The sequence below is a fragment of the Pseudarthrobacter sp. AG30 genome (assembly GCF_003116525.1).
Lineage (GTDB): Bacteria > Actinomycetota > Actinomycetes > Actinomycetales > Micrococcaceae > Arthrobacter.
Genome location: NZ_QEHL01000004.1, coordinates 57,672 through 115,342 on the forward strand (window position 1 = coordinate 57,672; position 57,671 = coordinate 115,342).

The window sequence follows — 57,671 nt, forward strand, 5'->3', positions numbered from 1 at the left end:
ACCACGTCCCTGACCGGTGCGCAGTTCAAGACGCTGCTCGAACAGCAGTGGCAAACCAACGCCGACGGCACGGTTCCCAGCCGGGCCTACCTGCAGCTGGGCCTGTCAAAGAACGTCAACTACACCTACGACGCCGCCCGCCCGGCCGGTGACCGGATCACGTCAGTGCGGGTGAACGGCGACCTGCTGGACCCGGCCAAGTCCTACCGGGTGGGAACCTTCAGCTTCCTGGCCACCGGCGGAGACAACTTCCGGATCTTCACCGAAGGCACCAACACCCGCGATTCCGGGCTGGTGGACCGGGATGCCTGGATCGGGTACCTCCAGAAGAGCAGCCCGGTGTCCCCCGACTTCGCCCGGCGTTCGGTGGCTGTCACCAACACCACTGCCGACGGGGTCAAGCCGGGAGAGCCCATCACGTTGACGGTCTCCAAGCTTGACCTGACGTCGCTGGGCAGCCCGGTGAACACGGCACTGGCGGCCTCGTTCACGGACTCCGCCGGCACGGTGACCCAGCTGGGCACGGTCCCGGTCGCCGCCGGGGCCGCCGCCGTGAACCTTGCCGTGCCGGCCGGCGCTGCAGCGGGGACGGGCACCCTGGTGCTCACCGCCGTCGAATCCGGCACGGTGGTCAGGACTGCGGTCCTGGTTGCGGCGGACACTCCGTCGCAGCCGGTCTGCGTCCCGCCGGTCAAGCCCACCCGGCCCGCGGACCTTGAGGGCCAGGCGAACTACGGCCAGGCCATGGCCGCGTACCGCGCCTGCCTGCGGGGCTAACACCACTGGATGCGCCATCACTTCCGGTTCCCTTCCTACGGTTTGGGGGCGGAAGTGATGGCGCATCGGTGTTCAAGCCCTGGCCGGGTTATCCCCTGTTGAGGATGGCCGCCGCGATTTCGTCCGCATCGCGGAGGGTGCGCTGGCCGCTGCGGTAGGCGGGGCCGTCCTCCTGGAAAGCTTCGGCGGCGATGGCGGTGCCCCATTGTGCCGACGACAGCTGCAATCCCAGGACGAACAAGCCCTCCGTCACCGACCCGTTGGCCCCCACCGGCCGGTACGGGTGGGGCTCCACGTCCAGTCCGGTGGACTCCACCGGGGCGCCTTCGGCAGTCATCATCAGTTTGGAGCGCACCAGCCCGGCCGCCAGCAGCTGTTCCAGGACCGGGGACTCGTTGGCTGACACCCGGTTGCCGGGGGCCAGCGCTTCCACCATGGTCCGCGCCGTCGCGGGGGGCCCGGAAACCCACGGTGAGGAAGCGGCAAACCGGGCCGCCTTCCGGTCCACGCCGAATTTGGGGTCCGGCCCAACGAAGCTGACCACCCCGGCCCGGGCCAGCGCGGCGAGCTGTTCGGATCGCAATGCCGGCGGCCCGCTGGCCAGGCCTTCCACGAAGGACTCGAACCAGCCGCGCAGTCCGGCCACCCAGGATTCGTCGGTGATGCCGCCGTCGGCCACTGCCGTTTTGAGGACGGCGCGTCCATGGTGCAGGGCGCCGATGGCCATCTTGACCGGATCGTCCTCGCCGAGCGCGGAACGGCGTGCGTCGTCGAGCAGGAATTCCACCACGGCGGCGTCGTGCTCGGCCCGGGAACCAAACGAACGGCCCGCCAGCGGAGCGGCCAGTCCCAGCAGGTCCAGGCGGTGCCTGGGGCCGACGTGGACGGCAAGGACGTTGTCCACGCCGTCCTCCCATTTCACGGCGCTGTGCGCATGCGGCTGCAGGGCTTCCTCGAGCGCGGCAAGGAATGCCGGCGCGTCCGGGACCGCTCCCGGCTGCGAGCGCACCAGCGTGGAGTAGTAGGCCCACAGGGTGTCACGGTGCAGCAAGGGCCACAGGTCGTGGTCGAAGGAGGGCCGGATTCCTGCCTTGGCCAACCGCCCGATCGCGGCCTCGGTGAGGTAGCGCAGCCTGACGGAGGGGGCGTAGTAGCCGTCCAGGGCGGCCTTGGCGCGGTACGGGGTGCCGCGTCGGGAGGCCGCGATGATCAAAGGCTCCTGGCCGGAGGGTTCGTACTCGAGCCGGTTGCCGGTGGACACGAATTTTCCGCCGCGGCCTTCGGTGAGCTGTCCCATGGTGTCAAAGAAGTTCAGTCCCATGCCGCGGACCAGGACAGGTTCGCCGGCCGGGATCCGGGACCAGTCCACATCCGCGGGCGCGGCGGGCGGAAAGTATTGCAAACCCAGCCGCGCGGCCGAATCCAGGAGGTCGCGCTGTTCCGGGTTCAGGCGGGACGGGATGTGCCCCAGGGCGAGCACCACGGAGTTGGCCCTGATGCTCTCCCCGGTGGCCAGTCCGACGTCGAACATTCCGTCCCCGGTGGGGCGCGCCCACAGCGCGGACGTTTCGTGGAATTCGATGGTGACGCCGTCGGGGGCCTTGGCGAGCACGTCCGCCAGGGTGCTGCGAAGATACCGGCCGTACAGGGCACGGCTGGGGAAGTCCCGCGAACCCAGCACCGCGATTTCGGCCCGTTCGTCATCGGTGAGCGACGGCAGCGGATCCCTCTGCTGCCTCAGCCGCCATTCATCGAACGTGGTACCGGCAACCGGCGCCGGCAGCGACGGGTCCTGGGGAATCAGCGTGGGATAGAACGACTGGGTATTCATCAGGAACAGCCGGGACTGGTCCGGCTGCCAGACATGGCCTGGGCCTGCCGGATACGGGTCCACGACGTCGATTCGCAGCCGCACGGGGCGCCCCGCCGCGGCCGTGTGGGCGAGCAGCCGCTCCAGCACACTGGTGCCCCGGGGGCCGGCGCCGATGATGACGGCCCGGATGCTCTGCGATAATTCCACGCCATCCAGCGTACGGGCTCAAGGCAACCGGCGCCCCGCACGCTTGACTTGCCAGCCTCGGGGGATGTTGTTTGGATGGGGCGCATGACCACCACAGCAGCTGATCAAGCGTCCGTTCCCGGTCCTGGCCGGGACACCACCGCTACCCCGTCCCCGGGCTCCGCTCCCGAACCAGTCGACGAGAATGTCTGGCTGGAGGACATCTACGGCGAGGAGCAGCTGGCCTGGGTCAAAGAGCAGAACTCCCGCACCGAGGACCTGCTCGAGGGCGCTGACTACACGGACCTGGAAGCGGGCATCCTCGAAGTCCTGGATTCCACCGACCGGATCGCCATGGTGGGCAAGCGCGGCGACTGGTACTACAACTTCTGGAAGGACCGGCAGAACCCCAAGGGCCTCTGGCGCCGCACCACGTGGGAGAGCTACTGCACCGATTCCCCGGAGTGGGACGTCCTGCTGGACATCGATGCACTGGCCAAGGCTGAGGGCGAAGAGTGGGTGTTCCACGGCGCCACGTTCCTGCGTCCGGCCGCGGGCGAGCCCTACCGGCTGGCCCTGCTGGCCCTCTCCCCCGACGGCGGCGACGCGAACCGGTACCGCGAGTTCGACGTCGAAGCACGCGGCTTCGTGGATCCGGCGGAGGGCGGATTCGACCTCCCGACCGCCAAAGGCAACGTGTCCTGGCTGGACGCGGACACCCTGCTGGTTGCCTCCACCGCAAACGGCCTGCCCAGGACGGCGTCCTCGTACGCCCGGACCGCGGTGACCCTCAGGCGCGGCGGTTCCCTGGCCGGCGCCCCACGCCTGTTCGAGGTGCCCGAGGACCACATGATGGCCATCGTGGCGCACGATTCCACCCCTGGCTTTGAGCGCACCTTCGCGGTGGACTACATCGACTTCTTCAACCGCACCAACCTGGCGCTGCGGGGCGACGAGTGGGTGCCGATCGACGTGCCCACGGACGTCAACGTGAGCGCCCACCGCGAATGGCTGCTCTTCCGTCCGCAGCAGGACTGGACCGTGGACGGCACCACGTACCCGTCCGGGGCCCTGCTAGCGGCCGGGTTCGAGGACTACCTCGCGGGCAACCGGCAACTCACGGTCCTGTTCACGCCCGATGCCCACACCTCGCTGCAGTCCTGGAGCTGGACCCGCAACTTCCTGCTGCTCAACCTGCTCAGGGACGTTTCCTCCGAGATCCGGGTGCTGGATCCCTCCCGGCCGGCCGACGGCGGCTGGGCGGCCACGCCCCTGGACGCGTGCCCGCCGCTGCACGACGTGAACGCCTACGCCGTGGACGACGAGGACGACGAACCGGCCAACGGCGGCGCAGGCGATGACTTTTGGCTCATCGCCACGGGCTTCACCACCCCCACCACCCTCATGCGTGGCACCCTGGAGCGGAGCGCCCCGGACAGGGCGGGCGACGGAGCGCCCGGCGTGGTGAGCCGGCACGCCGCCATCAAGGCCTCGCCGTCGTTCTTCGCTGACGGCGACTATGAGGTGGAGCAGCACTTCGCCGTGTCCGACGACGGCACCCGGGTCCCGTATTTCCAGGTAGCCCCGCGCGGGCTGGCCTTGGACGGGCAGAACCCCACCCAGCTCTCCGGCTACGGCGGGTTTGAGGTCTCCCGGACGCCCGCGTACAGCGGCACGGTCGGCAGGGCCTGGCTGGAGCGGCGGACGGCTTTGTCGGACGGCAGCGACGGGAGGGCGCCGCACTCGCGCGGCGGGGTGTACGTGGTGGCGAACATCCGCGGCGGCGGCGAGTACGGGCCGGCCTGGCACCGTGCCGCACTGAAGGAAAACCGGCACAAGGCCTACCAGGACTTCGCAGCGGTGGCCCGGGACCTGATCTCACGCGGAGTGACCTCTCCGCGGCGGCTCGGTTGCGTGGGCGGCTCCAACGGCGGCCTGCTGGTGGGGAACATGCTCACCCGGTATCCGGAACTTTTCAGGGCGGTCTCCTGCGGTGTGCCGCTGCTGGACATGCGCCGCTACACCAAGCTGTCCGCCGGGCACTCCTGGATCGCCGAATACGGCGACCCGGATGTTCCCGAGCAGTGGGAGTACATCAGGACCTTTTCGCCGTACCACCTGCTCAAGGACGCGGTGGAGTACCCGGAAACCTTCATTTGGACGGCCACCTCGGACGACCGGGTGGGCCCGGTCCAGGCCCGGAAGATGGCCGCCCGGATGCTGGCAATGGGGATCCCGAACGTGTGGTTCCACGAAGCGCTGGAAGGCGGCCACGCCGGCGCCTCCGACAACCGGCAGGCTGCCGCGCTCCAGGCCCGCAGCCAGCATTTCCTCTGGAAGGCGCTGGCGGGCTGAATGGCGGCCGGGGTGGCGGTCCGCAGGGCTGTGGCCGGGGACATCGAGCAGCTGGCCCAGGTACACATCCGCTGCTGGCGGGAAACGTACCGGGGCATGTTGACTGATGCCTTCCTTGCCTCGGTGGATCCCGCCGGCCGGCTTGCCCTGTGGCGGCACCTGCTGGACCGCCCGGACCCCGCCGAGGCGTGGGTGGCCTGCGACGGCGCAACGGTGGTCGGTTTCGCCGGACGGCGGCGGCTGCCCGCCCCGGGTTCCCCCGAGGGGCACCCGCCGCCGGCTTCCGGCGACCTGGAGCTGTGGGGGTTGTATGTGCTGGCCTCGCACCAGCGCCTCGGCCTTGGCGGCCGACTGCTGACCGCTGCGCTGGGCACCCAGGCGGCGAGCCTCTGGGTGGCGGCAGCGAACAGCAACGCCATCGGTTTCTACCGCCGCTTCGGCTTTGAACCTGACGGCGCACGGGATGTCCTGGCGGACTGGGAGGACCTGCCGGAAATCCGGATGGTCCGCGCCGAGCAACGCCTCCCCTAGGACCTCCCTGCACCGGCATCCCGGGCCCGACTGCGAGGGGTGGCGCCGTTGCGGCCGTCGGGTTTGCCCGGCCGGGCACCGTTTTGCACTGCATGGCCGGATCTGCGTATCCTTGGTGGGCTAGGAATAGCAATTGGAGACGTGCCAGAGCGGCCGAATGGACTTCACTGCTAATGAAGGGTCGGGGTTAAACTCGACCGGGGGTTCAAATCCCCCCGTCTCCGCGTTTGGCCCCGGTCCCTGGACCGGGGCCTTTTGCGTTTCCGGACCCGGCACCGGGGGCGCCCCGGGCCAGTCCTAAGCCGGTTCGCGCATCCGCACCTTGAGGGGTTGAAGTCGCGAACACTCTTCTGATACGGCGGACGTTACGCCCCGCCCGTCTGGAAAACGCTGTCCGGCAGCCGGACGTGGCGAGCGGTGCCTGCGGGCGCGGTGGCAGGATTGGCCCATGGCGGCACGCAGCAACTTACCCCGGCCCGAGGGCACCCGGACGGCATGGAATCCTCGCCTGGCACTCCTGGTGGCGGCGACCTTCTTCATGGAGTTCCTGGACGGAACGGTCCTCACCACCGCCATCCCCAGCATTTCCGCGGACTTCGCCATCGCCGCCGCGGACGTGAACATCACCATGACCGCGTACCTGCTGACCGTCGCCATCGGCATCCCCCTCAGCGGCTGGCTGGCAGAACGGTTTGGTGCCCGCCGGATCTTCTGCCTGGCAATCGCCGTCTTCACCCTGGCGTCGCTCGCCTGCGCCCTCAGCCAGGACCTCACCACCCTGACCTTGAGCCGCATTGCCCAGGGGGCTGGCGGAGCCATGATGGTTCCGGTGGGCACCCTGGTGGTCCTGCGCGGCACACCGAAGTCCGAGTTGCTGCGCGCCACCGCGTTCCTGGTGTGGCCCGGGCTCCTGGCACCGGTCCTCGCGCCGCTGGTGGGCGGAGCGCTCACCACCTACCTGTCCTGGCACTGGATCTTCCTGGTCAACCTTCCGCTCGGTGCCGCCGCGTTCCTGGCTTCGCTCCGGCTGGTCCCGGTGGCGCCGGGCGATCCCGGCCGGCGCTTGGACTGGCCCGGCATGGCACTGACCACTGTCGGGGTCGGAGCGCTCGTGGCCGGCCTGGAACTTGCCAGCAGCCACCCCGAACTGCCCTGGGCCGGGATCAGCGCCGCCGCCGGGGCCGCAGCGCTCACGGGGGCCGTTTTGTGGATGCGGCGCACTCCGCATCCACTGTTCAACCTGCAAGTCTTCCGCGCCCGCACTTTCCGGGCCATGGCTACCGGCGGTTTCGTGTACCGGGTGACCATCAGCTCGGTCCCCTTCCTGTTGCCGCTGATGTTCCAGACCGGATTCGGATGGACTCCCCTGCACGCCGGAGCACTCGTGGCCGCAGTGTTCATCGGCAACATCGGCATCAAGCCGGCCACCACGCCGTTGATCCGGAAGTTTGGCTTCAAGGCGATGCTGGTGTTTGCCTCGCTGGCGTCCGCCGTCACCTTCGCCGCTTGCGCCCTGCTGACGCCTGAGACCCCGGAAGTGCTGATGTTCGCACTGCTGGTCTGCAGCGGGGCGTTCCGCTCCATCGGGTTTTCGGCTTATGCCTCCGTGCAGTACGCGGACATCCCGCCGGCACAGCTCACCTCCGCCAACACGGTGTCGGCGACCTTGGTGCAGCTTGCCACGGGATCGGGAATCGCCGTCGCAGCCCTGCTGATCCGGACCTTTGATGGGATTTCCCTCGGGCACCAGGACGCCGCCGGACCATTCCGGGCCGCGTTCCTTGCCATGGCCATCCTGATGCTGGCCAGCACCGCGGACAGCATCCTCCTGCCGCGGCACGCCGGCGCTGCCGTCAGCCGGCCTGGGCCAAAACCAGGGGAAGCACCGCTCCCGCCCCGGCCTGCCCAAGGGCGCGCCCCGCGACCGTGAGGGTCCACCGGCTGTCCACGAGGTCGTCAATCAGCATGACCGGCTGGCCCTGGACGGACTGCAGCGCGGCCCCAAGTTCCGGCCCCACCACCAGCCGGTCCCACACTCCGGCCAGACGGTACGCACTGTTCCCGCCACGGCCGCCGGTGGGACCGCCGTGCGCCAACTGCAGCTCGCCAAGGTAGGGGATGCGGCCGATATCCGAGATCCCGCGGGCCAGCGAACCCACCAGCTGCGGTTTGCTCCGGGAAGGGATGCTGACGATCGCAGCCGGCCTGCCGGCTCCGCTCCACCCCGGGTTCCGGGCATCCCCGGTGCCCCATTCGCGCAACACCTGCACGCAGGCCTGGAGCATGCCGGGATCCACCGCCCGGTCCTCCGCGCCGGAGGCGAACAGCTCCCGCAAGGCCCCGCCCCAGCCCAGGTCCGTCAGCCGCGCGAGGACCCGCCCGTCCGCAAGGCCTTCCCCGGGCTTGAGCTTGCCCTTCACCGGAACCCCCAGGCGGTCCATGCCGCTGGGCCACTGCAGGCGCGGCTCCAGGACTCCGCCCGCCCTGCTCAGGGTCTGGCCGGCGGCCGCCGTGGCCTCGGCCGCGACGTCGACGGGGAACCATTGGCCTGCGCAGTTGTCGCACCGGCCGCAGGGCCGGGCCGTCTCATCGTCCAGGACCGAGGTGATGTACTCCATCCGGCAGCCCGCGGTGTCCTGGTAGATCACCATGGAGTCCTGCTCGTCCACGCGCGCCTCGGCGATCCGGCTGTAGCGTTCGGCGTCGTAGGTCCAGGGTTGCCCGGTGGCACGCCAGCCGCCGCCCACCCGTTCCACGGCGCCGTCCACGGAAAGCACCTTCAGCAGCAGCTCAAGCGGGGTGCGCCGCAGGTCCACCCTGGCTTCCAGCGCCACCGTTGACAGGGCCGTTCCGGCCTCGGCCAGTGCGGTCAGGACGGCCCCGGCCTTCTCCTCGGACGGCATGGACGCGGTGGCGAAGTATTGCCAGATTTCGCGGTCCTCGGAGCCGGGCAGCAGCAGGACGTCTGCGTTGGCGGCGCCGCGGCCGGCACGTCCCACCTGCTGGTAATAGGCCACGGGTGACGACGGCGCGCCCAGGTGGACAACGAAGCCGAGGTCCGGTTTGTCGAAACCCATACCCAGTGCCGACGTGGCAACCAGCGCCTTGACCTCGTTGTCCTTCAGCAGTTGCTCCGCCCTTTCCCGGTCGGCCGGATCGGTCCGGCCGGTGTAGGCGAGCACGTGGTGCCCGGCCTCGGCCAGCAGCCTGGCGGTGTCCTCCGCTGCGGACACCGTCAGGGTGTAGATGATGCCGCTGCCGGGGAGGTCTGCGAGGTGCGTCAGCAGCCAGCCCAGGCGCGCTTTGGAATCAGGAAGTGACAGGACGCCGAGCCGGAGCGAATCGCGGCCCAGGGCGCCGCGGATGGTCAGGACCCCTGCCCCGAGTTGTTCCTCGATATCGTGCACCACCCGCGAATTGGCCGTGGCCGTAGTGGCGAGGACCGGCACGGAATCCGGCAGCCGCGTGATGAGGTCGGCGATGCGGCGGTAGTCGGGGCGGAAGTCGTGGCCCCAGTCGGAGATGCAGTGGGCTTCGTCGATGACCAGCAGGCCGGTCCGACGGAGAAGCTCGGGCAACTGGTTTTCACGGAAGGTGGGATTGGTTAGCCGTTCCGGGGAAACCAGGAGGACGTCCACTTCGTCGGCAGCCAACTGCTCACGGACCGTGTCCCACTCCAGCTGGTTGGCGGAGTTGATGGCCACGGCGCGTACCCCGGCCCTCGCAGCGGCGGCCACCTGGTCGCGCATGAGGGCGAGCAAGGGCGAGACGATCAGCGTGGGCCCGGCGCCCCGGCGCCGCAGCAGCAGGGAAGCCACGAAGTACACCGCAGATTTGCCCCAGCCGGTGCGCTGGACCACCAAAGCCCGCCGCCCGGCGTCGACCAATGCCTCAATGGCTTCAAACTGCCCGTCGTGGAACACCGCATCGGGATGCCCCACCAGGCCGCGAAGGACCTCGAGGGCTTGAGCGTGGGTGGCGGTGCCCGGCGTCCCGGGACCTTCCATGTCTGCAACGGCGGTAGTGGCAAGGGTGGACGTGTACTGGTTATCGGCCATTGATTCAGTATCCCAGCACCCCCTGACACCGGTCACAGGCCGGGACTGCTATGTGGAAAGCTGCGGCCGGTGCACCCGAATGCGCGCAGCTGTTACGAAAGTGCGCCCGGAACCAGCTTGGCTGCGTCCGCCGCCCACGTAAGATAAAGCCCGTGACTAGCGAACAGACAACGACATTTGATCTCTCGGCATCCTTCAAGGCCTACGACGTCCGAGGGATTGTGGGCGAATCGATCACCGCCGAAATCGTCGAAGCCGTGGGGGCCGCGTTCGTGGATGTCCTCAAGCTCGAAGGCCAGACCATCGTGGTGGGCGGTGACATGCGCCCCTCCTCCCCCGAGTTCACCAAGGCCTTCGCCAACGGAGCCGCAACCAGGGGCGCCAACGTAGAGCTGCTGGACCTGATTTCCACCGATGAGCTGTACTTCGCCTGCGGTTTCCTCAACCGCGCCGGCGCAACCTTCACCGCCAGCCACAATCCCGCCGCCTACAACGGCATCAAGATGTCCAAGGCCGGTGCCGTCCCGATTTCCTCCGAAACCGGCCTCAAGGAGATCCAGGCCCTCGCGGAGCAGTACCTCAACACCGGGTCCATCCCCGCCGCCGGCACCCGCGGAAGCATCAGCGTCCGCGACGTCCTCAAGGACTACTCCGAGTACCTGCGCAAGCTGGTTGACCTCTCGGCCTCCCGCCCGCTGAAGGTGGTGGTGGACGCCGGCAACGGCATGGCAGGCCTGACCACTCCCGCCGTGCTGGGCGACGCGTTGCTGCACAAACTCCCGTTCGACATTGTTCCGCTCTACTTTGAACTGGATGGATCCTTCCCCAACCACCCCGCCAACCCCCTGGAGCCGGAGAACCTCCGCGACCTCCAGGCGGCGGTCATCAAGCACGGTGCGGACATCGGCCTGGCCTTCGACGGCGACGCAGACCGCTGCTTCGTCATCGACGAGAAGGGCGAGCCCGTGTCCCCGTCCGCCATCACCGGGATGGTGGCGCGCCGCGAGATCGCCCGCGCCAAGGCGCAGGGCGAGGAAAAGCCCACGATCATCCACAACCTCCTGACCTCCCGTGCCGTCGCCGAGCTGGTGGAGCACGACGGCGGGCGTGCTGTCCGGACCCGCGTGGGCCACTCGTTCATCAAGGCGGTCATGGCCGAGGAAGGCGCCGTGTTCGGCGGCGAACACTCCGCGCACTTCTACTTCCGCGATTTCTGGAACGCGGACACCGGCATGCTGGCAGCCATGCATGTCCTGGCAGCACTGGGCGAGCAGGACGGCCCGCTGTCCGACCTGGCACGCGAATACGAGCCCTACGTCAGCTCCGGCGAGATCAACTCCGAGGTGGAGGACAAGCCGGCGGCGGTGGAGCGGGTACGCCAGGCTTTCGCGGACGAGGACCTCACCATCGACACCCTGGACGGCAGCACGTTCACGGCCAACGACGGCAGCTACTGGTTCAACCTCCGCCCCTCCAACACCGAACCGTTCCTGCGGCTCAATGCCGAGGCGACGGACCGAGCCACCATGGAGCGCGTCCGCGACCGCGTCCTCTCGCTGGTACGGGCCTAGCAGCGGATGGCAGACCACACCGGGCAGGCAACGGAGGGCCCCGGCGGCCAGGAGAGCTGGCGCGATTCTGTTCCGGAAGCCACGGCAACCGACCTGGAGAACCTCCTGGGCACGGGTGTGAGCGCGGCCCAGGAGCAGCTCCAGCGCAACGGCGGCTTCCTGCCCTTCGCGCTCACGGTCCAAAACGACGGCGAGGTGCGGCTGGTTGCCGTCTCCCCGGCGGAAGCCGGGGAGGACACGGACGGGGATTTCGACGCCGAGGCCATGATCCAGGACCTCCAGGCGCTCCTGCGGCAGAACCGGGACGACTTCCGCGCCGCCGCCGTCGTGTGCGACATCCTGCTGGTGGAGGAGGATTCCGACGCCATCCACGTGGCCGCGGAGCACCGGGACGGTTCCCTGTTTGCCGCTGTGCTGCCTTATGCCGCCAACCCCAGCACCCAGTCCTGGGATTTTGGCGAGCTGGGCGCGGACGCCAGCGAGCCCGCCATCTGGGTGGACTAGACCAGCGGCAGCCGTGAAGATCAACGCCTTCGCCGACGTCAGCCTGCGGGCACTCATGGTGCTCGCAGCGGTCCCGGACGGCACCCTGCTGACCACCCAGAGCATCGCGGACTCGGTGGGGACGCCCTACAACCACGTCAGCAAGGCGATGGCCAAGCTGCGGAGCCTGGGGCTGATCGAGGTTGTCCGGGGCCGCTCCGGCGGGTCCCAGCTCAGCCATGCCGGGCGCACCGCCAGCGTGGGGCAGATCCTGCGGCAGCTCGATTCCCGGCTGGATCCGGCCGATTGCGTATCGCCGGCCGGAAATTGTCCACTGATCACCGAATGCCGGCTCCGGAGCGCCCTGGCCCGCGCACGCGAAGCCTTCTACGCTGAGCTCGACTCCGTGGTGATCGCGGATCTTCCCCAAGCCCGCCAGATGGCGCCCGTATTCCAGGTGATCGGCCTCCGCCCGGGCTTGTAGCCCAACGTATCCGGGCATTACCTGCCAGTTTGATTTCCAACTTCTACACAGTGTAGAACTGAGGCCGAATACTTGTATTTGAAATACAAGTTTCCATCCGGCCGGACGAAGGCCCCGGCCATAACCTCAGGAGTTCAGATGCTCTCGGACAAGTCCCGCCCCGTCATTGAGGCCACCCTGCCGCTGGTCGGCTCCAGGATCGGATCCATCACCCCGAACTTTTACGCCCGCCTGTTCGCGGCGCACCCCGAACTGATGGATGGCCTGTTCAGCCGCTCCAACCAGCGCTCCGGGAACCAGCAGCAGGCCCTCGCCGGGAGCATCGCAGCCTTCGCCACCCACTTGGTCAACAATCCGGGCACCCTGCCGGAGACGGTCCTTTCCCGCATCGCGCACCGGCACGCCTCCCTGGGCATCACCGAACCGCAGTACCAGGTGGTCTACGAGCACCTGTTCGCCGCCATCGCCGAAGACCTCGCCGAGGTGATCACTCCTGAAATCGCGGAGGCCTGGACCGAGGTGTACTGGCTGATGGCGCACGCCCTGATCAAGCTCGAAAAGGGCCTCTACGCCGCGCAGGCCAACGACAAAATGTGGACGCCCTGGCGGGTGGCAGCCAAGGCACCGGCAGGAACCGGGTCCATGACCTTCACCCTGGAGCCGGCCGACGACACCCCCGTCACCCCCGCCTTGCCCGGCCAGTACATCAGCGTCAAGGTGGCGCTCCCCGACGGACTGCGGCAGGTGCGGCAGTACTCGCTTTCCGGCGATGCCGGCACCAGCCGCATCTTCACCACCAAACTCGACGACGGCGGCGAGGTCTCCCCCGTGCTGCACCACACCGTCCAGGTGGGCGACGTCGTCGAGATTTCCAACCCTTACGGTGAGATCACGCTCAAGGACGGCGACGGCCCGGTGGTCCTGGCCTCCGCAGGCATCGGCTGCACCCCCACCGCGTCCATCCTGCGGTCGCTGGCCGAATCCGGCTCTGACCGGCAGGTGCTGGTGCTGCACGCGGAAAGCACCCTGGACAGCTGGGCCCTGCGCAGCCAGATGACCAGCGACGTCGAGCGCCTGGACGGCGCGGAACTGCAACTCTGGCTGGAGCAGCCGGTGGACGGCACCAGCCAGGGCTTCATGTCCCTGCGCGAAGTGGACCTCCCGGCCGGTGCGTCCCTCTACCTCTGCGGCCCGCTGCCGTTCATGAAGAACATCCGCAACGAAGCCATCAACGCGGGCATTCCCGCCACCAGGATCCACTATGAGGTCTTCGGCCCGGACATCTGGCTCGCGAGCTGAATCCACCCCACGGCCCGCTCCCGGACCCACAGTACGACGACGGCCCCGCACCTTTGGGGAAAAGGTGCGGGGCCGTCGTCGTACTGATAAGGGGGCAGCTCAGCCCAGGCGGGCCTTCAGGCCTGCCAGTTCGGACTGCAGGGCTTCGGGCAGCGAGCCCCCGAAGTTGGCGAACCAGTCTTCAATGGAGGCCAGCTCGGTAGCCCACTCGGCGGGATCGACCTTGACGGCCTCCTCAACCTGCGCAGCTGTCATGTCCAGGCCTTCGAGGTCGATGGCCTCGCCGGTGGGAACGTAGCCGATGGGGGTTTCGACGGCGTCCGCCGTGCCTTCGAGGCGCTCGATGGCCCACTTGAGGACGCGGGCGTTGTCACCGAAGCCGGGCCAGGCGAAGCCGCCTTCGGAGTTCCGGCGGAACCAGTTGACCAGGAAGATCTTGGGCAGGCGCTCCGGGTTTGCCTTGGCGGACAGGTTTACCCAGTGGTTCAGGTAGTCGCCTGCGTCGTAGCCGATGAAGGGCAGCATGGCCATGGGGTCGCGCCGGACCACGCCGACCGCGCCGGCGGCGGCAGCGGTGGTTTCGGAGGACAGGGTGGAGCCCATGAAGATGCCGTTGGACCAGCTGCGGGCCTCGGTGACCAGGGGAATGGTGGTCTTCCGGCGGCCGCCGAACAGGATGGCAGAGAGCTCCACGCCGTCCGGGCTGAAGTACTCTTCGGCCAACATGTCGATCTGGTCGATCGGGGTGCAGAAGCGTGAGTTCGGGTGGGCCGCGGGCTTGTCCGAATCCGGCGTCCAGGAGTTGCCCTGCCAGTCGGTAAGGTGCGCGGGCACCTCGTCCGTCATGCCCTCCCACCACACGCCGCCGTCGTCGGTCAGCGCCACGTTCGTGAAGATGCTGCTGCCCTTGGCGATGGCCCGCATGGCGTTGGGGTTGGTGCCCCAGCCGGTACCGGGTGCCACGCCGAACAGGCCGGCCTCGGGGTTGACGGCCCGCAGCTCGCCTTCCTTGCCGAACCGCATCCAGGTGATGTCGTCACCGAGGGTTTCAACCTTCCAGCCCTTGATGGTGGGATCCAGCAGGGCGAGGTTGGTCTTGCCGCAGGCGGAGGGGAAGGCCGCGGAAATGTAGTACGTCTTCTGCTCGGGGGAGGTCAGCTTGAGGATGAGCATGTGCTCTGCCAGCCAGCCTTCGTCGCGGGCCATGACGGAGGCGATGCGCAGGGCGTAGCACTTCTTGCCCAGCAGCGCGTTTCCACCGTAGCCGGAGCCAAAGGACCAAATGGAGCGCTCTTCGGGGAAGTGGACGATCCACTTGTCCGGGTTGCACGGCCACGGGACGTCATCCTGGCCCGGTGCCAGCGGCGCGCCCAGGGAATGCAGGGCCGGGACGAAAAAGGCGTTGGTCTCGGTGATCCGGTTCAGGACATCCGTGCCAATGCGGGCCATGATGCGCATGGAGGCAACAACGTAGGCGCTGTCAGTGATTTCCACGCCAAACTTGGGGTCCTCGGCATCCAGGTGGCCCATGACGAACGGGATGACGTACATGGTGCGGCCGCGCATGGAACCGGCGAAGAGCCCGCGCAGCTTGTCCTTCATCTCGCGCGGGTCCATCCAGTTGTTGGTGAAGCCGGCGTCACGCCTGTTTTCCGAGCAGATGAAGGTCTGCTCCTCGACGCGGGCAACGTCGGCGGGATCCGAGAACGCGGCGAAGGAATTGGGGAACAGGTCCTGGTTGAGGCGCGTGAGCGTTCCGGCAGCAACGAGTTCGTCGGTCAGGCGGGTGTTTTCCTCTTCGGACCCGTCAACCCAGTAGATGCGGTCCGGCTGCGTAAGCTCAGCAACCTCTTCGACCCATGCCAGCAAGCCGGCATGTGTGGTGGGTGCTTTCTCAAGCAGCGGCTTCTGCGCCAGATCGCCCATTGCAGTTCCCTTCCTCGGGTTCATCGGTGTGAGCTAAATGCTATGGTCCGGACCACTGGAGTTTTTTGGGAGCTTGACTGACATCTCCGGTCACGAAAAGTGAATTCCGCGGAAATCCAAGGAATTTTTGCCGCAGAATCGCGGATTAAGTGACAAAGGTCACCTATACCGGTCTAGTTGCCGAGATTACAAGGGTTTCGATTTGGCACTACGGCCCCGCCTCGCGTAAAGTAATTCGAGGTTCGGGGAGAGCGGTTCTTCTCCCGGGACACGGAATGCGCCCATAGCTCAGCTGGATAGAGCGTCTGTCTACGGAACAGAAGGTCAGGGGTTCGAATCCCTTTGGGCGCACCAACAAGGTCCGCACCGGCTCGCCGGTGCGGACCTTTTTTGTACCCTCAAGGCGCCGCGTCCCGGCTAGGCTGTGCACATGATGCCCGAGGCCGCTGAGCGCGAATTTGATGTTGTTGTTATCGGCGCAGGCGCCGTAGGGGAAAACGTGGCGGGCCGCGTGGTCCAGGCGGGCCTGAGCGCCGTCATGGTGGAAGCGGAACTTGTTGGCGGTGAATGCTCCTACTGGGCATGCATGCCATCTAAGGCACTGCTCCGGCCCGGCACCGCCCTGCATGGGGCGCAGACCACCCCCGGCGCCAAGGAAGCCGTCACCCGAACCCTGGACGCCGCAGCCGTCCTGGCCCGCCGCAATTACTTCACATCCAACTGGCAGGACGACAGCCAAGTCAGCTGGGCGGAGGACACCGGCATCGAGCTGGTGCGCGGCCACGGCTGGCTGACCGGGCCCAAGGCGGTTGAAGTGGCGGGCCTGGATGGGGCGCAACACCTGCTGCGGGCCAGGCACGCGGTGGTCCTGGCCACCGGGTCCACCCCCAACAACCCTCCCATCGAGGGGCTGGAGGACGTGCAGGTCTGGGGCACCCGGGAAGCGACCTCCGCGGCTGAGATCCCCGAACGCCTCACGGTCCTGGGCGGCGGAGTCGCCGGCACGGAGCTCGCTCAGGCCTTCGCCCGCCTGGGCTCGAGCGTTACCCTGGTGGCGCGCAGCGGCCTGCTGGGCACCTTTCCGGAGGAAGCGGCGGCGCTGGTTGCGGCGGGATTGCGGGCAGACGGCGTGACCCTCCGGCTGCATACGGCCACCGAACGGATCAGCGCAAACGAGGACGGCACCCTCACCGTCAGCCTGGGCGACGGAACCACCGTCACGGCAGAAAAGGTCCTGGTCTCCACCGGCCGGCACCCGGCGCTGGAAGGCCTCGGCCTGGAAAGTGTCGGCTTCGAGCCCGGAGAATCGGGCCACCTGAGCCTGTCCACGGACACCACCGGCCTCGTGGAAGGGACCCCCGGCGACGACGACTGGCTGTACGCCGTAGGGGACGCCGCCGGGAAGAACCTCTTCACCCACCAGGGCAAATACGAGGCCCGCGCCACCGGTGACGCCATCGCCGCCCGGGCCAAGGGCGGGCTCAAGGGAGCCCCGGGCGACTGGACCAGCTGCGCCCAGACGGCCAACCAGCACGCCGTACCCAGCGTCGTCTTCACGGATCCGGAACTGGCCAGCGTGGGGCGCACGCTGGAAACTGCCAGGAAAGACGGCTACAACGCCTCGTCCGTGGAGCTGCCCATCCAGGTGGCTGGTTCCTCCCTGCACTCCGAGAACTACGAGGGGTGGGCGCAGCTGGTGGTTGACGAAGACCGCAAAGTCCTCCTGGGCGCCACCTTCGCCGGGCCCGATGTGGCCGAGCTACTCCACGCCGCCACCATCGCGGTAGTGGGCGAAGTTCCGCTGGACCGGCTATGGCACGCAGTCCCTTCCTACCCGACCATCAGTGAGGTCTGGCTGCGGCTGCTGGAGAAGTATGGCCTGTGAGTCTTATTTGAACTGACCGGTCAGTTTGGTTAGTCTTGATGCAGACTTCTTCTGCGAAAGGCAAGCCTTGCTCTCAGCACACCAGCTCCAGGCCAAAGGACGCCGGGACCCGCTGCTTCCTCCCACGTCCCTGACGGTTGCGCGTGGCGAGCTGCTGCTCGTTGCCGGCGACCGGCAGGACCAGCGCACCGCGCTGGCACTCCTGCTCAGCGGCAGGATGAAGGCCACCGGCGGCGGGCAGCTCAGCTGGGACGGCAACTCCCGGACCAAGCAGCTCCGCCTCGCCGCGGCTCTGGTGGACTCCCCCGGCGTCAATGAGCCGGAAGAACACCTCAGCGTCCGTGACCTGGTCACCGAGGACTTGGCCCTGATCCCCCGCCGCTACCGTGGCGCCCTGCTCAGCCGGCCTTGGCTCAAGGTCAACCGGTTCGAAGACATCGCGGACCTGTGGACCGAACAGCTCGAGCCGCGGCGGCGGCTTGAGCTGCTCACGGCGCTGGCCCTCGCCAACCCGGGCACCGACCTGCTGGTGGTCGACTCCCCTGACCGGCACAGCGCGGATGACCTCACCTGGCTGCCGCGCCTCCAGGCGTTGGCATACGACGCCGGGCGCCCCCTCGCCGTCGTAGCGGCCGTCAGTGCCGTCCCCGCCTCGTGGGACGGACCGGTCGCCCACATCGGCAACGAGGCACCCGAACCCGCGCCGGAACGGATACCCGAAACCGAACCCGATGCCCCGGCCGGCAAGCACTCAGCGGAGTCCGCGCCTGACCGGGAAAACCAGGAAACCGAACTCGAAACCGAGGTTGCCAAGTGACTGTCCTGCGGCTGGCCCGCTCCGAACTCAAGCGCATGACCGGCGGTCTGCTGCCCAAGCTGACCATCCTGGCGCTGACCATGGTCCCGCTGCTCTACGGTGCGGTGTACCTGTACGCGAACTGGGATCCTTACGGGCACCTCAACAGCCTCGACGCCGCACTGGTGGTCGAGGACTCCGGCGCCACCGCTGCCGACGGCACCCGGCTGGAGGCCGGAACCAAAGTGGCGGACAGCCTGGTGGAGGGCAACGTGTTCCACTGGGTTCCGGTGTCCAGCTCAACGGAGGCCGACGCCGGAGTCAGCAGCGGCCAGTACGCCTTCGCCCTGAAGATCCCCAAGGATTTCTCGGCAAACCTGGTCTCACCGGGCAGCTTTGATTCCGCGAGCCAGGCCATGCTGAACGTCACCACGAACGATGCCAACAACTACCTGTTGAGCACCATCGTGGACAAACTGACCACGGCCGTCCACACCACGGTGGCCAAGGAGGTTGGGGAGGAGACCGCCAACCAGCTGCTCACCGGCTTCGGCACCATCCACAGCAAGATGGTCCAGGCCGCGGACGGCGCCGCCCAGTTGGCCGACGGAGTGGCCACCCTCAGGGACGGAACGGTCACCCTCCACGAGGGCACCACCGCCTTGAGCAGCGGCGCCGACCAGTTGTACGCCGGCCAGCTGAAGCTGCGGGACGGCGCCAACCAGCTGACCGACGGCGCGGGGCAGCTCAGCAACGGATTGTCCACGCTGAAGGACAAGACCGCCACGCTGCCCTCCGATACCCAAACGCTTGCCTCCGGCGCGGCCCAGGTGGCTGCCGGGAACGCCCAGCTGAACACCAAGGTCCAGGATGTGGCGTCCCAGCTCGAGGCAGCCGACCAGGGGCTGCGCGGCCGGGTGGTGGAGTCCAACGGCAGGCTGGTCGCCTCGGGTGTCCTGACCCAGGAACAGGCTGACAAGGTGCTGGCTGATTTCGATGCCGCCGCAGCGTCCAGTCCTGTGGCAGCAGCCAAGGCCAAGATCCAGACGGACGCCGAACAGGTCCAGCAGCTGGCCGACGGCTCCCAGGCGGTCAGCGTCGGCGCAGCCCAGCTGGCTGCCGGGATGCCGGCCCTGAAGGACGCCATCGGGCAGGCTTCGGCCGGGGCGAACCAGCTGCACACAGGGGCCGCAGCGCTGGCAACCGGTGAGCAGTCCGCCGTCGACGGCGCCTCCGGCCTTGCGGACGGGGCGCGGAAAGTGGACGCCGGCGCGGCCCAGCTCGCCGATGGTGCGGGCCAGGCCGCCACCGGCTCCCGTACCCTGGCCGACGAGATCGGAAAGGGTGCCGGCCAGGTTCCCAACCCGGACGACACACAAAAGAGCAACCTCTCCCAGGTGATGGCCGATCCTGTGGCGGTCAGCAATGTCTCGCAGGCCAAGGCCGGTTCCTACGGCGCAGGGCTGGCACCGTTCTTCCTCACGCTCGCCCTGTGGATCGGGATCTTCATGCTGATCCAGGCGATGCGGCCCATCACCCAGCGGGCCCTGGCCTCGAACGCGCCCTCGTGGAAGATCGCGCTGGGCGGCTGGCTGCCGTTCCTGCTGGTCTCGGTGGTGCAGGCGTCCCTGCTGACCCTGGTGGTGGATGTGGCGCTGGGGTTGAACCCGGCGCACCCGGTCCTGATGTGGCTGTTCCTGCTGGCCGCGGCGATGGCGTTCAGCGCCCTCATCCAGGGGATCGTGGCCTTGTTGGGCTCCCCGGGCAAGCTCGTGGTGCTGATCCTGCTGGTCCTGCAGCTGGTGTCCTCCGGCGGCACGTTCCCGTGGCAGACCACCCCGGAGCCGCTGCATGCTGTGCACCAGGTCCTTCCCATGGGCTACGTGGTGACCGGGATGCGGCACCTGATCTACGGCGCGGACCTGTCCATGATTGTTCCCACCCTGGTTGGCCTGCTCGGGTACACGGTACTGGGCGCCGCCCTGTCCACCCTGGCGGTGCGCAAGAACAAGTACTGGACACTCAAGACGCTGAAACCGGAGATTGCCGTATGACCACCGAACCCCAGGCCGGGGCAAAAGCGCTCCGGCCTGCCCGGACCAACGCCACCCGCCAGAAACTCTTCGACGCCTCCATGGAGCTCATCGGCGAACGCGGGGCGGCCAACGTCACGGTGGACGAGATCGCCGCGGCGGCAGGAGTGTCCAAGGGCACGGTCTATTACAACTTCGGCAGCAAATCCGAGCTGATCGCCCAGTTGCTGCGGCACGGGGTGGACATCCTCAAGGCACGCCTGCTTGAGGCCGCTGACGGCGGCAGCGGCCGGGACCCGCTGCTGGCCATGGAAGCGATGATTGGCCAGGCCATGGACTTCATGGCCGAATACCCTTCCTTCGCCCGCCTGTGGGTCAGCGAGAACTGGCGGATCCCCAGTGAATGGCAGGGCACCTTTGCGGTCCTGCGCGGGGAGCTCCTCGAGGTCATCGGCCAGGCCGTGGAAAGCGTGGCCGCGGCGTATCCGGTGGATGGCTCGGTGTCCCGGGGCAGCCTGGAGACAGCCATCTTCGGCGCCTGCTTCGTGGTGGGCCTGGACCGGCAGACCTACAATCCTGAGCGCACCCGTGACCAAAGTGTTGCAGCAATCATGGCCATCATGCGCGGCTACGTCCTGGGGGAGGCCGCTCCTCGGGGATGATGGAGCACATGCGCCATACCGGAAAGAGCGGAAAATTTGCGGTGATCTGCGGCGTCGTCGCCGCCGGGCTCCTGGTGCTCACGGGGATGACCCTTGCGGAGCCGGTGTTCGTCGCGTTCCTTGGCGTGCTGGCGCTGGCGTACCTGGCTGCGGTGGCCGAAATCGTGGTCCGCCGCCGGCGCTTCGCCCTGCTCGCCGCGGGGACCGGAACTGCCCTTGCCCTCGGCTATTCCCTGGCGTTCCTCAGCACCTGGACGCTGGCGTACGACGACCAGTCCTCCTTCCTGGGCACCCCGCTGCCCACCCGCGACCCGGACAACTACTTCCTGGGCGCCGGGGTTGCGGCCGTCGCGACTTTCGGAATCCTCTTCCTGGGCGCGCTCTGGCCGGGCCGGCGGCGTACAGCACCGGTCCGCAGGCCGGCCGGAACCACCAGGCGCCCGGCGGCCGCACCACGGGCGGGCACCCGGGCCACATTGCAGGGCACCGCACCGCAGCGCAACCCATCGCAGCGGTCCGGGCCGCCGCGCAGCCCGCGCGGTGCCGCACCACGGGCCGGCCAGGCCTCCGGGCCCCACGCATCCGGCGTCCAGGCGTCCCCCGGTCAGCGGACGTCGGCCTCCCGCGCTCCCGCCCGCGGGACATCGGCGGCAGCCAAGCGCCCGTCGTCGTCCGCGTCTCCGGCCCCCAAACCGGCACCACGGCCCGGCAGCGGCTCAGCCCCGCGCCGCTGACGGGGCCCGCCCGTTCCGGTGATCACCGCGGTCGCGACGCCACCCAGGAGAAGCAGTCCGCCCGCCAGTTCCGTTGCCGACGGCACCTCTGCGAGGACCAGCCACGCCGCGCTCATGCCCACCACCGGGACCAGGAGCGTGAAGGGCACCACGGCCGACGACGGGTGGCTGGCAAGGAGCCGGTTCCAAATGCCGTAACCCACCAGCGAGGCAAAGATTGCCGTGTACAACGCGCTGAGCACGGTGGGCATCTGCAGGGTGGCCAGCGACTGCCACACCGTATCCGGGCCGTCCACCAGCACGGACAATGCGCCCAGCGGAAGCGGGACCACAGCCCCGGACCAGACCACCAGCCCCAGGCCGGAGGCGGCTTTGGCCTTCCGGGCCAAGACATTCCCGGCGGCCCATGACAACGCCGCGGCCAGGACAATGACCAGCGGGAGCAGCGGCGCCACAGCGCTGCGTCCTGCCGCCACGACGGTGAGTCCGGCGACGCCCAGCACGACGCCCGCCAGCTGCCGCCGGCTGGGGCGTTCGCCCAGGAAGCCCGCGGCAAGGAGGACGGTCAGCAGGACCTGCGCCTGCAGGACCAGGGACGCGAGCCCCGCGGGCATGCCCAAGGCCATGGCCAGGTACAGGAGGCCGAACTGGCCGGCGCTCATGAAGAGTCCGACGCCGAGGATGGCCTTCCAGCCGACGTCCGGTTTCCTGATGAAGAAGATCCACGGAAACACCACCAGGACGAAGCGCATGGCGACGAACAGCAGCGGCGGGAAGTCGTGGCCGCCGGCGTGCAGCCCGAGGTCGATGGCCACAAAATTCAGGCCCCACAGCAGGGCGACAAGGACGGCAAGCAGGGAATCGCGCAGGTTCACAATCCATACTCTGACAGGGCCGCGGATGAAGCACCAGCGCTGGTTTATACCGTGAATCATGTACCTTTGCTTCATGATTGATATTGGCTCCCTGCGGGCCCTCGCAGCGGTGGAGCAGCACGGTTCCGTCATTGCGGCTTCGGAGGCCATGGGGTTCAGCCCATCGGCCGTGTCCCAACAGGTGAAGAAGCTGGAGAAGGAAGCCGGCTTCGCGGTGCTGGAGCGCCGGGGCCGCGGCGTCCTGCTCACGGAGCGCGGACTGGCCCTGGCGGCATACGGCCGGCGCATCCTGGCCGAACTGGAGGAACTGCAGTCCACGCTCCTGGCAGATCCGGCCAAACCCAGCGGCAGCCTCCGGGTGGTGTCATTTTCCACGGCCTGCCGCGGACTGGTGGGCCCGCTGCTGGCACAGCTCGAAAAGTCAGGGGTGCCGTTGGGTATCTCCGTGCTGGCCGAGGATCCGCGGGAAGCCGTGGCCCGGGTGGCCAACGGGGAGGCGGACCTCGGCCTGGTGCACAATTGGAATTCGGTGCCCTTGGTGATCCCGGAGCATCTGACGCTGGAGTGGCTGTGCGAGGATGTGGCGGACGTCCTGGTGCACCGCAGCCATCACCTGGCGGGTCGCCCTGCGGTTGCACCGGCGGAGCTTGTTGACGAACGCTGGATCAGCACGCCGGCGGGGGCAATCTGCAACGAAGCCCTGCTGCGGATTTTCGCGGATTTGGGCCGGGTGCCGGACATCCGGGTGTACGATCCCGATTTCGCGACGCATATTGCGATGGTGGAGCAGGCGGTGGCGGTGGCGCTTGTTCCCCGGCTGGGGCGGCCGGCACTCCCCCGGGATGTGGTGGCCGTCCCGGTGGTCAACCCGGTCCAGGCCCGCCAGGTTGGGCTCATCCATCGCAAGACCATGACGGCCAGCCCCGGCATCAGGCACGTCGCGGGCCTGCTGCGGAAGATTGCCGCAGGCAGGGTTGCCGCTAGTGGGCCCGGGGAACTTTGAACCGGGTAATCCTGGCGTCCTGCCCATCCAGTTCCGCCCAGGGTTTCTCTGTCTCCAGCACGGTCAGCGCATTGGTGGGGAAGCGGGTGGCGGCATCCATGTAGGCGTCGTGGTCGGAGTCCCGGGAGGCGAGGTGCATTGCCAGGTCCTGCACGCCGGGCAGGTGCGCGATCAGCATCAGCGTGGTCACGGTGTCCGGCACGTGGTTGACCACGGTGAGCATCCGCTGCGCCGAGGCCGCATACAAGCCGTCTTCAAGCTTGGGCGTGGGCGCCTTGTCCCCCAGTTCGGAGCAGACCCAGGTGCACGTCTGCCGGGTGCGCAGGGCGCTGGAGCACAGGATGAAGTCGGGGACGATGTTGTGCTTGAGCAGCCACCGCCCGGCGAGCGGCGCTTCCCGGTGTCCGCGTTCCTCGAGCGGCCGCTCATGATCGGCCACCCCGCCCGGCCAGTCAGCCTTGGCATGGCGCATGATCACGAGGCGTCGAACGTGGTGCGAGCTCATGGCCCAAGCCTAGCCAATCCCGTGGGCCCCTAAGATGGTCCCGCAAAATGCTCCCCGCCCGGTGGGGCAGGACGGGTGGAACCCGACGCTAGATGGAGTACTCGGGAGCGGCCCAGACAACAACTTCGGGGTGCTCGTAGAACCGGTAGCCCTGGCCGCGGACCGTGCGGACGGTATTGGCAAGGCGGCCCAGCTTGGAACGGAGGCGCCGGATGTGGACGTCGATGGTGCGCTCATTGGGCACCTCTTCGGCGTTGCGCCACAGCCCTTCGAGCAGTTCGTCGCGGCCCACGGTGCGGGTGCCGTTCTCAACGAGGTAGTTGAGGAGTTCAAATTCCTTGAAGGTGAGGTTCAGGGATTCACCATCGAGGTGGACTTCGCGGCGCGCGAGGTCGATCAGGACACCGGAGGGGCGCGGTTCCTGCGGCTGCGCAGGACGGGCGGCCTCGGTGCGCTGGCGGGAGTTGACCGTGGGGTCGCCGAACGTGGAACGGACGACGTCGAGGGCGGACCCGGGGGTGCCTGCCGGGGCTACCGCAACGGCGGCGTAGCTCTCGGCACCGGAAACCAGCGACTGGGCGTAGGCACGGATTTCCTGGGCGAGCTTGGCGATGGAGGTGCCGGCTGCTGCCGCGGTTTCCTCATCGATCCCCATGTACAGGACGAACCCGCGGGCCACATTGTCATTGGCCACCGGGCGGACAGCATTCGGACCGGCCACCACGGGCGTGGGGGCCGTGACGGGAGCGGCCTCGGCGGGCTGGACGGCGCGGAGCTGGCCGTAGGAGTTCGGGTTGTATCCCTGCGGGGCGTAGCCCTGCGCGGGGAATGCGTTTCCGGAGGTGGGAGCGAGCGACGGGCGGGGCCCGAAACCGGGGCGCAGGCCGGAGGGCTGGCCTGCCTTGGCGGCGTTACGGACGGAGATGTGGACGTATCCGGATGCAACTGACATGGAATGCTTACCTCAATGTGAATGGCCGCGCTCGCGCGGCTCGAATGCTGGATTCCCCGTCAACGCGGACCGGGGAGGGACGCCCGACGCTGGGCTGGGGGGCGAATGCCTAAGAACTTCAGGGGTGCGAAGGTCAGGCGTGCATTCGACAACAGCGCATGTCGGCAGCAGCGGATGTGCTGGGCCAATATTCTGCGGCTGCAGGTGCTGTTGAGTTCTTGTTCACATTGGAAGTGTGCAGCGTAACAATGCCAACTTGCAAGTAACAATGGACCAATTCGTCCACATGGTGAGACAAAACCGTCGATTGTGCTTTAGATCACTATTTCGAGATGGGGAAATAATAACGTTCGTTATCCGGAGGAAAGTCCCGGATAGCCGCCCACTCGGAAGATAATTCGATGGAACGCCAATTCTCCGAATCTCGCTGAAATTCAATCGCTTGACATAGAATCGGCCGGACGACTGGAGCCCATGTCCAGTCCCGGTCCTGCCGGCGGCAGATTTTTTTGCCCGGACGGCGGGCGTGGGCCGGCGGCAGGACCTGCCTGGGAGTGGTACGGCATGCCGGGATCAGTTGCTGCTGGTTCCGGCACCTGCCGAGGTACCGGAACCGGCGGTGGCAAGCTGGATGGCTTGGACGGTGTAAGTGTCGCCGTCCTTGAGCGCGGTCACCCGAACGCTGGATCCCGCCGTCACATTGGACAAGCTGAGCGTGCTACCAGTGGAGGTGCCCCCGCGCTGCCTCATCCCCTGGGTGACCTGCACATCGGAGCCCACGGCATAGGTCCGGGAGAAGCCGTCCTCGCTCTTGACCGTCAGCGACGTGGCCGACACATCCGTCACCGTGCCCGCCTGGCCCGCCATGGTTACGTAGTTGGAACCTTCCAGGACCACATACTCGGAGTGGATGGCAGCGTTCAGGCCTGCCGCCCCCATCCCCAAGCCACCGGGGCCCCCGTCCATGCCCATGCCGCCGGCCGTGCCGCCGTTGGTACCGGCCTGGCTGCCCGGCCCGGCCATGCCGTTCTGCCCGCCGGGACCGAACTGGCTGACCGCGCCGGCGCCTTGGGCGTTTGCTGCCGAGCCCGAGCCGTTCCCGGCAGCGTAGGCGCCGGCGCCGGCCGCTGCGCCCAGGACCACGGCCGCGCCGCCAACCAGGAGTCCCTTCTTCGCCGTCCACGCACCTTTCGGCCCGCGGGACGCCGAAGTGGAAGCGTACTGCTGCGGTGCGCCCCAACCAGTGCCGCCGCTGCGCACCTGGCCGTTTGCCGGCGGAGTACCCCACCCTGCCGATCGCGGACCTTCCACGGGCGTTCCCCAACCCTGCGAAGGCTGCTCCTGCCCGACCGTTTCGTATGCTCCCCCGCCCTGGTTGCCCGGGAACTCCCGGTCGTGGGCCGCCGCGCCGTGGCCGCTGCCCTCTGGTGCGCCTCCCCAGACGGGGGCAGGCTGCCGGTTCTGCCCTGATGTGCCCGGGGCTGGCTTGGTGTTGTGCTCGTCCATTGTCATTCTCCAAGAAGGTCGAAACTGCTGGTGGTGATGCTGCCTGTTCCAACAGGCTCTGCCGAATTGCTGTGCAGAGGCTGTGCAGCAGGCCACCACGGCCTGTGACCTGCACGCTTCCGCCTGCACGGGCAGGCTCCTGGCCTCGGGTCCAGGTGGCTAGGCTGGAGCTCACAGCTGGAACACAGCAACGGCAAAGCACCGGCACACCGGTAGATCGGAGAGTTGTCCCATGGCATCCCCGCACTCCATGACCAACAACCTGCCCCAGCTCTCCCATCCCGACGGCTCTCCGATCCGGGCCCTGGTGGTCGATGACGAACCCAGCCTGTCGGAGCTGATGAGCATGGGCCTGCGCATGGCGGGCTGGTCCGTGGCCGTAGCCGGGGACGGGCCCACGGCCGTCAAGCTTGCCAAGGACTTCCATCCGGACGTCCTGGTGCTCGACGTCATGCTGCCGGGGTTCGACGGCGTGGAGCTGCTGGGCAGGATCCGCGCCTTCGCGCCGGAGGTGCCCGCGCTGTTCCTGACCGCAAAAGACGATGTCCAGGACCGGATCGTGGGGCTGGCAGCCGGCGGCGATGACTACGTGACCAAGCCCTTCAGCATGGAGGAAGTCCTGCTGCGCCTGCACCGCCTGGTCCAGCGCTCCGGCGTGGCCGCCATGGATACGGCCGAACTGGTGGTGGGCGACCTGGTCCTCAATGTGGACACCCGGGAGGTCACCCGGGCCGGGGAGGAAATCCAACTGACGGCCACGCAGTTTGAACTCCTCCGCTACCTCATGGAAAACCCCAAGCGCGTGGTGAGCAAGGCCCAGATCCTGGACCACGTGTGGGACTACGACTTTGGCGGCCAGGCGAACATCGTGGAGCTTTACATCTCCTACCTGCGCAAGAAGCTCGAAGCCAACCATCCGCCCATGATCCATACCGTGCGCGGAGCCGGCTACGTCATCAAACCCGCAGACTAGCCAAAGGAAACGCGTGTCTCTTTCCGGGGTTCCCCGGCCCACCGGCCGCTCGTGGTTCAACCCTGCCACCTGGCATCTTCGGACCCGCCTGATCCTGCTCTCCATGGCCCTCCTGGTGGCCATCTCGAGTGCGATCGGCGTGGTCAGCTACGCCTCGATGGACGTGGTCCTCTCCAAGCAGTTGGACGAGCAGCTGACCATGGCTTCACGCGGCCGCCCGCCCGAGGGCAATCCCTCGGGCCGACCGGATCCGCTCGACGCGCGGGGTCAAAGCGTGGGAACACTCAACGCCAGGGTGGTGGGTGGCCAGATCACTCGGGAAGCGGGTTTCCTGTCCGCGGATTTCACCCGCACGCCGCTGACTTCCCGGGACACGGCCACCCTGCAGGCCCTCCCCCGTGACGGCAGCCCGGTTGACCGGGAACTGTCCAACGGCGACTACCGGCTCATGGCGACACAGACCCCTTATGGCGACGTGGTGATCACCGGGCTGCCGCTGGCAACCAAGGAAAGCACCGAGGCCTCGCTGGTGTTGACGATGGTGCTGGTGTCACTGGGCGGCCTTGTCCTGATCGGGCTGGCCGGCACGGCGTTGATCCGCCGGACCATGCGGCCGCTGGAGCAGCTCTCCGACGTCGCCACCAAGGTTTCCAAGCTGCCGCTCGACGCCGGCGAGGTAGCCCTGGCGGTGCGTGTCCCGCCGTCGGCAGCGCATCCCACCACGGAAGTGGGCAGCGTGGGGCACGCGCTGAACCTCATGCTGGACAACGTCTCCAGCGCTCTCGAAGCCCGGCAACGGAGTGAGATGAAAGTGCGCCAGTTCGTGGCGGACGCCTCCCATGAGCTCCGGACCCCATTGACCGCCATCCGCGGATACACCGAGCTGATGCGCATGACCGAAACCCTCACCGAGGACGGCCAAAAGTCGCTGGGCAGGGTGCAAAGCCAGTCTGAGCGCATGACCGCCCTGGTGGAGGACCTGCTGCTGCTGGCCCGGCTGGATGAGGGCAAGGCGACCGAAACCACCGATGTGGACCTCACCCAGCTGGTGATCGAAACCGTCAGCGACGAAAAGGTCATGGCACCGGACCACACCTGGCAGCTGACGTTGCCCGATGAACCGGTAACCGTCCGCGGCGACACCACCCAGCTCCACCAGGTCCTGGCCAACCTGCTCTCGAACGCCAGGAAGCACACGCCGGCCGGCACCACCGTCACCACCGGGGTCATGCGCTCCGCCGACGGCAGCGTGGTGGTCACGGTCACCGACGACGGCCCCGGCATTCCCGCCGAGTTCCAGGGCAACATCTTCTCCCGGTTCACCCGGGCCGATGCCTCCCGCTCAGGCTCCGAAGGATCGTCCGGGCTGGGGCTTTCGATCGTCGAATCCATCGTCGCGGCCCATGGCGGCACCGTGGAACTCGCCTCCCGGCCGGGCAGGACCGAGTTCGCCGTCCGCCTGCCGGCAGCGGCAACCGCCACCTCCTGACTGCGAGCGCCGGCCGCACTTACACAGGCACGTCACAGGTTGCGCCTAAAGCCCTCAAATACGGCGGCGCCACTCTTGATTCATGACGCTCACCGACTCCACTTCAGGAACCCTGCCGGACGCCGCGGTGGCGCCGGTGGGCATTCCATCACGGGGGCGCGCCGGACGGCGCGCCCCCGTGGACACCCGCACCACCGCGCCGGTCCTCGACGTAACCATCCCGGTCTTCAACGAGGAACGCGACCTGGAGGAATGCCTCCGCAGGCTTCACGCCCACTTGCTCGATTCCTTTCCGCACGCGTTCCGGATCACCGTGGCGGACAACGCCAGCACGGACGGCACCTTGAAAATCGCCGAACGCCTGGCCCGGGAGTTCCCCGAACTCGCAGTGGTCCACCTCGACGAAAAGGGCCGCGGAAATGCACTGCGCAAGGTGTGGCTGGCCTCGCCGTCGCCGGTCCTGGCCTACATGGACGTGGACCTCTCCACCGACCTTGCGGCCCTGGCACCACTGTTGGCGCCGCTGATCTCCGGCCATTCGGACCTTGCCATCGGCACGAGGCTGACACGCAACTCCCGCGTAGTCCGCGGACCCAAGCGGGAATTCATCTCGCGCGGCTACAACCTGATGCTGCACTCCTTCATGGGTGCCCGGTTCAGTGACGCACAGTGCGGGTTCAAGGCGATCCGCGCAGACGTGGCCCAACAGATCCTTCCGTACACCGTGGACAACTCCTGGTTCTTTGACACCGAGCTCCTGGTCCTGGCGGAGCGGTGCGGCCTGCGCGTCCATGAGGTTCCCGTGGACTGGATCGACGATCCTGATTCAAGCGTTGACGTGCTCCGGACGGCGCTGGCGGACGTCCGGGGCATGGCACGGCTCACCCGCGACCTGCTCTACGGCCGCATCCCGGTTCCGGAGCTGCGGGCAGCCCTGGCGCGGGGGCCGCTGCCCGCCTCGTCCCGGGCGGCCGAGCAAACGCGCGGCGGCAGCCTGTTTGGCCAGTTGGTGCGCTTCGCCGCCATCGGTGCGGCGTCGACCCTGGCCTACCTGGCGATCTTCGTATTCTGCCGCGGCTTCATGGATCCCCAACTTGCCAACTTCCTGGCCCTGCTGATCACGGCGGTCGCCAACACGGGAGCCAACCGGCGCTTCACGTTCGGCATCCAGGGTGGCAACCCGGTCCGGCACCACTTTGAGGGGCTGATCGTGTTCGGCATCGGCCTGCTGCTCACCTCGGGTGCGCTGGCACTGGTGCACAGGACGACGACGCCGGACCGGTGGGCGGAAATCCTCACCGTCGTGGCGGCGAACCTCGCCGCCACCGCCGTGCGGTTCCTGCTGTTCCGGCTCTGGGTCTTCCGGGAGCGGGCGCCGCGTACAGCACCCTCCACGCGCCCCGTTCCATGGACAGGCCCTGGACCGGCAACACCATCCGCCGGAACCCCCGCAGCTTCGTCCGCCGACGACACGACCGCCACCGCCTCCACAGAAACGGCAGCATCATGACCTCCACCTTTTCACCGGCAGGCGCCGGATCGACCACCGAATCAACCGACGGTCCACAGCACCCGTCAGGTGCCGCGGCTTCCTCTGCCGGCCCCGCACGCACCGGACCGCGCTGGACCCGCTACGCCTTCGGCGGCCAGCCCCGCTGGGTGCGGCCCTCGGCCGCCGGCCTCCTGGTGGCCACGGCAATCCTGTACCTCTGGAACCTGGCCGCCACCGGCTTCGGAAACTCCTTCTATGCCGCTGCCATCCAGGCGGGCACCAAGGACTGGACGGCACTCCTCTTCGGATCGCTCGACGCCGGAAACGCCATCACCGTGGACAAGCCGCCCGCCGCGCTCTGGATCCCGGCCCTGGCGGGCCGTATCTTCGGCTTCTCGTCACTGAGCATGCTGGTGCCCGAAGCGCTCATGGGAGTGGCCGCCGTCGGCTTCCTGTACCTCGCTGTGAAGCGGGTTTCCGGTCCGGTGGCAGGCCTCCTTGCCGGCGGCGCCCTCGCACTGACGCCCGTGGCGGCGCTGATGTTCAAATTCAACAACCCGGACGCCATGCTCACCCTCTGCCTGGTGCTGGCGGCGTACTTCACCACCCGGGCCATCGAACGGGCCGGATGGAAGTGGCTGGTGGCGGCGGGGGCCGTGATAGGCCTGGCGTTCCTCAGCAAGATGCTGCAAGGCTTCCTGGTGGTTCCCGCGCTTGGACTTGCCTACCTGTGGGCTGCCCCCACACCGCTGGGACGCCGGCTGGTCCACCTGCTCGGCGCGCTGGGCGGAATCGTCGTGGTGGCCGGCAGCTACGTTGCCCTTTTCCAGCTGACGCCGGCCTCCGAACGGCCGTACATGGCCGGGTCCACCACCAACAGCTTCCTGGAACTGACCTTCGGCTACAACGGCCTGGCCCGCATCACCGGTTCGGGTGAAGGAATGCCCGGAGGTGGAGCCGGCGGCCCGGGCGGCGGTGCGGCTGGCGGCTTCGGCGGCGGAAATGCGGGATTCGGCGGCGCGGCCGGCCTGCTGCGGATGTTCGGGACCAGCTTCGGCGGCGAGGTGTCCTGGCTGCTGCCCGCCGCGCTGGTGCTGCTGGTGGCAGGCTTGTGGTTCACCCGCCGCGAAGCGCGCACGTCCCGGAGCCGCGCGGCCCTGATCCTGTGGGGCGGCTGGCTTCTGGTCACGGCTGGCGTCTTCAGCTTCATGAGCGGCATCGTCCACCCCTACTACTCAGTGGCACTGGCCCCGGCCATCGCCGCGCTGGTGGGCATCGGCTCGGTCGAACTCTGGCGCGGCCGCGCGTACTGGCCGGCACGGACAACTCTGGCCGTCGTGGTCCTGGGCACCTCCATCTGGTCCTCGGTGCTGCTGGGCCGCGACACGTCCTGGCTGCCGTGGTTGCGCATCGCCACCATCGTCCTCGGTGTCCTCGCGGCGGCCGCCATCCTCCTCCGCCTTGACGGCAAGGGCGCTGCGGGACGGTTCCGGCGCTCCGGGACGGCCGCCGTCGTCGTCCTCTCCTTGCTGGCCGGGGGCCTTGGAACGGCTGCCTGGACCTTGGCCACCGCCGCGTCCGCCCATTCGGGATCCATCCCGACGTCGGGGCCCGCAGGTTCGTCGGCGGGCGGTTTCGGCAACAGGGCTGCCGGCTTCCGGGACGACGCCGCGCTCCGTGGCGACCGGACCGACGGAACGGATGCGGCAGCCGGTGCCGGCGGTTTTGATCCCGCGAACGGAGCCGGCGGCGTCAAAGGCGCCCCCGGAGCCGGCGGGGCGGGTGGTCCCGGCGAAGGCACCGCCGATGCAGCCGTGACCGCACTGCTCACCGGCACCACCACGAAGTGGTCGGCGATTGTCTCCGGGGCCAGCCAGGCCGCCAGCCTGGAACTGGCCACGAACACCAGCGTCATTGCCCTGGGCGGCTGGAACGGCGGCGACCCCTATCCCACGCTCGCCGAGTTCCAGGCCATGGTGGCCAGGGGTGAGATCAGCTACTTCATCGAAGGCGGCATGGGCGGCGGCATGGGCGGCCGGGGCGGCAACTCCGAGGTGGCCGCCTGGGTGCAAGCCAACTTCCAGGCCCAAACCGTGGGTAACTCCACGGTGTACCAACTCACCAAGTAGGACCCCATGGCCAGCTCTAACTCCACTCCGGTGCAGGCTCCCTCCGCTCCCGCTGCCCCCGGCCCTGCTGCCTCCAGCCCTGCTGCCGCGGCCGGCGTGCGGCGGGAGCCCCCGGCCCTCCGGCACCGCCTGGAACTGGCAGCCGTGCTGGCAGCTACCGCCGTGCTCTACCTGTGGAACCTCGGGACATCGGGCTGGGCCAACGCTTTCTACTCCGCCGCTGCCCAGGCCGGATCGCAGGACTGGGCGGCCTGGTTCTTCGGTTCCTCGGACGCCGCCAACTCCATCACGGTGGACAAGCCACCGGCGTCCCTGTGGATCATGGGGTTGTCGGTCCGGATTTTCGGCCTGAGCTCCTGGAGCATCCTGGTTCCCGAAGCCCTGATGGGAGTCGGCACCGCCTGGCTGCTGTACCTGGCCGTCCGGCGGGCCGCGGCACCGGCCACCGGTGACCCGCGCCTCGCCCACCGGGCAGGGCTGCTGGCCGCCGCTGCGCTGGCACTGACGCCCGTGGCCACGCTGATGTTCCGGTTCAACAACCCGGACGCCCTGCTGGTGCTGCTCATGACCGCCGCCGCCTATGCGGTGCTCCGCTCCGTGCAGGAGGACAGGCTGCGCTGGCTCCTGCTGGCAGGGGTTCTCCTGGGCTTCGGGTTCCTTGCCAAGCAGCTGCAGGTCCTGCTGGTGGTTCCCGGGTTTGCCCTCGCCTACCTGGTCGCGGCGCCCGCCAGGCTGGGCCGGCGGCTGCTGCACCTGCTCGCCACCGGTGCCGCGATGCTTGCCGCGGCCGGCTGGTGGCTGGCCGTCGTGGAGCTCATCCCGGCTGCGGACCGTCCGTTCATTGGTGGTTCGCAGGACAATTCCATCCTGGAACTGACCCTCGGCTATAACGGCCTGGGCCGGCTCACAGGCGACGAGACAGGGAGCGTGGGCGGCGCCAACGGCTGGGGCGTTCCCGGGCTGCTGCGGATGTTCAACAGCGAATTTGGCGGCCAGATCGCGTGGCTGCTGCCCTCCGCACTGATCCTTGCTGCCGGCCTGCTGTGGGTGGGACGCCGGGCGCCGCGGACTGACGCCGTCCGGGCGTCGGTGCTCGTCTGGGGTTCCTGGGTCCTGGTGACCGGCCTGGTCTTCAGCTTCATGGCGGGCATCATCCACCCCTACTATGCGGTGGCATTGGCGCCGGGGATCGCAGCCCTGGCCGGCCTGGGGCCGGCCCTTCTCTGGCAGCACCGGCGGCAGGCCGCCGCGGCGGTCTTCCTGGCCGCCGCAGTGGCCGCGGCAGCCCTGATGGCATTCACCCTGCTGGGAACCACATCCGCCTACGGCCCGTGGCCGCGCTGGGTGGTGCTGGCGGCAGGCCTTGCGGCCGCAGCAGGAACAGGGTTGAACAGGTTCATCCGCCTGCGCTCCGTGCAACGGACGACGACGGCGCTCGCCATTGCGGCATCGCTCGCCGGCCCGCTGGCCTTCTCCATGTCGACGGCGGCGACGGCGCACAGCGGGGCCATTGTCAGCGCCGGACCGGCGACGTCGTTCGGCGGCCCGGGCGGGTTCGGCGGAAACCGGACCGGCGGGTTTGGCGCGGGCGGCACGTCCCGGCAGTTCAACGGCCAGGCTGGACAAGGCCAGGCCGGACAAGGCCAGGGTGCCGGCCAGGGCGGGGCAGCAGGCCAGGGCGGGGCAGCGCAGGGCGGTCCGGGTGCCACCGGTGGCCGCGCCGGCGGGATGGGCGGCCTCCTGGGTGCGCCCACGCCGTCGGCCGGGCTCGTGGCCGCATTGAAGGACGGTGCCTCAAACTACACCTGGGCAGCGGCAGTAGTCGGTTCGAACAATGCCGCAGGTTACCAACTGGCCACGGAACTGCCGGTGATGGCCGTGGGCGGCTTCAACGGCACCGACCCCTCCCCCACGCTGGAACAGTTCCAAGCGCTGGTCTCCCAAGGCCGGATCCACTACTTCATTGCCGGCGGGACCATGATGTCCAGCAGCGGCTCTGACGTCTCCACCCGGATTGCACAGTGGGTGGAGTCCACGTTCCCGGCGCAAAACATTGGCGGGACCACGGTCTATATCCTGGCGGGATAAACCGGCGCCGGGGATCCGCCTGCAGCAAATCGACGCGCCATAATTCGTGACTTCCGTTACCCAAATGTGACTAATGCGCAATCTTCCTGTACCGTCGATTGGGTGCGGTCCCCGTTCGGGCCGCATATCCCGGGTTGACGCCAAGCTCTGCCGCTTCCCGGATTCCGCTTGAGCAACGGCAGAGGCGGGGGACCCACCGTCCCGGGCAATGATTGCCCTTGGGGTTAAGCCAGCACGTGTTTTTTCCGTGCGGCCGGATGCCCTCATCCGAACCCGACAGCTAACTCCGCAGGTGTGAGAGGCGATCAATCATGTCTAAATCCATGGCAAAACCATGCCTGCAAACCAAGGCAAAACATCGGGCCAAACCCCAGCCCGCCAAAAAGACCACCGTGGGCCGGCGTGTTGCGGTCCTCGCTGCATCATGCGCGGTGCTGGTTGGCGTTGGCGCGGCAGGCCAGGCGACCAACAACATGACCCAGGCGTCGTCCACCGGGTCAAGCGCTTCCACGTCGGCGGCGGATGCCCAGATGAGCATCGAGAAGAGCGAAATCCGTTCCAACCCGGCCGCTAATCCTGCTCCTTCCGCCATCAGCGTGGCACCGCAGGCCGCGGAGCCGGCCCCCGCGCCCGCTCCCGCCGCCCCGCCGGCTGAAGCACCCGCACCTGCGCCGGCCCCCGCGCCTGAGCCTGCTCCCGCCGTCGCGGTTAACGATCCCGCGGGCGCCCAGGCCTACGCCGCCAGCCAGCTGTCCTCCTTTGGCTGGGGACCGGACCAGATGCAGTGCCTGCAGACGCTGTGGACCAAGGAATCCGATTGGACCACCACCGCCACCAACGCCAGCAGCGGCGCGTACGGCATCGTCCAGTCGCTGCCGGCGGAGAAGATGGCCAGCGCAGGCGCCGACTACCTGACCAACTACCGCACGCAGATCAACTGGGGCCTGGACTACATCAAGAAGAGCTACGCCTCGCCCTGCGGTGCGTTGAACTTCCACCTGGCACACAACTGGTACTAGGCACCACCTGCACCGGGCGCAACGCAAACCGCGGGCCGCATCATGTCGATGCGGCCCGCGGTTTGCGTTAACCGGCGCCCTGGACGTCGCCCGGCCCGGCATTCCGCCAGGGGATGTACTGGACAGACCACTTGTTGCCGTCCGGATCGGCGAAGTACAGGAAGTGGCCCCACTGCTGCACATCCACGTCGCTGACGTCCACGCCGTTGCCCTTGAGCTGGCGGTGGGCAGCCTCGATGTCGCTGACCACCAGCTGGAGGTTGGATCCTGTGCCGGGCGGAGCGTCGGTCAGCCCTTCGCCGATGCAGATGGAGCAGGCGGAGCCGGGTGGCGTCAACTGCACGAAGCGGATCGACTCCGACGGGCGTTCGTCGTAGTCGGCGTTGAAGCCAACCTTGTTGACGTAGAAATCCTTGGCGCGGTCCACATCGGATACAGGGACAAAGACAAGTTCAAGTTTCCAGTCCATCCGCACAGGCTAGCGGCGGGAACGGTTTTGAAAAAGGGTGGAACCTACCCGGCGATCCCGTACAGGCGGTCGCCGGCGTCGCCGAGGCCGGGAACAATGTAGGACTTCTCGTTGAGCTTCTCGTCGATGGAGGCCAGGACGATGTGCACGTTTGCGTCGCCCAGTTCCTCCTCCAGCTTGGCCAGGCCCTCCGGGGCTGCCAGCAGGCAGATGCAGGTGACGTCGGAGGCGCCGCGCTTGAAGAGGAACTTGATGGCCTCACGCAGGGTTCCGCCGGTGGCCAGCATCGGGTCCAGGACGAAGACCTGGCGGCCGGTGAGGTCCTCGGGGAGGCGCTCGGCATACGTGATGATGTCCAGGGTTTCCTCGTCCCGGGCCATGCCCAGGAAGCCCACCTCGGCGGTGGGCACCAGCTTGGTCATGCCTTCCAGCATGCCCAGGCCGGCCCGCAGGATGGGAACTACCAGCGGCGTGGGCTTGGTGAACGCGGTGCCGACCGTGGTGCTGACGGGCGTTTGGATGGTGACGGGCTCGGTGCGGACCTCCCGCGTGGCCTCATAGGCCAGGAGGGTCACCAGCTCCTCCGTCAGCTGGCGGAAGACCGGCGACGGCGTGTTTTTGTCCCGCAGGACGGTGAGCTTGTGGGCGACCAGGGGGTGGTCAACAACGAGAGTGCGCATCCCCTAAAACTATCATCCGGCGCTGCCTTTGCCGGGTCCGTAGTGTTCGCCGTCGTGCAGCTCCTCGGCCACCACGTCCCGGACGATGGGACGGTCGAACGACGGCGCCGCACCCACGTGTTCCCGCCTGCGGACAATGTGGAACAGCCGGTGGGCCATAATCACCACACCCACCCAGGTGAGCCCCAGCAGCCAGCCCGCCATGACATCCGTGAGCCAGTGGTGGCCCAGGAAAACCCTGCTCAAACCCATGGCGATGATGAACACCGCGCCCGCCGTGATGGCCAGGACCCGGACGCGCATGGCGTGGAACTGGAGGCAGATCAGGTACACCACCAGGCTGATCACCACGGTGGTGTTCAGGGTGTGCCCGCTCGGGAACGACGGGGAATCCTCATACGGCGGAACGGCGTCTGCGTGATCCGGGCGCGTGCGTCCCACCAGCTTCTTGCCGAAGGTGGTGGCGGTAATGGACACGGCAGCGGCTCCGCCGATCAGGACCAGCGGACGCCAGTTGCGGCTGAGGAAGGTCAGCCACGCGGTGAGGATGCTGGCCAGGATGGGCATTCCGATGCCACCGCCGATATTGGTGAACCCGGTAACGAACGCGTCGAGCCCGGGGCTGCGGAGGCTCTCGGACAGGGCCAGCGCCGGCTTGTCCAGGTTGGCCAGCCCGGCGGAGTCCACCACGTCGTCATACACCTCGGCGCCCAGCAGGGCGAGGGAGACGATGACAACACCGCCCACGAGGATGGTGAGGACCAGCGCCGCGTAGGGTTTGAACCAGGTCCCCAAGCGGTCCCGAAGCGTATCCATGGTGCCTCCCGGCATCGGTAAGTAACCTGAGTATCCCCGAAACTATCATTGAGCCATGCCGTTGCCCGAAAAGAAACACGACGCCTGGATGGGCCTTGCCCTCGCGGAGGCGCACCGCGCCCTCGCCACGGAGGACGTGCCCATCGGCGCGGTGGTCATTGGGCCCGACGGCAGGGTGCTGGGTTCCGGCCGGAACCAGCGGGAGGAGCTGGGTGACCCAACAGCCCATGCCGAGGTGGTGGCCATCCGGGAAGCTGCCGCACGGTTGCAGGAACGGGCCAGGCTCGACGGCGGCCAGGGCGACGGCTGGCGGCTCTCCGACTGCACGTTGGTGGTCACCCTGGAACCCTGCGCCATGTGCGCGGGCGCGATCGTCCTGGCCAGGATCCCCCGGGTGGTTTTCGGGGCGTGGGACGAGAAAGCCGGTGCCGCAGGATCCGTGTTCGACATCCTGCGCGAACGACGGCTCAACCATTGGGTTGAGGTGTACCCGGGCGTCCGCGAGGAAGAGTGCGCCCGGTTGCTGCGCGAGTTCTTCGCGGCGCACCGCAGCAGCCTTTAGCGCGTCCGGAGGCGGGCATCTTTACCGCGGCCGGCTTCGGACAGTCCGCGGCCCGTTTCAGGCAGTCCGCGGCGGGTTTCAGGCAGGCCGCGGCTGCCCGTTCCCTCGGTCGCCCGCTGCCACTACGGCCAGCAGGCCCTGGGCCGTGCTGCTCCAGCCGGGGAGGTCCCTCCGCGCCTCGGCTGCGGCTGCGCGCCAGCCCTCGCGGACCCGTGCGTCCCCGAGCCACCGCCGCAGGACCGCAGCCAGCCGGCCGGGACTCTCCTGGCCCCCGACGGGCAGGGGAACCGCTGCCCCCGGAAGTCTTGGCCCGCCGTCGGACGTTTCCAGTCCGGCGAGGGTAAGCGCCTCCACCGCGCCCGTGCCTGCCCTGACCAGCGCTGGGATGCCGCGGGCCAAGCTCTCGGTGACGGCCATCCCAAACGCTTCCGTCCGTGACACCAGCAACGTCAGGTCGGTCCGGGCCCACTGTGCTTCCAGCGGCTCGCCGGTGAGTTCGCCGGTCAGCCACACCCGCTCCTGCAGACCGTTCCCGGCAACCGCAGCCTGGACTGCCTGCGCATACACCGGATCGGCCCGGTCCGACCCCACGAACGATGCAGTCCAGTCAAGATCCCTGATCCGGCCCAGGGCCTCGACCGTGAGCAGCTGGTCCTTGTTGGGCAGGAGCGCCGCAACGACCGCCAGGTGGGGCGGCGTGGAACCGGCCGCCAAAGGTGCCGGCTCCACGCCGGGGAGTACAACCCGCGCTTGCGGGAGCCCCCGTTTGCGGAGCACGTTTGCCGCCGACGTGCTGGTGCAGATGACCCCGGTTGCGGCGCGCAAAGCCCTGGCTTCGCGTTCAAGGGCCTGCGTGCCTGCATCTTCCGGCACGGGCATATGCACCAGGACCCATGTTTGCCGGCCGGCTTTCGCAGCGAATTCCAGTTCGTCCGGAGCGCCCACGGCCACCAGTCCATCCACGATCGCCACCGGCTGCCCGGGATGTGTTTCCGGGTCCCACGCCCCGATGAGGGCGCCCAGCCGGCGTCGTTCGTGTGCGCCGGCATCCGGCCAGGTGCCCTCCACGGCAATGACCTCAACCCCTGCACCCAAGGCCTGGAGGCCGGCAACCAGGCGCGCGTTGTAGACATTGCCGCCCGAGCTGTGGCGGATATTGCCCGGGACGAGCAGCCGAAGGGGGCGCATGGTCAGTCGGACAGGTCCAAGGCGTAGGTGGCCCAGGCGTCCGGATTTTCCCGGAGGGTGACGTCGATTCCCGCCAGCTCGGGGCCGTCTGCCGTGTCCTTGATCCTGGCCGCCACCTTCCGGGCGATGTACTCGGCCAGCGCCTCCGTGGTGGTGAGCTTGCCCTCGAAATCCGGGTGCTCGTCCAGGTTTCGGTAGTTCAGGCCGCCCAGCACGTCCTCGATGATGGTTCCGGCGGCTCCAATGTCCAGCACGATCGCGTCCGTGTTCAGGGCACGACGCCGGAAGCTCACCTCAGCGACGAATGTTGCGCCGTGCAGTGCTTGTGCGGGCCCGAATGCTTCGCGCGGAAGGCTGTGGGCGATCATGAAGTGGCGGCGGACTGTCAAGCTGAACATGGGCTACCTTACGTTTCGGAGTTGTGGGTTGCTTGGCTGGGGGCCGGGTTGCCGGAAGGGTATTCGACCACGTGGCACAGGGCTTCCAGCGTGCCGTCGGACAGGCTCTGGACCACCTCGGGAAGGTCCTCGAACCGGGACGAACCGGTCAGGAACGCATCGAACACGGGGTCCTTGAGCAGCGATACGGCAAGGTTGAGGCGGTCCGCATTGGTGCGGCGGTGGCGCCGGGACCGGGCCACCATGCCTACCTGGCTGGCCCTGATGGACAGCCTGCGCGCGTGAAAATCCTCGCCCAACGGTATGGTCACCGTCCGGTTGGCGTACCAGGACATCTCGATGACATCACCGTCGTCGCCGACGAGCTGGAGGCTGCGTTCCAGCCCTTCCTGCGAGGCCGAGCAGTGGATGACAATGTCGCAGTCGGCCAAGGCATCATCGGGGTGGGCGAAGTCGACGCCCAACGCGTCCGCCAACTGCTTCCTGCCCGGATCCAGGTCCACCAGTTGCAGGCGCTGCAGCGGGAATGTGCGCAACAGGGTGGCGACCATGCCGCCCACCAGGCCCGCGCCGACGACCGCCACCCGGTCCCCCAGGCGCGGCCCAGCCTCCCACAGGGCGTTGACTGCGGTTTCGACCGTGCCAGTCAACACCGCGCGCCGGGACGGGACATCGTCCGGGATCCGCGTCAGGGACTCCACCGGCACCACATAACGGTCCTGGTGCGGGCTCAAGCAGAACACGCGTGCGCCCTTCCAGTCCTGGGGCCCTTCCTCCACAACGCCAACGGAGAGGTAGCCGAATTTTACGGGCCCGGGGAACTCTCCTTCCTGGTGCGGGGCGCGCATCTGCTCAGCGACCCGGGGCGGAACAGCGCCGGCGTGGACCACCATTTCGGTGCCCCTGCTGATGCCGGAGTAGAGGGCACGGACCAACACCTCGCCGGGACCGGGTGCGGGCATTTCTTCGGGCCTGAGCTCGCCGTGCTGCTTTGCGGTGGTCCAGTAGGCGGTTGCGTGGATCGGAGGCTGTGGATTCATCATCTTGCTGATGAATCTAGCCCGACGTGCATGCGCCGGGAAAGTCCGACGGCGGCCGGCGGCGTTTCCGGTCACCGTTCCGTTTGGGAAGAGGCGGGTGAACGGCCCGGCGGACCGAGTGCGCACAGAGTGCGCACCGCAGCTTGGGCGTGGGGCCGCTTGCTGCGGTCGAGGCTTGTGGGCGCAGCAAGCGTCCGCAGTGGCCGTCGGGCGGCATACGCATGGGGGTGTCCCGCCGCCTAAGCAGAGGGCGGGTGGAGAATGCGGTCCAGGCACGCTTCGGCCAGCGAGTAGTCGATTCTGCTCAGGTCCGCGACGCTGAAGGGCACTCTTTGCAGGGGCCTTGGCTCTGCTCTTTCCAGCTCCGGCGCCGTCCTGTCGTGGTCGACGAATCCCGGTGGCCACACGGGTGGTTCCCAGTCCTGGTGTTCGCTGTGGTAGTGGCGGCCGCTGGGTGAAATCCATCCCGGCGGTTCGTTCTTGGTGGCCGGGGTGGGTTTCCAGCCCGTGGTGTGCCGCAACCGGTGATGTTTCGGACAGGGCTGTCCCAAGTTGCTGATCCCGGTGTCGCCCCCGTCGGCCCAGGCGAGGATGTGGTCGGCCTCGGTATCCAAGGAGGTGTTGCTGCACCCGGGGAACGGGCACTTACCGTCCCGGAGCCGGAGCCAGTTCCGCATCGCCTTGCCCACCCGGTAACGGGTCCTGCCGATCTCCAACGGTGCCCCGTCCCGCGGATCCACGAGCACCCGGTAAAACGAGCCCGCCCCCTCAGCGACCAACCGACGGGCCATCGACGGCGGGATCGGCCCATACCCATCCAGCACCGCCGCCTCATCCGTCAACCCCAGCAACGAAAAGACCGGCACGGTCACCAACACCTGCGCACGGATGGGCGAACGCGGAAGGTCGGCTTCGTCACCAGTCCCCGCCCCGTCCCTGATCCCGTCAACGGTCCTGGTCCCGGGCCCGCTGCCCGGGCCGTGTCCGGCTGCGTGACCAGCCCCGCCCGCAATACCGGCGGCTACGCTGCCGCCGCCCAGGATTGCCCCGGCAAAGGTATCGGCACGCAACTGGGTGAGGGTCCGCGTCTCCCCCGACCCCTGCACGCCGCGCGAGATCGCGGTGAGCCGGTTCCAGGCCGCGGCCGCTTGGTCTGCGGGCAGGAACGCCCCCAGCCACGCCATCCCGTCCCGGTCCGGCCGGTACTCCACCCGCCGGTCCGCCACCGACTTGGCATGACGCTTCTCGATGCTCTCACCATGGTGGCGCTCCCGCCAGGAACGGGCCTTCGCCCGGAACCGGTGCGCCGGCAACTCCCCAACCGGACACCCCCGCGCCGCATCCGGCGCCTCAGAGTCCAAAAAATGCGCTTCCAACGCCGCCGCCCCCGCAGCATCCAACCCGGCCGTTTCATCGGCCATCACCGTGGCGTGCTGCCAGGACAGGGTCCCGTTGTTCAAAGCAGCCGCAGTCCGCGGCAAGAAGTCGCTCAGCGCGTGCGAGGTGGCCAAGAACGAAGACGCAGCCCGCGGACCCAGCGCCAGCACGCACCCGATCTCCGCCGCGACCGCCATCTCCTGCGCCACCACCGGCACCCGCGGCCCCGCCACAACACCGGCAGCATCCGCATACGCCACCGCAGCCCGCGCTTTCAAACCGGCGACCCGGGCTTCCACCTCCCTGGCCCCGGCCAGAACATCAAGGCACCCATCCGCCAGCCCAGCCAACGGATCAGCAGCACAGAACGGCTCCCCACCACACCCGTCCACCTCGGCAACCAGCACGGCAAGAGCAGCACGAATATCCGCCAACGCCTCCACCACCGCCGCTTTCCCCATAAACCCATCATGGCAAGGGGGTACGACATTTAAGCGGCCGCCCACCACAGCCGGTCACCCAAAATACACGGGACAGGTTTCGGCAAGCTCAACCACCAGGTTCCAGATTTCGACAAGCCCAACCACCGACAGGCCCACCCACCCAAAGCCCGGCCACCCGGCAAACAGCCCGGATCCGGCTTCGTTTTGGGGATGACGGCCTCGCTCCGGTACCCTATTGAGGTTGGTGACGTGTCCGAGCGGCCGAAGGTGCAACACTCGAAATGTTGTTTGGTGTAAAAGCCAACGTGGGTTCAAATCCCACCGTCACCGCCACGTAAAAAGGCCCGGGTTCCCTGGAAACAATGGAACCCGGGCCTTTCGCTTGCCCCGGCCGGGAGGGGGTTCAAATCCTCCGGCGGGAACGACTCACCCGTACCGGCAGCTGAAGCTCCGCACCCCGAAGAAGCGTCAGTAGCTCGGATCGATCATGGTCATGCCCGCGACGTTTGCGCTGTCCAGCCGGGGCAGCATCTCTGCGGCCTCTTCCAACCCGATGACGCGTTCAACAAGCTTCTGCGGCTGGAGTGCGCCGGATTCGATCAGGGCGAGCATTCCAGGGTAATCCGCCGCGGCCATCCCGTGGCTTCCGAAAACGTCCAATTCCCACGCAATAACCCGGGCCATCTGAACGCGCGGGTGGCCCTCAACCGGCGGCAGTAGCCCGATCTGGACGTGCCGGCCACGTCGCCGGAGGCTCAGGATCGCGTCGGCGCAGGTCTGCTCGCTGCCGACGGCGTCGATGGAGACATGGCTTCCTCCCGTCAGGGCCTGTACCTTCGACGGAATATCAGAACCATCGGCGACCACTACGTGATCGGCCCCGAGGGAAGCCGCCACATCAAGGGCGGCCGCGTTCCGGTCCACGGCAATGACGTTGCCGCCCAGTGCCTTGGCGATCATTACGGCGCTGAGGCCAACACCGCCCACGCCAACAATGGTGACCCATTCACCGGCGGCCAGGCGTGCCCGGCTTGTCAGGGCCCGGTAGGCGGTGGCAAAACGGCAGCCCAGGCTGGCCGCCGCTTCAAAGCTGACCCCCTCGGGGATCGCCACGAGATTGGTGTCCGCCGCATGGATCACCACGCGCTCAGCGAACGACCCCCAATGCGTGAAGCCCGGCTGCTGCTGGTCCGGGCATACCTGTGCATTGCCGCCCAGGCACCACTCGCAGGTCCCGCAACCCTCCACGAAGGGCGCCGTCACCCGGTCACCCACCGCCCAGCCGGTTACTCCGGGACCAACCTCAACAACGACGCCGGCGAACTCGTGCCCGGGAACGTGCGGCAGGGCGATGTCATCGTGTCCGGCCCACGCGTGCCAGTCGCTGCGGCACAAGCCCGTGGCGATGACGGAGATCACCACGCCTCCTACCGGGGCCTCAGGCTGGTCTACGTCCTGGACGGTCAGCGGTCCGGCGATCTGGCGCATGACAAGGGAACGCACGGGCTCTCCTTCGGTTTGATTGTCCAGCCCAGTCTAGGTGGGGGCGAGGGTGAACCGGGCGCGCCTTCATCGTTGCGCCAAAGGTCCCTGTGGCCCCCTCCCAACGGCCGGTACGCGTCCCGCGACTGAAGCGAACCGCCAGGAGATGTGCGTTGTGCAACATTCATGCAGAATAGGGTTTCAATCAGGCATCTGCGCCTGGAAAACAGGCCTAAGAGCGGAGCGGGGCACGGATGCACGAGCTTTTCGCGGCGTCCTGCGAGCGCGGGGTTCTGCGGCTGCGTTGGGCCCCGGACGTCCACATAACGTACGAGATCGCCGTTCGGGCGGCGCGGACCCTGGAAGGCTTCAGCGACGGGTGGGTGCTGCCACTCCTGGTTGACCTGAACGGAGTGGCAGGGTTGACGCCCGAGGCCAGGGCGGGCATGAATTCTTACCGGGGATTCTCGGCGGTGGCCCTCATTGGCGACGGACCCATGGGCAAGGTCGTGGCGGCGTTTTCCCAACGGTCGCTGACTCCCACCGCGTACTTCACGAACGAGGGCGAAGCCCTAGATTGGTTGTCGGGCCAGGGCAGCAGGACCGCGAAGTAGCGCAGAGGCCAACATTCGGGGCCGTTCCCTTCAGTGGGGGGCGGACGACGGCGGCCCGTTGGCTCCCCCTTCGGCGCGCTTTTTGATGCCCAGCAGCATTGCCCGGTCCATCACGAGATAGCCGGGCCGGAGGAGGAAGTCCATCACACGCAGCCCTGCAGGCCGGCCCGCGCCGTACCGCGTCCTGAGCAGGAGCCTGGTACCGGAAGGGCCGGCGTCGTGCAGCACGAACTGCCACGTACCGGTCACTGTTCCGGGCGGGGCTCCCGGGCTGGAATCCAGGACGAGGTGGCGGTCCTGAGCCAGGTCCACGACGCGCGGCCCCCGCCTACCGCCAGGGTGGCCACCAGGTGTGAAAGCGATGATGTCTCCCACCTTCAGGTCCTGCCACTCGGGATGGATGCGGTCCGCGTTGGTGACCCCCAGACGGAGCAAGCCGTTCTCCACCGCCGTATAGGAATACAGGCCGGCCCGGTCCACTCCCATTTGCACGAGCCATGGCCAGACCTGACCGGGGCGTGCGGCGACGGTAACCGCCATGGTCCAGACGTCGTCGGCGTCGGGAATCAGTTCGTCGCCCGGAAGCGGCGCAGTCTTTTCGGGCCCGGTGGCACCCCATGTCCGCAGCACCCGCGGCAAGAGGCCATGCGTGGACAGACCGGCTGCGACGGCGGCCGCAAGGAAACCGCGAAGCCGGCGCCGCCGGGGGCCAGGCCCGGATTGTGGACCGGAACGGACACCGGGACCCGACGCTGTGCCACCCATGGCACACCTCCTCCTGGTTCCAGGGATGCCTCGAGGCTACAAACCGACACCCCAAGGCCCCCAGAGTCCAAAGCCCCTACAGCCGCGTGTCGAAGGATCCGCAGAAAACGTTCTCGTTAAAGGTGCCTTGGAAGCCGGACTTGCCCTGGATCTTTTCCACAGTGGCCCGGATGGCCTCCCGGGTCCCGGCGTGCGCGTGGATTGCCGTCTTGACCATGGGCACGTCGATGAGGTGGTTCGGCTGGTTCAGGGACACGAACACGGTGGGCACCTCGGTGACGTACCAAGGGATTTCCGCCGCCATGGGCGAGGACCACTTGATCCGGATGGCGGCCTCCTGCGCGAAGCCCTTCACGTTGGCGAACACGAAGGCGGCGTCGTACTTCTCCGCATAGTCCCCCGTGGCCTCCTCGGAGATGACGGACATGAAGTTGACCCCGGTCTCCCCGGCCGCCTCGCGCTGTTCAGCCGTCCGGTACAAGGACACCTGGAAGCCGGCAGCCTCGAGTTCCTCCTTCACCACATCCAGGTAGGCCAGCGGATCAGCCCGCGTGAAGTCGGCACCGCCGGAGATGCCGTAGAGGCGGATCCGCGGATGGGTTTCGGGTGTGATGGGCAGGTTCCCCGCGGTGTCCTTGACCAGGGTCACGGTCTTGTCGGCGATCTCCGCAGCCACCGAACGGTGCGCAGCGGATCCAATGGCGGCAAGCGCCTCGGCAGGCGGCACCAGTTGGTCTGCAGCCTTCAGGTGCAGCCCCAGCGATGCCTTCAGGCCGAGGATGCGCCGCAGCGCGTCGTGCAGCCGCTGCTCGGTGATGACGCCCGACTTGTAGCCGTCCAGCATGTACTGGAAGTCCTCGGCCGGGTTCCGGAAGAAAAGGAACATGTCGCAGCCGGCGGCGATCGTTGCCGGGACCAGGTCCTTGCGCTTCTTCGCTTGCGTGAGGCCCACCATCTGCGAGGCATCGGTGAGGACCAGCCCGTTGAAGCCGAGCTCCCCGCGCAGCAGGTCCTGCAGGAGCTCCGGGGACAACGTGGCGGGCAGGATCTCTGCGTCGGCCAGGCCGGGCCGGAAATGCCGCGAAACTTCCGGCGCTCCAATGTGGCCCACCATGATCGACTGGACCCCGTGGGCAATCATCTCCCGGTACACGTGCCCGTAGGTACGGTTCCATTCCTCGTACCCAAGGGTGTTGTAGGAGGTGACCACATGCTGGTCCCGCTCATCGATGCCGTCCCCGGGGAAATGCTTCATGGCGCAGGCCGTCGGTGATTCGCTGATGCCGTCGAAGTACTCCTTGGCCCGTTCCACCACGATCTCCGGGGTGTTGCCGAACGAGCGGGTGGAGATCACGGTGTTCCGCCAGTTGTAGTGGATGTCCACGATCGGCGCGAAGGCCCAGTTGCAGCCCAGGGCCGCGGTCTCCACCCCGGCTACCTGCCCCATTTGCCGGGCAATGTTCTTGTCCGGGTGGGAACCGGCCTGCAGGTGCGTGGAGACGAACGTGCCGTCGTCGCAGCTGCCTGCACCGCCCATTTCCGGGTTGGACGCAACCAGCAGCGGAATCCTGGACCTGGACTGGGCGTAGCGGATGTGTTCCTGGACGGCGGCTGACGGTCCGGGCCGGTAGCGCATGCCGCCCACGTGGTAGTTGTCCAGCACGCCGTCGAGGTAGCCGGGCGAGTAGTCGTTGTTGTGGTTGATGAACAGTTGCCCGATCTTTTCCTCGAGCGTCATTCCCGCAAGGGTGCCCTCCACCCAGGCGATGGCCCCGGCGTCGAGGTTGAACGGCGCGGCCGCAAGGTCGACGTCGAACTGCCGCGGCGGGGTGCGCCCAGCCGTCCGCTCGGGGGGTACGACGCCGGCGATCCCCTTGAGTGCCTGGGCCACGACGTCGGCGACGGGTGCGGCGATGTCCACCACCACTCCGGCTTCGTCGTCCTGGAGCGGCTCAAGGGTGGCGAGCTGGGAGTCCAGCAGCGCGGGTGGCATGAAGTGGCCGCTGCGGCCTTCCGTCCGCGCCTTCAGGACTTCCTTGCTGCCGTTCAGGTGCAGGAAGACCGTGTCCGGCGCCTGGGCACGGATGGCGTCGCGGTACGAGCGGCGCAGCGCCGAGCAGGCCAGGACCAGGCCGCCGTCGGCCGCGCCGGCAAGCCTGCTGCCCACGGTGGCCAGCCAGGGCCAGCGGTCCTCGTCCGTCAAGGGCGTGCCGGCAGCCATCTTGGCGACATTTTCCACCGGGTGCAGGGAATCGCCGTCCAGGAACGGGACGCCCAGTTCGCGGGCCACGAGATCGCCGATGGTGGTCTTGCCGCAGCCGGAGACGCCCATCACGACGATTCGGATCTTGCTCATCGGGTGCTTTCCTTACCAGTCGTGGCCCGCCTCACCAGTCATGCACCGTGCCGTCGACCAGGCGGTTGTAGGGCAGGTAGGCCTGCTGGTAGGGGTAGGCGGCGGCTGCTTCCTCGTTGAATTCGACGCCGATGCCGGGCTTGTCGCCGGGGTGCAGGTAGCCGTCGGTGAACGTCATGGACTGTTCGAAGACCTCGTTGGTCTTGTCCGAGTGCTGCATGTACTCCTGGATGCCGTAGTTATGGATGGCAAGGCCCACATGCAGCTGCGCGGCGAAGCCCACGGGCGAAATATCCGTGGGGCCGTGGAAACCGGACTTGATCTGGTACTGCGCCGCGAAGTCCATGACCTTCTTCAGCGGCGAAATCCCGCCGAAGTGCGTGGACGCTGCCCGGACATAGTCGATCAGCTGTTCCTTGATCAGCGTCTGGAAGTCGAACACGGTGTTGAAGATTTCACCGATCGCCAGCGGTGTGGTGGTGTGCTGGCGGACCAGGCGCAGGCCCTCCTGGTTCTCCGCCGGAGTGCAGTCCTCCAGCCAGAACAGGTCATACGGCTCCAGGGCCTTGCCCAGTTTCGCGGCCTGGATGGGCGTCATCCGGTGGTGCCCGTCATGCAGCAGCGGGATCTCGGGGCCGAACTCGTTCCGGACAGCCTCAAAGACCGTGGGCAGGTGCCGTAGGTAGGCGCGGGTGTCCCAGTCCTCTTCCTGCGGGAACGCTCCCCGGCCGGCGGGCTCGTAGTCATACCGCTCCCCCGATGCCTGTGCCTGGGCAGCCACGCCGTAGACGGCTTTGATCCCCGGGATGGCGGTCTGGATCCGGATGGACTTGTAGCCGAGCTCCAAGTGCTCCCGCACGGAATCGAACAGCGACTCGATGTCCGAGCCGGACGCGTGGCCGTAGGCGCGCAGTCCGTTCCGGGACGCTCCGCCCAGCAGCTGGTACACGGGAAGCCCGGCAACCTTGCCCTTGATGTCCCACAGCGCCATGTCCACGGCGGCGATGGCCGCCATGGTGACCGGGCCACGGCGCCAGTACGCGCTCCGGTACAGGAACTGCCAGGTGTCCTCGATCCGGTGCGGGTCCTTCCCGATCAGCAGCTGCGCGACGTGCTCCTTGAGATAGGCGGCGACGGCGAGCTCGCGGCCGTTCAGGGTGGCGTCGCCGATACCCGTCACGCCGTCGTCCGTGGTGATCCGGAGGGTCACGAAATTTCGGGTGGGGCTGGTAACGAAGACATCGGCGGCAATGATTTTCATGGGACTAACTGTTCCTTCCGGAAGTAAAAGCGGGATTCAGGTACGTGCGGGGGTGGCGGCCGGGGCCGCTGCGAAGGATCCGAGCAGCCGGGAAACAAGGTCGACAACGTCAGGGTCCTCTGCGAGGGCAGCGCTGACGAGGCGAAGCAAACCCTGTACCCGATTGGTTCCGTCAAGTGCCACGGCAGCCTGGATGTCGGCGGCGAGCGGGTCCTGGAAGTCGTTTCCCGCGGTGACGTAGTCAATCCAGGCGGCAAGCATCAAAGCGCTGCCTGCGCCACTGCGGCCGTCGGCCCGTTCCGCCGCCATCACGGGTACCGCGCGCATGCGCAGCTTGGTGGTGGCATCGGCCGCGATCTGTGCGAGCCGGTGGGCGATACGCGCGTTTCCGAAGCGGTCCAGCAGGGCCCGGCGGTACGTCGGAATGTCCAGCCCTTCCCCCTGCAGGTGACGGGCTGCCTCGTCCCAGAAGTCCTCCACCGCTTTCCGGCAGAGGGGGTCAGCCAGGGCGTCCGCCACGGTGGCATGCCCGCGGAGCTGTCCCGCGTAGGCCAGGATGGAATGCGAGCCGTTGAGGAGCCACAGCTTCCGGTTCTCGTAGGGCTCGATGTCACCGACCACGACGGCGCCGGCCTCCTCCCAGCGGGGACGCCCGGCCGGGAAGTCCCCGCTGAGCACCCAGTTCCGGAAAGGTTCAGCCACCACCGGCGAATTGTCGCTGTAACCGCATTGCTCTTCCACCTCTGCGATGTCCGCCTCGGTGGTCCGCGGCGTAATCCTGTCCACGGACGTGCTGACAAAGCTGACGTTCGCCTCGATCCATCCGGCCAGCCCGGAACCCCATCCGGATGCCAGTCCCAGGACGGCCCGGCGGGCAACTTCACCGTTTGCGGACAAGTTGTCGCAGCTGACGACGGCGATGGGTCCCGCGCCGCTGTCCCGGCGCCTGGCAAGGGCCAACACCAGGCGGCCCAGCGGAGTGCCGGGCACTCCGGCCTCCCCGGACGCTGCTGCCGACAGCGCCCGGAGGTCATCCGCCGTGCCTGGGGCGCCGGCGTCGAACGTTCCATCCGCGGCCAGCCCGTAGGCTGCCTCGGTGATGGTCAGCGTGACCACCGCTGTCTCCTTCGCCGCGACAAGCTCGCAGAGCCGTGCCGTGTTGGCGCCATCCACCGCTTCCACAATGCTGCCGATGACTTCGAAGCTGTCCCCGCGGGCCGACCGCTCCACCAGCGTGTAGAGGCAGTCCTGGCGGGACAGCGCTGCCGCGGCGTCGGGCCGGCGCCCCGTGAACGCCGCGATCCCCCACTCCGCCGCGTCCGGGGCGTGCTGGGTATACCAGGCCTGGTGGGAGCGGTGGAACGCCCCCAGCCCAAGGTGCACGATGCGCACCGGAGGCTTGGGCAGCGGCTTCAGGCTGCGGTTGAGTGCAGGCGGCGCGGCGTTCACAGCTTGAACACCCTCCGTGGCGACCCGTCCACGATGTCCACGATAAGTTCGTGTGCCCGGTCCTCGGTGACCCGGTGTTCGGCCACGAGGCGGGCCAGGAAGGACGCCTCGATCCGCCGGGCCGTGTCGTGGCGGGCCGGAATGGAGCAGAAGGCGCGGGTGTCATCGATGAACCCGGAGGACCGCGAGAAACCCGCGGTCTCCGTCACCGCGGACCGGAAGCGCAGCATGGCGTCCGGGGCGTCCAGGAACCACCAGGGCGCACCGAGGTAGACCGACGGGTAGAACCCGGCCAGCGGCGCCAGTTCGCGGGAGAAGACGGTCTCATCCAGGGTGAACAGGACCAAGTGGAAGTCCTCTGCCGTGCCAAAGTCCTGCAGCAGCGGCCGGATGGCTTCGGTGTAGTTCACCGCCACCGGGATGTCGTGCCCGGTATCGGCGCCAAAGGCCTCGAACGTGGGTGCGTGGTGGTTCCGGAAGGAGCCCGGGTGGATGGTCATGACCAGCCCGTCCTCCACCGACATCCTGGCCATCTGGTACAGCATGTGGGCTTCGAAGGCGTCCTTGTCCCGGGCGCTCGCCTTGCCCGTCCTGCCGCGCTCAAAAAGCCGCTCCGCCTCGCCGTCGTCCAGTTTCAGGGTGGCAGGCGTGAACACGCCGTGGTCGGCGGAGACGGCGCCGCGCTCCACGAAGTGCCGGCGCCGCGACTCAAGTGCCTTGATGTACCCGGCGTAGCCGGTGGCACCCTCCCCCGCAGAGCCGAGGAGGCGTTCCACGTTCTCCTGCCAGGCCGGATGTGCCATGTTCAAGTACTGGTCCGGCCGGAAGGTGGGCAGCACCCGGCCGGCGAACGCGGGGTCCGCGTGCAGCGCAGCGTGGCTGTCCAGCGAATCCAGCGGGTCATCCGTGGTGGCGAGCACCTCGATGTTGAATTCCTTGAACAGTTCCCGTGGCCGGAAACCGGGCTCGGACAGTTTGGCCTGCAGGGCATCATAGAGCTGGTCGGCGTTCTGGCCGGACGGTTCCTCGGCCAGGCCGAAGACATGGGCGAACTCCTGCCGGATCCAATACCCGGAGGCGGTTCCCTCGAAAGCCGGCCATGCTTCACAGAAGTGCCGCCAGACCTGCCGCGACTCTGCGGGCTGGTTGCCCAGGCCCAGCTGGTCCATGGTCACCCCGCCGGCGTGGATCAGGCGGGTGACGTAATGGTCCGGAGTGACCAGGAGCGCGGCCGGGTCAGGGAACGGCGTGTTCTGTTCGATGACCGCGGCGTCGACGTGCCCGTGCGGGGAGATGATGGGGAGCCCTTCCACCCGGGAGAAGAGCGAGCGGGCAATGTCCCGGACCGCGGGATCGGCGGGCAGGAGCCGGTCCGGGTGGTCCGCTATGGTCTGCGCCATGGCTCAACGCCTCCCGGCTGCGACATTGAGCCCAGCCAAGGCGGCCGTGGCGCGGAGGTACTCGAGGTTCCCGGCGGTCCGTTCGGCCAGCGGGAGCTCAGTGGAAAAGTCCTCCACGGTCACCCAGCCGTCGTATCCGAAGGCGGCGAGTGCCTTGAAGTACTGCAGGACGCTGCCCTGGCCCGCGCGCAGGGGCGCCCACTCGTTCTTGAAAATGGCTGCCCCTGACTCGTCGGTCTCGCCGCTGTCCACCCACACCGCGTTCTTCACGTGCACGTGCGCCAGGTAGTCGCCGAGGAGCTCGAAGGCGGGCAGGTAGTCTTCCTGCCCTTCGATCAGCAGGTTGCCCAGGTCGTGGATGACGCCGACGTGCCGGGGGTCCAGTCCGTCCAGGAGCCGCAGCGCCGATGATGCCGACGCGGTGATGGTGCGGTGGTGCAGCTCCACGAGCGCCTTCACTCCGTGGTGCGCCGCCCGCTCGGCGATCCATTCGAAATCGCGGCGGGCAGCGGCGAAGAGTTCCGGGTAGGGGGTGCCGCTGGCCGGTTCGTTGCCCCAGGCGGCGGTTCCGAGCGGCGGCGTGGTCACCCGCACCTGGCCGGCGCCGAGCTTGGCGGTGGCGGCGAGCATGCGGTCCACATCGTCATGGTTGTCGCACCGCGCATACCCGCCGACGCCGGAGAACTCCAGGCCGGCGTCGCTGGTAATGGCGGCGATCCGGTCCAGGTGGTCTTCCATTCCGGCCAGCGGCACGGTGGCTTTGTTCCCGGCCCAGAAGCCGGGCTCGGGGGCGTCCCCCTGGTCCGTGATGCGCCATTCGACGCCGTCCCAGCCCTGTCCGGCAAGCTGCTGGACGGCCTCCTCGGGGGTCCACTCGGGGGTTGATGCGGTAAATACTGAAAACTTCATGGTGTCAGGCGCTTTCTGCCGTGCTGCCGGTGCGGACTTCGAGGTCGTTGTACTTGCCGGCCAGGACATCCTCGAAGAGGACGGGCTGGCCGAGGGTGGCCGAGACGTATACCGAACGCACCGCGGCAAGGGCATTGACGGCGTCGCTGACCGTGACTCCGGGCTGCTTCCCACCGGCGATCGCGGCCAGGATGTCCCGGTACTGACGGACATGGCCGGCCGGGTACACGGTGGGGTCGGCTGCTTTGTAGTCTTCCTCGGGGTACTTGGCGAGTTCTTCCTCCGACTGGTTGCCGCCGCCCTGGAGTCCCATGTCCGCCGAGGCGCCGCCTGCGGCCCTGCTGTGGAAGTACTCCAGCCGGTCGTTGTCCACCACGGCCGAGCCCTCGGAGCCCATGAGCTGCACGCGCACGGTCAACCCCGGGTAGGCGGCAGTGGTGGCGTGAAGGACAGCCAGGCCGCCGTTCTCGAAGGTCACGGTGGCTACCGCCGTGTCCTCCACTTCGATGCGTTCGTGGGCGAGGCGGGCGGTGTGCGCAAAGATCTCCACCGGCCGTCCCATGAACCACAAAAGCAGGTCCACGGTGTGCACGCCCTGGTTCATGAGGGCGCCGCCGCCGTCCATCGCCCACGTGCCGCGCCAGTCGCCGGAGTCGTAATAGCCCTGGCTGCGCCACCATGCCACCGAGGCGATGGCGGAGGTCAGCTTGCCGAACCGGCCATCGGCGATGGCGCGGGACACGGCGACGCTGGACTGGTCGAACCGGTGCTGGCTGATGACCGAGGCAACGATGCCTTTGCCCGCCGCTTCCTTCGCGGCTGCCTCGATTTCCTGGGCGCGGCTGAGGTCCACGTCGAGGGGCTTTTCGATGACCACGTGCTTGCCTGCCGCCAGCACCTCCAGGCTCTGCTGGATGTGCAGGCCGCTGGGAGTCGCCAGTGCCACGAGGTGGATGTCTTCGGCGGCGAAGGCCTCCGCCTGGGTGGTGTACAGGGCCGGCCGCGTACCGCCCTGCTGTTCGATGAAGTCCGCGAGTGCTTCGGCGGCCGCCGGGATGGCATCGATGAGGGCGACAATGCGGACTTCCGGGAATTCGCGGAGGGCTACGGCGTGGGTGCGGCCAATGACGCCGCACCCGGTGATGGCTGCATTCAAGGTGCTCATGCGGTCTGGACTCCTGCTTCTGCGGTGACTTTGGCGAAGGCGCGGGCTGCGATTCCGAAGGCCGTGGGGCCGGAGAATCCGCCCAGGCCGTGGGCACCGGCGAGGTGCGGCTCGAGGGAAGCGAAGCCTTCGTAGCCGTCCGCCTTGAGCGCCTCCACGGTCTTCAGGACGTCCCCGTCGCCTTCGCCGGCAGGCACCACGTGGCCGTTGGCGAAGAGGGCATCCTTGACCTGGAGGTATTCCAGGTGCGGGCGCAGCTTGGCGTATCCCTCGTCGAAGGGCTTGACGCCCACCTGGACGAAGTTTGCAGCGTCCCAGGCCACTTTCAGGGCGGGCGAGTCCACGGTCTCGATGATGTCCAGGACGCGGTCCGGGACGTCTCCGAAGATGTCCTTCTCGTTTTCGTGCAGGAGGATCACGCCGGCTTCCTCGGCCACGCCGGCCAGGGCGCGCATGCGCTCGATGACGTCATCGCGGATGCTGTCCACCTGGACTGACTCGCCGTAGTAGAAGGAGAAGATGCGGATGTACTTCGCGTCCAGGACCTTGGCGGCATTGACCGCCCGGCGCAACCGCTCCACCTCATGCTCCACCGGGAGGCTGACGTCCACTTTTCCAATGGGCGAGGCAATGGCCGAGACCTTCATGCCCTTATCTGCCAGCAGGGCGGCGAGTGCCTGGAGCTGTTCGTCACTGAGGTCCACAATGTTGGTTCCCCATGCGCTGCGGACCTCGATGTGGTTGGCGCCGAGGGCCTGCAGCACGGCGATTTGGACTGCGGGGTCGTCGTCGATTTCGTCGCCGAAACCTGACAGCTGCCACGTGACCTGGGTGGTCGAGACCATGGTTATTTAACTCCTCCGGCGGTCAGCCCGCCTACTAGGTAACGCTGGAAAATCAGGTAGAGAATGACCACTGGCGCTGCACACACCAGGGCTGCGGCCATCATCTGGCCGTAGTAGGGAATGGCGCCGCCTTCCTGCGAGGCACCAAAGATTTGCAGGGCGACGGCGGCGGTCTGGCTTTCGGGGCGCGTCATCACCGAGGCGAAGAGTACGTCGTTCCAGCCGAGCAGGAAGGCGAAGATGCCGGAGACGACGATGCCGGGCCAGCTCAGCGGCAGCACGATGCGGAAGAGGACGCCGAGGTTTGACGCGCCGTCGATCTTGGCTGCTTCCTCCAGTTCCTTGGGGAGCCCGCGCAGGTAGGTGACCATCACCCAGGTGGAGAACGGCATGGCGAAGGTCAGGTAGGTCACGAACAGGCCCCACTGGGTCCCGATCACCTGGATGCCGAGGTAGGTTGCCGCCGAGGAAAAGAGCACGAACACCGGCAGCACCATCAGGGTTCCGGGGACGGACTGCAGTGCCAGCAGGCCGCGCAGGATGCTGAGCCTCCCACGGAAGCTGTACCGGACCAGGACGAACGCGGTGGAAACGGACAAGGCCGCGGATACCACGGCGGTTGATCCGGCCACCAGGACACTGTTGGTCAGGCCGGTGGCCAGGCCTACGCTGGTCCAGATCTTCGAGTAGTTCTCGAAGGTCACCGACGACGGCCAGAACTCGCCGTTGGCAACGCCGATGTCCGAGTTCACCGAGGCCAGGAAGATGTAGAGCACCGGAATCAGGACGAGTGCACCCAGGAAGACAAGGATGATGACCAGCAGGGGGCCTGGCAGGAGCCGCAGCACCTCGTGCTGGCGGTGCGAGCCCGGACGGTCGACGTCCGCTGTCGGCGCGCTGCGGCGACCGGCGATGGTGGCGCTCATTTCTTCGCTCCTGGGGTGTCGGCGTCGTCAAGCTTCACGGCGCGGAGGTAGACGAACAGCGGGATGGCGATGAGCACCAGGGAAATGAAGGCCATCGCAGCACTCAGGCCAAAGCGGAAGCTCTGGAAGCTGGTGACGTAGGTCAGGATGGGGAGGACTTCCACGTCCGACGGCGCCGGGACCCCGAACAGCACGAACGGAAGCGTGAAGTTGTTGATGTGGTGCAGCATTCCGATCAGGAAGGCCAGCGACAGCGGACCCTTCAGGTACGGGAAGATCACGTAGCGCAACTTGTTCCACCACAACGCCCCGTCCAGGGCTGAGGCCTCGTGCACCTCGTGGTCCACGGACTGCAGGCCGGACAATGCCAGCAGGTAGATGAACGGCCAGGAGGCCCAGATCTGGACCAGGACCAGCGTCCAGAACGTTTGCGGCCCGTTGAGCCAGAGTCCCACGTGGATTCCCACGGTGCCGAGGGCCTCGTCGACGATGCCGCCGGGCTGGAGCATGGTCCGCCAGACGGTGGCCACCACGAAGGCTGGGAGGACGTACGGGATGAGGAAGATCGAGCGGATCACTGCCCGGCCCTTGAAGGCGTTCTGGGTTGCCACGGCGGCGGCGATGCCCAGCGGCAGCGTCACCACCATGGCCAGCAGCGAGTAGCTGACGCTAAGCCAGACGGCGTGCAACAGCGGCGAGCCGGTTACTGCTTCGACGAAGTTTTCGGCCCCGATGAGCGGTGCGCTGATCCATTTCCGCAGGGTGTATTGGTCCAGGTTCAGGACTGACATGTAGATGCCCAGGAGGAGCGGAACCACGATGATGATGATCATCAGGACCCCGCCGGGGATGAGCATCCAGAGCGGGCGGTTGCGTTCGCTCAGGCCCTTGCGGCGCAGTCCGCCCTTGGGGCCGGGCTGCTGCCCGGCGTCGTCGTTCCGGGGAGCCCGGCCAGCGGCGGAATCCACCGCAGGCCGGACTTCATGTGAGGCGTCGGTTGACATCGGAAGTTATCCCTTGGAGGCCCGGTCCAGGGAAGCCTGGCCCTTGTTTTGGGCGTCCTTGATCCTTTGATCCAGGGCGGAACCGTCCACTTTGCCCGCGGCCAGGTCCGGAATGGACTGCACAGTGACGTTGAGCAGGCCCAGCTGGATGTCGCCCCAGGCGCCGGTGAATGGCGTGGCTTTGGACTTGGCGGCGGCATCGGCAACGGGCTTGAGCTTGGGGTCCGTGAGGCTGGCGAGGGCCTCGGCGTTCGCAGGCAGGTCACCGAAGACCTTCTGGTAGTTCAGCTGTTCGTCCTTGGAGGTGATCAGCTTGATGTAGGCGAAGGCCAGGTCCTTTTGCTTGGAGTAATCGGCGACCACCAGGTTGTCGCCGGAGAGGATGCTGGCGGCGTCGCCGTCGGACTTGGACTGGGTCTGGCCCGGAGCGATGGTGGGCATCAGGGCGTACTCGTATTTGCCCGCAACTGCTGACTTGTCGAGCGTAGGGATGGAGCTGGACGTGGTCATCATCAGGTAGCCGGCCTTGCCGCTCGCGAAGGCGGCCACGGCGTTGCTGTTGCTCCAGCCAATCGATGCGGGGTCAACCACTTTGTCGTTGGTGAGCCAGCCGAAGTACGTTTCGTAGGCCTTCTTGACCGTGGGGTCATCCATCTTCAGCTTGTTGCCGTCCACCAGCGGGTTGCCGGCCTGGACGGACATGGCCCAAATAAACTTCCAAGGATCGAAGTTGTCCTTGTAGCCGGTGGCGATGCCGTAGGTGCCGCCGCTGGTCATTTTCTTGGCCTGGGCTGCCAGTTCGTCCCAGCTGGTGGCGGGCTTGTCGATGCCTGCCGCGGCAAGCAGGTCCTTGTTGTAGGCCATCACGAACGGACGGCTGACGAACGGGATGCCGGCC

General features: G+C 67.7%; 47 protein-coding genes, 3 tRNA genes and 1 riboswitch (2 of these 51 cut by a window edge). Of the genes, 24 read left to right on the plus strand and 26 right to left on the minus strand.

Annotation, left to right across the window (positions count from 1 at the left end):
• Positions 1-777, plus strand: partial view of an ExeM/NucH family extracellular endonuclease gene (locus tag DC347_RS05780; protein WP_109044738.1) — the end only. It extends 3,741 nt beyond the left edge of the window; the window shows 777 of its 4,518 coding nt (coding positions 3,742-4,518); the start codon falls outside the window, past its left edge; its stop codon occupies positions 775-777.
• 88 nt (positions 778-865) lie between these two features.
• On the opposite strand, the gene DC347_RS05785 is transcribed toward DC347_RS05780, so the two are convergent.
• Positions 866-2,797, minus strand: a complete 1,932-nt coding sequence (locus tag DC347_RS05785) for an FAD/NAD(P)-binding domain-containing protein (protein WP_109044739.1) — start codon at positions 2,795-2,797, stop codon at positions 866-868.
• Positions 2,798-2,881: 84 nt separating this feature from the next.
• Here DC347_RS05785 and DC347_RS05790 point away from each other — a divergent pair, with 84 nt between their 5' ends.
• The 4 genes from DC347_RS05790 (at position 2,882) to DC347_RS05805 (ending at position 7,592) form a co-directional block, all read left to right on the plus strand.
• On the plus strand, positions 2,882-5,131 hold the full coding sequence (locus tag DC347_RS05790) for a prolyl oligopeptidase family protein (protein WP_109044740.1): 2,250 nt from the start codon (positions 2,882-2,884) through the stop codon (positions 5,129-5,131).
• Entirely contained in the window at positions 5,132-5,662 is a 531-nt protein-coding gene (locus DC347_RS05795; RefSeq protein ID WP_109044741.1) for a GNAT family N-acetyltransferase, read from the plus strand.
• Between the two features lie 135 nt (positions 5,663-5,797).
• Positions 5,798-5,886 (plus strand) — tRNA-Ser (locus DC347_RS05800).
• 224 nt (positions 5,887-6,110) lie between these two features.
• Positions 6,111-7,592: an MFS transporter gene (locus DC347_RS05805; RefSeq protein WP_109044742.1), complete on the plus strand. Its 1,482-nt coding sequence runs from the start codon at positions 6,111-6,113 to the stop codon at positions 7,590-7,592.
• Here the strand turns inward: DC347_RS05805 and DC347_RS05810 are convergent.
• Positions 7,516-9,669 (minus strand): ATP-dependent DNA helicase RecQ, encoded by a 2,154-nt coding sequence (locus DC347_RS05810; RefSeq protein ID WP_206073890.1) that lies wholly within the window; start codon positions 9,667-9,669, stop codon positions 7,516-7,518. The two genes, DC347_RS05805 and DC347_RS05810, sit on opposite strands and share 77 nt — an antisense overlap.
• 203 nt (positions 9,670-9,872) lie before the next feature.
• Here DC347_RS05810 and DC347_RS05815 point away from each other — a divergent pair, with 203 nt between their 5' ends.
• The 4 genes from DC347_RS05815 to DC347_RS05830 all read left to right on the plus strand — a co-directional run bounded on the left by DC347_RS05815 (position 9,873) and on the right by DC347_RS05830 (position 13,557).
• Positions 9,873-11,291, plus strand: coding sequence for a phosphomannomutase/phosphoglucomutase (locus DC347_RS05815; protein ID WP_109044744.1), 1,419 nt, complete (start codon positions 9,873-9,875; stop codon positions 11,289-11,291).
• 6 nt (positions 11,292-11,297) lie between these two features.
• Entirely contained in the window at positions 11,298-11,795 is a 498-nt protein-coding gene (locus DC347_RS05820) for a hypothetical protein (RefSeq protein ID WP_109044745.1), read from the plus strand.
• Positions 11,796-11,808: 13 nt separating this feature from the next.
• The gene (locus DC347_RS05825; protein WP_109044746.1) at positions 11,809-12,258 is read left to right on the plus strand and encodes an Rrf2 family transcriptional regulator; all 450 of its coding nucleotides are present in this window, start codon (positions 11,809-11,811) and stop codon (positions 12,256-12,258) included.
• A 138-nt stretch (positions 12,259-12,396) separates the two neighbouring features.
• Entirely contained in the window at positions 12,397-13,557 is a 1,161-nt protein-coding gene (locus tag DC347_RS05830; protein WP_109044747.1) for a globin domain-containing protein, read from the plus strand.
• Between the two features lie 99 nt (positions 13,558-13,656).
• Here DC347_RS05830 and DC347_RS05835 read toward each other — a convergent pair whose 3' ends face one another.
• Positions 13,657-15,483, minus strand: a complete 1,827-nt coding sequence (locus DC347_RS05835; RefSeq protein ID WP_018762387.1) for a phosphoenolpyruvate carboxykinase (GTP) — start codon at positions 15,481-15,483, stop codon at positions 13,657-13,659.
• A 277-nt stretch (positions 15,484-15,760) separates the two neighbouring features.
• Here DC347_RS05835 and DC347_RS05840 point away from each other — a divergent pair.
• From DC347_RS05840 to DC347_RS05860, 5 genes are all read left to right on the plus strand, one after another.
• Positions 15,761-15,837, plus strand: a tRNA-Arg gene (locus tag DC347_RS05840).
• A gap of 76 nt (positions 15,838-15,913) precedes the next feature.
• Positions 15,914-17,368, plus strand: a complete 1,455-nt coding sequence (locus tag DC347_RS05845) for an NAD(P)/FAD-dependent oxidoreductase (RefSeq protein WP_109044748.1) — start codon at positions 15,914-15,916, stop codon at positions 17,366-17,368.
• A gap of 67 nt (positions 17,369-17,435) precedes the next feature.
• Positions 17,436-18,185, plus strand: a complete 750-nt coding sequence (locus DC347_RS05850; protein WP_109044749.1) for an ABC transporter ATP-binding protein — start codon at positions 17,436-17,438, stop codon at positions 18,183-18,185.
• Positions 18,182-20,218, plus strand: coding sequence for a YhgE/Pip family protein (locus tag DC347_RS05855; protein ID WP_109044750.1), 2,037 nt, complete (start codon positions 18,182-18,184; stop codon positions 20,216-20,218). Before DC347_RS05850 ends, DC347_RS05855 begins: the two co-directional genes overlap by 4 nt.
• Positions 20,215-20,859 (plus strand): TetR/AcrR family transcriptional regulator, encoded by a 645-nt coding sequence (locus DC347_RS05860; protein WP_018762391.1) that lies wholly within the window; start codon positions 20,215-20,217, stop codon positions 20,857-20,859. Before DC347_RS05855 ends, DC347_RS05860 begins: the two co-directional genes overlap by 4 nt.
• Before the next feature lie 604 nt (positions 20,860-21,463).
• Here the strand turns inward: DC347_RS05860 and DC347_RS05865 are convergent.
• Positions 21,464-22,468, minus strand: coding sequence for an EamA family transporter (locus tag DC347_RS05865; protein ID WP_109044751.1), 1,005 nt, complete (start codon positions 22,466-22,468; stop codon positions 21,464-21,466).
• A 73-nt stretch (positions 22,469-22,541) separates the two neighbouring features.
• On the opposite strand from DC347_RS05865, the gene DC347_RS05870 reads away from it, so the two are divergent.
• Positions 22,542-23,471, plus strand: a complete 930-nt coding sequence (locus tag DC347_RS05870) for a LysR family transcriptional regulator (RefSeq protein WP_109044784.1) — start codon at positions 22,542-22,544, stop codon at positions 23,469-23,471.
• Here DC347_RS05870 and DC347_RS05875 read toward each other — a convergent pair.
• From DC347_RS05875 to DC347_RS05885, 3 genes are all read right to left on the minus strand, one after another.
• Entirely contained in the window at positions 23,449-23,976 is a 528-nt protein-coding gene (locus DC347_RS05875; protein WP_026264758.1) for a histidine phosphatase family protein, read from the minus strand. The genes DC347_RS05870 and DC347_RS05875 overlap by 23 nt on opposite strands.
• A gap of 88 nt (positions 23,977-24,064) precedes the next feature.
• Positions 24,065-24,928, minus strand: a complete 864-nt coding sequence (locus tag DC347_RS05880; RefSeq protein WP_109044752.1) for a winged helix-turn-helix domain-containing protein — start codon at positions 24,926-24,928, stop codon at positions 24,065-24,067.
• Between the two features lie 573 nt (positions 24,929-25,501).
• A complete protein-coding gene (locus DC347_RS05885) occupies positions 25,502-26,434 on the minus strand; it encodes a hypothetical protein (protein WP_206073888.1) in 933 nt (310 codons plus the stop codon).
• Between the two features lie 232 nt (positions 26,435-26,666).
• Here DC347_RS05885 and DC347_RS05890 point away from each other — a divergent pair, with 232 nt between their 5' ends.
• The 6 genes from DC347_RS05890 to DC347_RS05915 all read left to right on the plus strand — a co-directional run bounded on the left by DC347_RS05890 (position 26,667) and on the right by DC347_RS05915 (position 35,624).
• Positions 26,667-27,407 (plus strand): response regulator transcription factor, encoded by a 741-nt coding sequence (locus DC347_RS05890; RefSeq protein ID WP_018762397.1) that lies wholly within the window; start codon positions 26,667-26,669, stop codon positions 27,405-27,407.
• Positions 27,408-27,420: 13 nt separating this feature from the next.
• Positions 27,421-28,896: a HAMP domain-containing sensor histidine kinase gene (locus tag DC347_RS05895; RefSeq protein WP_109044753.1), complete on the plus strand. Its 1,476-nt coding sequence runs from the start codon at positions 27,421-27,423 to the stop codon at positions 28,894-28,896.
• Positions 28,897-28,978: 82 nt separating this feature from the next.
• Entirely contained in the window at positions 28,979-30,406 is a 1,428-nt protein-coding gene (locus tag DC347_RS05900) for a bifunctional glycosyltransferase family 2/GtrA family protein (RefSeq protein ID WP_109044754.1), read from the plus strand.
• The gene (locus tag DC347_RS05905; RefSeq protein WP_109044755.1) at positions 30,403-32,517 is read left to right on the plus strand and encodes a glycosyltransferase family 39 protein; all 2,115 of its coding nucleotides are present in this window, start codon (positions 30,403-30,405) and stop codon (positions 32,515-32,517) included. Before DC347_RS05900 ends, DC347_RS05905 begins: the two co-directional genes overlap by 4 nt.
• Before the next feature lie 6 nt (positions 32,518-32,523).
• On the plus strand, positions 32,524-34,605 hold the full coding sequence (locus DC347_RS05910) for a glycosyltransferase family 39 protein (RefSeq protein ID WP_240617704.1): 2,082 nt from the start codon (positions 32,524-32,526) through the stop codon (positions 34,603-34,605).
• 145 nt (positions 34,606-34,750) lie between these two features.
• Positions 34,751-34,913, plus strand: a riboswitch (cyclic di-AMP (ydaO/yuaA leader).
• A gap of 3 nt (positions 34,914-34,916) precedes the next feature.
• On the plus strand, positions 34,917-35,624 hold the full coding sequence (locus tag DC347_RS05915; protein ID WP_109044756.1) for a hypothetical protein: 708 nt from the start codon (positions 34,917-34,919) through the stop codon (positions 35,622-35,624).
• Positions 35,625-35,691: 67 nt separating this feature from the next.
• On the opposite strand, the gene DC347_RS05920 is transcribed toward DC347_RS05915, so the two are convergent.
• From DC347_RS05920 to DC347_RS05930, 3 genes are read right to left on the minus strand one after another with little or no spacing between them, the layout of a single operon-like run.
• Positions 35,692-36,093 (minus strand): glyoxalase superfamily protein, encoded by a 402-nt coding sequence (locus tag DC347_RS05920; RefSeq protein WP_109044757.1) that lies wholly within the window; start codon positions 36,091-36,093, stop codon positions 35,692-35,694.
• A 44-nt stretch (positions 36,094-36,137) separates the two neighbouring features.
• Positions 36,138-36,773, minus strand: a complete 636-nt coding sequence (gene upp, locus DC347_RS05925; protein ID WP_109044758.1) for a uracil phosphoribosyltransferase — start codon at positions 36,771-36,773, stop codon at positions 36,138-36,140.
• 12 nt (positions 36,774-36,785) lie between these two features.
• Positions 36,786-37,589 (minus strand): phosphatase PAP2 family protein, encoded by an 804-nt coding sequence (locus DC347_RS05930; RefSeq protein ID WP_043424129.1) that lies wholly within the window; start codon positions 37,587-37,589, stop codon positions 36,786-36,788.
• A 55-nt stretch (positions 37,590-37,644) separates the two neighbouring features.
• Between DC347_RS05930 and tadA the strand changes: the two genes are divergently transcribed.
• Positions 37,645-38,151 (plus strand): tRNA adenosine(34) deaminase TadA, encoded by a 507-nt coding sequence (gene tadA, locus DC347_RS05935; RefSeq protein WP_109044759.1) that lies wholly within the window; start codon positions 37,645-37,647, stop codon positions 38,149-38,151.
• 78 nt (positions 38,152-38,229) lie between these two features.
• Here tadA and DC347_RS05940 read toward each other — a convergent pair whose 3' ends face one another.
• From DC347_RS05940 to DC347_RS05955, 4 genes are all read right to left on the minus strand, one after another.
• The gene (locus DC347_RS05940; protein ID WP_109044760.1) at positions 38,230-39,339 is read right to left on the minus strand and encodes a glycosyltransferase family 4 protein; all 1,110 of its coding nucleotides are present in this window, start codon (positions 39,337-39,339) and stop codon (positions 38,230-38,232) included.
• A 2-nt stretch (positions 39,340-39,341) separates the two neighbouring features.
• Positions 39,342-39,737, minus strand: coding sequence for a 6-carboxytetrahydropterin synthase (locus tag DC347_RS05945; RefSeq protein WP_109044761.1), 396 nt, complete (start codon positions 39,735-39,737; stop codon positions 39,342-39,344).
• A gap of 8 nt (positions 39,738-39,745) precedes the next feature.
• Positions 39,746-40,780, minus strand: coding sequence for a zinc-binding alcohol dehydrogenase (locus DC347_RS05950; protein WP_165837982.1), 1,035 nt, complete (start codon positions 40,778-40,780; stop codon positions 39,746-39,748).
• 236 nt (positions 40,781-41,016) lie between these two features.
• Positions 41,017-42,615 carry an HNH endonuclease signature motif containing protein gene (locus tag DC347_RS05955; RefSeq protein WP_109044762.1) on the minus strand — a complete coding sequence of 533 codons (1,599 nt, stop codon included), beginning with the start codon at positions 42,613-42,615 and terminating at the stop codon, positions 41,017-41,019.
• Between the two features lie 225 nt (positions 42,616-42,840).
• Here DC347_RS05955 and DC347_RS05960 point away from each other — a divergent pair.
• Positions 42,841-42,930, plus strand: a tRNA-Ser gene (locus DC347_RS05960).
• A 135-nt stretch (positions 42,931-43,065) separates the two neighbouring features.
• On the opposite strand, the gene DC347_RS05965 is transcribed toward DC347_RS05960, so the two are convergent.
• Positions 43,066-44,100, minus strand: coding sequence for an alcohol dehydrogenase catalytic domain-containing protein (locus DC347_RS05965; RefSeq protein WP_109044763.1), 1,035 nt, complete (start codon positions 44,098-44,100; stop codon positions 43,066-43,068).
• 233 nt (positions 44,101-44,333) lie between these two features.
• On the opposite strand from DC347_RS05965, the gene DC347_RS05970 reads away from it, so the two are divergent.
• Positions 44,334-44,693 carry an STAS/SEC14 domain-containing protein gene (locus DC347_RS05970; RefSeq protein ID WP_109044764.1) on the plus strand — a complete coding sequence of 120 codons (360 nt, stop codon included), beginning with the start codon at positions 44,334-44,336 and terminating at the stop codon, positions 44,691-44,693.
• Between the two features lie 30 nt (positions 44,694-44,723).
• On the opposite strand, the gene DC347_RS05975 is transcribed toward DC347_RS05970, so the two are convergent.
• The 11 genes from DC347_RS05975 to DC347_RS06025 form a co-directional block, all read right to left on the minus strand.
• A complete protein-coding gene (locus DC347_RS05975) occupies positions 44,724-45,458 on the minus strand; it encodes a hypothetical protein (protein WP_109044765.1) in 735 nt (244 codons plus the stop codon).
• 76 nt (positions 45,459-45,534) lie between these two features.
• Complete coding sequence (locus tag DC347_RS05980; protein ID WP_109044766.1) at positions 45,535-47,814, minus strand: gluconokinase, GntK/IdnK-type; 2,280 nt, start codon at positions 47,812-47,814, stop codon at positions 45,535-45,537.
• Between the two features lie 31 nt (positions 47,815-47,845).
• Positions 47,846-49,075: a D-mannonate dehydratase ManD gene (gene manD / locus DC347_RS05985; RefSeq protein ID WP_109044767.1), complete on the minus strand. Its 1,230-nt coding sequence runs from the start codon at positions 49,073-49,075 to the stop codon at positions 47,846-47,848.
• A gap of 36 nt (positions 49,076-49,111) precedes the next feature.
• Positions 49,112-50,524: a mannitol dehydrogenase family protein gene (locus tag DC347_RS05990; protein WP_109044768.1), complete on the minus strand. Its 1,413-nt coding sequence runs from the start codon at positions 50,522-50,524 to the stop codon at positions 49,112-49,114.
• A complete protein-coding gene (gene uxaC, locus DC347_RS05995) occupies positions 50,521-51,924 on the minus strand; it encodes a glucuronate isomerase (RefSeq protein WP_109044769.1) in 1,404 nt (467 codons plus the stop codon). The genes DC347_RS05990 and uxaC overlap by 4 nt, the downstream gene beginning before the upstream one ends.
• Before the next feature lie 3 nt (positions 51,925-51,927).
• Positions 51,928-52,833: a sugar phosphate isomerase/epimerase gene (locus DC347_RS06000; RefSeq protein WP_109044770.1), complete on the minus strand. Its 906-nt coding sequence runs from the start codon at positions 52,831-52,833 to the stop codon at positions 51,928-51,930.
• A 4-nt stretch (positions 52,834-52,837) separates the two neighbouring features.
• Positions 52,838-53,998, minus strand: a complete 1,161-nt coding sequence (locus DC347_RS06005; protein ID WP_109044771.1) for a Gfo/Idh/MocA family protein — start codon at positions 53,996-53,998, stop codon at positions 52,838-52,840.
• Complete coding sequence (locus DC347_RS06010; RefSeq protein ID WP_109044772.1) at positions 53,995-54,843, minus strand: sugar phosphate isomerase/epimerase; 849 nt, start codon at positions 54,841-54,843, stop codon at positions 53,995-53,997. The genes DC347_RS06005 and DC347_RS06010 overlap by 4 nt, the downstream gene beginning before the upstream one ends.
• A 2-nt stretch (positions 54,844-54,845) precedes the next feature.
• Positions 54,846-55,769, minus strand: a complete 924-nt coding sequence (locus tag DC347_RS06015; RefSeq protein WP_018762443.1) for a carbohydrate ABC transporter permease — start codon at positions 55,767-55,769, stop codon at positions 54,846-54,848.
• Entirely contained in the window at positions 55,766-56,773 is a 1,008-nt protein-coding gene (locus DC347_RS06020; protein WP_109044773.1) for a carbohydrate ABC transporter permease, read from the minus strand. The genes DC347_RS06015 and DC347_RS06020 overlap by 4 nt, the downstream gene beginning before the upstream one ends.
• A 6-nt stretch (positions 56,774-56,779) precedes the next feature.
• Positions 56,780-57,671, minus strand: the 3' portion of a protein-coding gene (locus DC347_RS06025; protein WP_206073889.1) for an ABC transporter substrate-binding protein. The gene runs 467 nt beyond the window's last position; 892 of the gene's 1,359 nt are visible here — the last part of the coding sequence; its start codon lies beyond the right edge, outside the window — the gene reads right to left on this strand; its stop codon occupies positions 56,780-56,782.

What these genes read in the sequence shown, in the direction of transcription:
- DC347_RS05790 (WP_109044740.1), top strand. Translation starts at nt 2,882, where the DNA reads ATGACCACCACAGCAGCTGATCAAGCGTCCGTTCCCGGTCCTGGCCGG.
- DC347_RS05830 (WP_109044747.1), top strand. Translation starts at nt 12,397, where the DNA reads ATGCTCTCGGACAAGTCCCGCCCCGTCATTGAGGCCACCCTGCCGCTG.
- DC347_RS05805 (WP_109044742.1), top strand. Translation starts at nt 6,111, where the DNA reads ATGGCGGCACGCAGCAACTTACCCCGGCCCGAGGGCACCCGGACGGCA.
- DC347_RS05970 (WP_109044764.1), top strand. Translation starts at nt 44,334, where the DNA reads ATGCACGAGCTTTTCGCGGCGTCCTGCGAGCGCGGGGTTCTGCGGCTG.
- DC347_RS06000 (WP_109044770.1), bottom strand. Translation starts at nt 52,833, where the DNA reads ATGAAGTTTTCAGTATTTACCGCATCAACCCCCGAGTGGACCCCCGAG.
- DC347_RS05915 (WP_109044756.1), top strand. Translation starts at nt 34,917, where the DNA reads ATGTCTAAATCCATGGCAAAACCATGCCTGCAAACCAAGGCAAAACAT.
- tadA (WP_109044759.1), top strand. Translation starts at nt 37,645, where the DNA reads ATGCCGTTGCCCGAAAAGAAACACGACGCCTGGATGGGCCTTGCCCTC.
- DC347_RS05975 (WP_109044765.1), bottom strand. Translation starts at nt 45,458, where the DNA reads ATGGGTGGCACAGCGTCGGGTCCCGGTGTCCGTTCCGGTCCACAATCC.
- manD (WP_109044767.1), bottom strand. Translation starts at nt 49,075, where the DNA reads ATGAAAATCATTGCCGCCGATGTCTTCGTTACCAGCCCCACCCGAAAT.
- DC347_RS05940 (WP_109044760.1), bottom strand. Translation starts at nt 39,339, where the DNA reads ATGCGCCCCCTTCGGCTGCTCGTCCCGGGCAATATCCGCCACAGCTCG.
- DC347_RS05820 (WP_109044745.1), top strand. Translation starts at nt 11,298, where the DNA reads ATGGCAGACCACACCGGGCAGGCAACGGAGGGCCCCGGCGGCCAGGAG.
- DC347_RS05905 (WP_109044755.1), top strand. Translation starts at nt 30,403, where the DNA reads ATGACCTCCACCTTTTCACCGGCAGGCGCCGGATCGACCACCGAATCA.
- DC347_RS05930 (WP_043424129.1), bottom strand. Translation starts at nt 37,589, where the DNA reads ATGGATACGCTTCGGGACCGCTTGGGGACCTGGTTCAAACCCTACGCG.
- DC347_RS05875 (WP_026264758.1), bottom strand. Translation starts at nt 23,976, where the DNA reads ATGAGCTCGCACCACGTTCGACGCCTCGTGATCATGCGCCATGCCAAG.
- uxaC (WP_109044769.1), bottom strand. Translation starts at nt 51,924, where the DNA reads ATGGCGCAGACCATAGCGGACCACCCGGACCGGCTCCTGCCCGCCGAT.
- DC347_RS05860 (WP_018762391.1), top strand. Translation starts at nt 20,215, where the DNA reads ATGACCACCGAACCCCAGGCCGGGGCAAAAGCGCTCCGGCCTGCCCGG.
- DC347_RS06020 (WP_109044773.1), bottom strand. Translation starts at nt 56,773, where the DNA reads ATGTCAACCGACGCCTCACATGAAGTCCGGCCTGCGGTGGATTCCGCC.
- DC347_RS05910 (WP_240617704.1), top strand. Translation starts at nt 32,524, where the DNA reads ATGGCCAGCTCTAACTCCACTCCGGTGCAGGCTCCCTCCGCTCCCGCT.
- upp (WP_109044758.1), bottom strand. Translation starts at nt 36,773, where the DNA reads ATGCGCACTCTCGTTGTTGACCACCCCCTGGTCGCCCACAAGCTCACC.
- DC347_RS05900 (WP_109044754.1), top strand. Translation starts at nt 28,979, where the DNA reads ATGACGCTCACCGACTCCACTTCAGGAACCCTGCCGGACGCCGCGGTG.
- DC347_RS05870 (WP_109044784.1), top strand. Translation starts at nt 22,542, where the DNA reads ATGATTGATATTGGCTCCCTGCGGGCCCTCGCAGCGGTGGAGCAGCAC.
- DC347_RS06005 (WP_109044771.1), bottom strand. Translation starts at nt 53,998, where the DNA reads ATGAGCACCTTGAATGCAGCCATCACCGGGTGCGGCGTCATTGGCCGC.
- DC347_RS05835 (WP_018762387.1), bottom strand. Translation starts at nt 15,483, where the DNA reads ATGGGCGATCTGGCGCAGAAGCCGCTGCTTGAGAAAGCACCCACCACA.
- DC347_RS05885 (WP_206073888.1), bottom strand. Translation starts at nt 26,434, where the DNA reads ATGGACGAGCACAACACCAAGCCAGCCCCGGGCACATCAGGGCAGAAC.
- DC347_RS05920 (WP_109044757.1), bottom strand. Translation starts at nt 36,093, where the DNA reads ATGGACTGGAAACTTGAACTTGTCTTTGTCCCTGTATCCGATGTGGAC.
- DC347_RS05945 (WP_109044761.1), bottom strand. Translation starts at nt 39,737, where the DNA reads ATGTTCAGCTTGACAGTCCGCCGCCACTTCATGATCGCCCACAGCCTT.
- DC347_RS05845 (WP_109044748.1), top strand. Translation starts at nt 15,914, where the DNA reads ATGATGCCCGAGGCCGCTGAGCGCGAATTTGATGTTGTTGTTATCGGC.
- DC347_RS05980 (WP_109044766.1), bottom strand. Translation starts at nt 47,814, where the DNA reads ATGAGCAAGATCCGAATCGTCGTGATGGGCGTCTCCGGCTGCGGCAAG.
- DC347_RS05880 (WP_109044752.1), bottom strand. Translation starts at nt 24,928, where the DNA reads ATGTCAGTTGCATCCGGATACGTCCACATCTCCGTCCGTAACGCCGCC.
- DC347_RS06015 (WP_018762443.1), bottom strand. Translation starts at nt 55,769, where the DNA reads ATGAGCGCCACCATCGCCGGTCGCCGCAGCGCGCCGACAGCGGACGTC.
- DC347_RS05955 (WP_109044762.1), bottom strand. Translation starts at nt 42,615, where the DNA reads ATGGGGAAAGCGGCGGTGGTGGAGGCGTTGGCGGATATTCGTGCTGCT.
- DC347_RS05795 (WP_109044741.1), top strand. Translation starts at nt 5,132, where the DNA reads ATGGCGGCCGGGGTGGCGGTCCGCAGGGCTGTGGCCGGGGACATCGAG.
- DC347_RS05950 (WP_165837982.1), bottom strand. Translation starts at nt 40,780, where the DNA reads ATGATGAATCCACAGCCTCCGATCCACGCAACCGCCTACTGGACCACC.
- DC347_RS06010 (WP_109044772.1), bottom strand. Translation starts at nt 54,843, where the DNA reads ATGGTCTCGACCACCCAGGTCACGTGGCAGCTGTCAGGTTTCGGCGAC.
- DC347_RS05890 (WP_018762397.1), top strand. Translation starts at nt 26,667, where the DNA reads ATGGCATCCCCGCACTCCATGACCAACAACCTGCCCCAGCTCTCCCAT.
- DC347_RS05810 (WP_206073890.1), bottom strand. Translation starts at nt 9,669, where the DNA reads ATGGAAGGTCCCGGGACGCCGGGCACCGCCACCCACGCTCAAGCCCTC.